This is a genomic window from Ventosimonas gracilis (genome assembly GCF_001580025.1).
GTDB lineage: Bacteria > Pseudomonadota > Gammaproteobacteria > Pseudomonadales > Pseudomonadaceae > Ventosimonas > Ventosimonas gracilis.
This window is the reverse complement of record NZ_LSZO01000184.1, coordinates 1-56,878: the sequence shown is the minus strand read 5'-3', so window position 1 is coordinate 56,878 and position 56,878 is coordinate 1. Positions and strand designations below refer to the sequence as shown.

Sequence of the window (56,878 nt, the reverse complement as noted above, 5' to 3'; positions counted from 1 at the left end):
CACCAATTATTGGATTGGTCGCACCAGCGGCGAGCGATTGTTTCGCAATCCCAACTCGAAAGTCTTCCGCCGTGATTATTTGGAGCGCACCCAAGCCTTTTATCAGCGCCACGGCGGCAAAACCATTACCTTGGCGCGTTTTTTGCCGATAGTGCGCACCTTTGCGCCCTTTGTCGCCGGAATCAGCCATATGGCCTACGGACGTTTTGTGCTGTTTAGTGTGCTCGGCAGCTTCGCTTGGGTCGGCTCGTTGGTGCCTTTGGGCTATTTCTTTGGCAACGTGCCTTTTATCAAAGACCATCTGTCGTTTTTGGTGCTCGGCATTGTGCTGTTTTCTTTTTTACCGATGATAATTGGTGCACTGCATCACCGCTTAAAACCCAACAAAGCATGAATACTTCTCCCAAACAAGCGGCCGCACAGGCCGCGCTTGAACTTATCCTGCCGCAACTTAAGCGTGAAATGGTGCTGGGCATTGGTACGGGTTCGACGGCTAATTGCTTTATCGACCTGCTTGCTGCGCACAAACAGGCTTTTGCTGGAGCAGTCGCAAGTTCCGAGCAAAGCGCCGCGCGTTTGGCCGCACAGGGCATTGCGCTGTACGACTTAAACGATTTAGCGCAACTGGATTTTTATATCGACGGTGCGGACGAGGCTGACCCTAACCTTTGTCTGATTAAAGGTGGCGGCGGCGCATTAACGCGCGAAAAAATCGTCGCCGCGACCGCCAAAACCTTTGTCTGCATTGCCGAAGCACACAAGCGCGTGGAGGTTTTAGGAGCCTTCCCTCTGCCGGTCGAGGTTATCCCGATGGCCTGTGCTTATGTGATGCGCGAATTAACCCAACTGGGCGCAAAGCCGCTTAAGCGTGCTGATGTAGTCACCGATAACGGCAACTGGATTATCGATGCCGCAGGTCTTGCCATTACCCAACCACTGGCGCTGGAAGCACAAGTCAACGCCATTACCGGTGTGGTCGAAAGCGGCCTGTTCGCCTCGCGTAGGGCGGATATTTTGCTGCTGGCGAGCCACACAGGCGTCGTGCACTTGGAATGCCCGTCTAAGGGCTAAGCGCTTTCAAGCCAATTGCGCCCACTGTACTAACAAGCTTTCCAATAACAGGGTGCGGTTAAGTGGCGATTGGGCGAGAACGGCGCGGCGTTTGTCCAGCAGCCAGTCATAAAAAGCGAGCAGTTTTTCTGGCTTGGCGCGGCTTGCCAGCCAAATCAGTACGGGCTGCATATCGGCAGTGGTGCAGCTGTCGTCGCCAAGCTGCTGTCGCAAGGTTTGCTGCGCCCATTCGCAGAACCAATCCAGCAGTAACAGCAGCGGTATGGCGTTCCAGCTTTCGGCCAATGAGCCTGCGGATTGTTCGCGTTTAAACAGTTGTTTGCAGCCTGTGACCACTTTTTGCCGCTGCGCGCGGACGTCTTGTTCATGCAAGCGGCGGGCGGCGAGCGGGGAACCGGCGGCGAGTTGCAAGAGTTCGCGGCAATCGGTTTGCGTCAGTTGCGGCAGGCTTTGCATCAGCCAGGTCAAGGCGCTTTGCGCGTTTGGCTGTGGGCAGGGTAGCTGTACGCAGCGGCTTTTCAAGGTGGGCAGTAATTGGCTGGGTTGATGGCTAATCAGCAGCAAAATCGTGCCTTCGGAAGGTTCTTCCAGCGTTTTTAGCAGGGCATTGGCGGCGCTTGGGTTCATCGCTTCCGCCGGTTCCAGCAGGATCAGCTTACGCGCGCCCATTTGCGCGGTATGCCCGGCAAAGGCGACCAGTTCGCGTACTTGGTCGATTTTGATGGCTTTGCCGCTTTCCTCAGGCTCCAGTACAAACACATCGGGATGAGTGCCTGCGGCCAGCAGGTTTTTGGATTTTTGCACGGCGCTTGCCGCTTGTCCCTGCGTCAACCAATGGGCAAGCAGTGCATCGGCCAGCGCCCGTTTGCCGATACCCGCTGCACCGTGCAGTAAAAAGGCGTGAGCCAGTTGCTGGCGGCGGGTCAGTTGCTGCCAGAGTGATTGCTGCCAAGGGTAGATTTCAGTCATTCCCTCTCCCCCGCAAGCGGGCAGAGGAGCGGTTGTGATAGAGCTGCAGCAGGGAGGGCAGCAGCTCTGCCAGTTGCTGCTGCACTTGATCGAGTGGCTGCGCGGCGTTAATCAGACGGTAGCGTGCGGGCTGCAAGCGGGCGCGGTTTAGGTAAGTTTGCCGGACGGCTTCAAAAAAGGCTGCGCCTTCGCGTTCAAAACGGTCGGTGCTACCACGCAGCAAGGCGCGGTCGCGGCCGACGGCAACCGGCAGGTCGAAAACAAGGCACAAGTCTGGGCGCAAATGGCCTTGCACCTGTTGCTCCAAGGCGGCAATGGATGTGATCGGCAGGCCGCGTCCGCCGCCTTGGTAGGCGTAGGTCGCATCGGTAAAGCGGTCGCACAAAACCAGCGCACCGCGTGCCAGCGCCGGACGGATGACTTCGGCCAGATGCTGCGCCCGTGCGGCAAATATCAGCAGCAGTTCGGCCTGTGCGGTTAGCGCGGGTGCGCCTGGTTCAAGCAGCAGGGCGCGGATACGCTCGCCCAACCGGGTGCCGCCCGGCTCGCGGGTTTGCACCAGGTCTACGTCCATTTCGCGCAGGCGCGCCGCCAGCCAGTCGCTGTTGGTGCTTTTGCCCGCGCCTTCCGATCCTTCAAGGGTGATAAACAAGCCGCTGGTGGGAGAGGCGCTGGGAGGGGGCGAGGGCATCATGGTGTTTGCTGCTTTGGGGCAGGCGTGGAACGGTAATCGGCGCGGCGGCTGAGTTGGAACTCGCGTACTGCGCGGTTGTGTGCGTCCAGCGTGTCGGAAAACCTATGGCTGCCGTCACCCTTGGCGACAAAAAACAGGCTGTTGCCCTCTTTGGGGTGCAGCGCGGCGTGGATGGCCGCGCGGCTTGCCAGTGCAATGGGGGTGGGCGGCAGGCCATCGATTTGGTAGGTGTTGTAGGGCGTTGGCTCGCGCAGATGGGCGCGGGTTAGTTTGCCGTTGTAGCGTTCGCCCATGCCGTAGATCACCGTGGGGTCGGTTTGCAGGCGCATGCCGCGGGCAAGGCGGCGGACGAATACCCCGGATATTTCTTCGCGCTCGTGGGCAACGCCGGTTTCCTTCTCAATCAGGGAGGCCATAATCAGCGCCTGATAAGGCTCGCTATAGGGCAGGTTGTCCGCGCGTTTTGCCCATTCTTCGGCCAGTACGTTATCGAGCTGCTTGGCGGCGCGTTTGAGTAGCTCGGCATCGCTGGTGCCGCGCGGGTAGCGGTAGGTGTCGGGGAAAAAGCGCCCTTCGGGATGTCCGGAAGGCAAGCCAAGATGCTGCATCAGTTGGCTGTCTGGTACATCGGCGAGGGTTTGCTGTAAGGCGGGTGCTCCCGCGAGTGCGGCGCGTAGCTGGCGGATGTTCCAGCCTTCAATCAGCGTGAAGGCGTATTGGAAGATCTTGCCGCGCTGCCATAAATCCAGCACTTCGGACAGCTTGATAGCGGCCGTCAGTTGATATTCGCCGCTCTGTAAGGACCGCCCCGAGTAGTTAAGCCGCCAAGCGACACGAGCCCAGAAGGCACTTTTGATCAAGCCGTTTTGCTCAAGTTGGCGCAGCATACTGTCTGGACTGGTGCCGCGCGGCACTTCCATCAGCAGCGGTTTGGCCAGTTTTAGCGGTTGTTGCAAGGCTAAATGTTGTTGCTGCCAGATAAAGGCGAGCAACGCGCCCACCAGCAGCAGGATCAATAAAGCAAACAGGGTCAATTTGCGCAGCACGGCTTTTAGCCTTCCGTGGAATTAAGCAGGTCTTGTAGTGTACGAGTGACAGCGCCAATCGGCCAGCTTTTTGCCCTGAGCGCGATCACCGGCCAGATGCCGTACAGCGAGTTGCAAATAAAGACTTCATCGGCGGCGAGCAGTTCGCGGTAGCTAATATCACGGATGCCAAGGGGGATATTGGCGTTGCCTGCCAGTTCCAGCAGTAACGCGCGCATAACCCCGGCGACGCCGCAGCGCGATAAATCGGCGGTCAATAAATGGCCGTCTTTAACCACAAAAAGATTGCTAAAGACCCCTTCAATCACCCGTCCGCTGTAATCACAGAGCAGCCCTTCGGCGTATTCAGTGCTTTGCCATTCGCCTCGCGCCAGCACTTGTTCGAGGCGATTGAGATGTTTTAGCCCGGCCAGCAACGGCTGGCAGGCCAGGCGTGTTTGGCAGGGAAACAGGCGAACGCCCGCTTGTGCATTTTGCGGCGGGTAAGCGGGCATCGCGCTACCCATCAGGATACGGCGGGCGGGCGTGGCGTTGGATGGCGCATAGCCGCGCTGCCCGTCACCACGGGTGATGATCAGTTTGGCAACGCCGTCACCCAAGTTCTCGCAAAAGCCTGCCAGCTCTTGGCGTAGCAGGGCGATATTTAAGTTGAGGGAAAGCCGCTTGCAGCCTTCTTGCAATCGCGCCAGATGACGGGCTAGCAGGCTCGGCTTGCCGTTTTTGACCTTGATCGTTTCAAACAGGCCATCGCCGTAAGCAAGGCCACGGTTGGCAAGCGGTACAGTGGACGCGGGCAGCCCATCGAGCCAGGCATCAGCCACTGAACCTGCCAAAAATCAGCGAGGCATTGGTGCCGCCAAAGCCAAAGGAGTTGGACAGTACTCGCTCAATTTTGCAGTCACGCGCGGTATGCGGAACAAAGTCCAAATCGCAGCCTTCATCCGGCTCATCGAGATTGATGGTCGGTGGGGCGATTTGGTCACGCAGTGCGAGGATGCTGAAAATCGCTTCTATCGCACCGGCAGCACCGAGTAGATGGCCGGTCATCGATTTGGTGGAACTCACCAAAAGCCGCCCGGCATGTGCGCCAAAGACGCGCTTGATGGCGCTGGCTTCGGCGAGGTCTCCGGCGAGAGTGGAAGTACCGTGCGCGTTGATATAGTCGATGTCTTCGGGATTTAAACCGGCATCACGCAGCGCCAAGTGCATGCAGCGCGCCGCGCCTTCACCTGCTGGCGGCGGCGAGGTCATATGAAAAGCATCGCTGCCCATGCCAAAGCCCAAAAGTTCGGCGTAAATGGTCGCGCCGCGTGCTTTGGCTTGTTCCAACTCTTCGAGCACCAGTGCGCCTGCGCCGTCGGACAGCACAAAGCCGTCGCGGTTTTTGTCCCAAGGGCGGCTGGCGCCGATTGGGTCGTCATTGCGCGTGGACAGCGCCCGCGCGGCGGAAAATCCGCCCACGCCCAAGGCGCAAATTGCCTGTTCCGCGCCGCCTGCCAGCATGATGTCGGCGTCGCCATAACGGATGGCGCGAGCCGCCATGCCGATGCTGTGGGTGGCCGATGAGCAGGCGGTGGTAATGGCGTAGTTTGGCCCTTCAATGCCCAGTTGGATGGACACAAAGCCAGAAATCATATTGATAATGGAACCGGGCACAAAAAACGGGGAAATCCGTCTTGGCCCTTTGTTAAACAGCGTGTGGCAGGTTGCCTCGATATTGCTTAAGCCGCCAATACCAGAGCCCATTACCACGCCGAAGCGTTCGCGGTTTTCGTCCGTGACTTGCAAAGCGCTATCAGCAATGGCCTGCATGCTGGCAGCAAAACCGTATTGGATAAACGGGTCGAGCTTACGCGCCTCTTTGGCTTCGGGCAGGTAAGTCTCAATGGGGAAATCCTTGACCTGACCGCCAAAGCGGGTGCTGTGCGTTGCAAGGTCAAGCCCTTCAATCGGCGCAATACCGCTTTTGCCTGCGGTAATGCCTTGCCAACTACCTGCCACATCGGCGGAAAGCGGCGAAACCATGCCAAGGCCAGTGACTGCCACTCGTCTCACAGTATTCCCCCTTATCCGTCAACTGCCGCACTTCTTGGCAGGCATGTGCTTGAACCACCTTCAATGAAAAACCGCACGCCAAATGACAGGCCATGCGGTTTGGCTTGTTCGCCTTAACACAGGGGTGCAGCTAGCAGAAAGTAACCACAACCACTGCAAAAGGTTTACAGATGGGCATTGATATAATCAATGGCTTGCTGCACGGTGGTGATTTTTTCGGCTTGTTCGTCGGGAATTTCCGTCTCGAACTCTTCTTCCAGAGCCATAACCAGCTCAACGGTGTCAAGCGAGTCAGCGCCCAAGTCCTGGATAAAGGAAGCACCGTTGGTGACCTCCGACTCTTTTACGCCAAGCTGCTGCGCGACGATTTTCTTGACACGCTCTTCGATGCTCATACCTTGTTTTCACTCCTGATGGATGGTGCAAACCGGTGGGTTTAAACCGGTTCGCCAGTTTATAGAAGGACGCTTTAGCTTTTCAAGCCAATTCACATATATAACCCACCGTTGACCGGCAGGGTTGCGCCGCTGATATAGGCGGCATCTTCTGAGGCGAGGAAGGCCACCGCTTTGGCGATTTCTTCCGGTTGCCCCAAACGAGCCAACGGGATTTGTGCGGTCAGTGCCTCGCGCTGCGCCTCTGGCAATTCGCGCGTCATGTCGGTATCGATAAAACCGGGGGCGACGGTGTTGACGGTAATCGCTCGCGAGCCAACCTCCCTTGCCAGCGCACGCGAGAAGCCTTCAAGACCGGCTTTGGCGGCGGCGTAGTTGGTTTGTCCGCCATTGCCCATTTGCCCGACCACTGAGCCGATATTGATAATGCGGCCAAAACGCGCTTTGGTCATGCCGCGCAGCACGGCTTTGGACAGGCGATAAAGGCCGTTTAGATTGGTATTGATCACCTCAAACCATTCATCGTCCTTCATACGCATCAGTAGGTTGTCGCGGGTGATGCCGGCGTTGTTGACCAAAATCAATGGCGCGGCGAAGGTTTTTTGCACGGCTTCCAATGCGCTGGCAACGGATTCGTCATTGCCGACATCAAGCGCCAAGCCTTTGCCGTTAATGCCGTTTTCTTTAAAAAAAGCATCAATCTTGGCCGCGCCACTTTCAGTGGTCGCCGTGCCAATCACGATATAGCCACGACGACCCAACTCCAGCGCAATGGCCTGACCAATGCCGCGGCTCGCACCGGTGACCAGGGCGACTTTATCTTGCAAACTCATGTTGGATTCCTCAAATAGGCTTAAGCCAATGCGCTTAGGGCACTGGCGAAGGCTTCTGGCGTATCGGTAGAAAAAATCTGTGCTTCTTTAATGCAGCGCTTGCCAAGGCCGCTGAGCACTTTGCCAGGGCCGCATTCGACAAGCGTACTGATGCCGTTTTCGGCGAGATAGTGCATGGATGCCGTCCAGCGTACCGGGCTGTAAAGCTGCGCCAGCAGATCTTGCTTCAAACTGTCCAAATCAGCGGCAAGCCTGGCGCTGACATTTTGCACCAAGGGGATTTGCGGCGTTTGCCAGTCAATGGCGGCAACGGCCTCGGCAAAGCGCTGCGCGGCCGGGCGCATTAACGCACAGTGCGAAGGCACGCTAACCGGCAAGGGCAGGGCGCGTTTGGCACCACGCGCTTTGCAGCTTTCCTGCGCACGAGTGACCGCGCTTGCGGCTCCGGCAATCACCACTTGGCCGGGCGCGTTAAAGTTGACCGCACTGATCACCTCGCCTTGCGCGGCTTCCTCACAGGCGGCAATCACGGCATCGTCATCAAGGCCGATAATGGCCGCCATTGCGCCAGTGCCGACGGGCACGGCTTGCTGCATCAATTGCCCTCGCGTTTCGACCAGCTTGACCGCTTCTTTTAAAGAAAGGCTGCCAGAGGCGACCAACGCCGAATATTCGCCCAAGCTGTGACCGGCGACAAAAGCCGGTTTCACGCCACCTTCTGCCAGCCACAAGCGCCACAGGGCGATGGAGGCGGTGAGGATGGCCGGTTGCGTTTTATCGGTTTCATCGAGCTGTTCGGCTGGACCCTTTTGGCACAGCGCCCACAGGTCGTAACCGAGCGCTTCGCTCGCCTCGGCAAAAGTCTGCAAAACTTGCGGCCGCGCCGCGCCGTGCTCTTTGAGCATGCCGAGTGACTGCGAGCCTTGGCCGGGAAATACAAAGGCAAAAATCTGTGACATGGGGTTATTCCTTAAATGGGACGGTCTGGATACAGACGCGCAAGGCGGCTTTGCAGGTGCTGCACCAGGTTGCAGGCAAGTTCCTGCTGTGCGTGCAATATGGCGTTTTTAAAGCCTTCAGTATCCGCGCCGCCGTGGCTTTTTACCACAACTTGGCGTAGCCCCAAGAAACTTGCGCCATTGTGCTGCGCGGGATTAAGTTCTTTTTTCAGCCGCCTGAGTAGCGGTAGCGCCAAAGCACCAATAAGGCGGCTAAACCCTGTGCGGGCAAATTCGCGGCGCAGGCGAAGGTTAAGCATTTGCGCCAAGCCCTCGCTGGATTTAAGCAAGAGATTGCCGACAAAACCGTCGCAGACCGCAACATCCGCCTTTCCGGCAAACAGGTCGTGCCCTTCGATATAGCCGATATAGTGGAGCTTTCCTTGTTTTTTGGCCTCGCGCAGTAAGGCATCGGCCTGCTTGACCTGCTGATTGCCCTTAATCGCCTCGCTGCCGACATTAAGCAGCGCGACTTTTGGCTGCACCGCACCACGCGCTTCGGCGGCCAGTGCGCCGAGCAGGGCAAATTGGCAGAGTTGCGCAGCAGGGCAATCGAGGTTCGCCCCCAAATCCAGCAGCAAGCATGCGCCTTGGGCAGTGGGAATGGCTCTAACCATCGGCGGACGTGCAATGCCCGGTAAGGTTTTCAGCAGATGACGTGATAATGCCAGCAGTGCGCCACTGTTGCCCGCGCTGACACAGGCGTGAGCGTTGCCATCACGCACGCACTGCAAAGCGCGGCGCATGGAGGAATCCGGCTTGCCGCGCAGCGCCGCAGCGGGCGCTTCATCCATGCTGATCACTTCGTTTGCGGGTATCACCTGCAAACGATTGCGACGCGCTTTATCCAGATTGGACGGCAAGCAGGCTTCAATGGAAGGCGCTTGGCCGACTAATAAAAGCTCAAGGGCAGGATGTTCATCCAACGCGAGCAAGCTGGCGGGAACGGTGCAAGAAGGGCCAAAATCGCCCCCCATTGCATCAATAGCAACGACCAGTGCGGTCAAGGTTACTCGTCGGTATCGTTATTGCCGGTGATTTTGCGACCGCGCCAAATGCCTTCCGGCGTGACGTGGTGACGCAAATGCACTTCACCGGTGGTTTTTTCTACCGATAAAGTCGGTGCCGACAAGGCATCGTGCGAGCGGCGCATATCCCGCGCCGAGCGGGATTTTTTGTTCTGCTGAACAGCCATTTGGGTAAACTCCTTTGAAGTGTTTGCGTCAATTAGTAATGTCAGTTTCGGCGGAATTGTCCTGCCGCAACTGCGCCAATACGGAAAATGGATTGGGCTTGCTTTCTCTTGCCGCCTCTTGACTGTTCCACGCCGGTATCTGGCAGTGGTGGGTCTTGTGCGCAGGGACTAACGGCAGTGCCAGCAGCAGCTCATCCTCAATCAGTTCAGCCAACGCCAGCGACTCGCCAAGCTCCAGCAATTCATGCTGCGCGGATACGCCCGAACGGTCGGCCCCTGCTGGCAACAGCGCATAACTGCACTGGCTTTGCAGGTCGAGTGTGACCGGCTCCAAACAGCGCTGGCAGCGCAGTACCGCTTGCGTGCTGAGCAGGCTGCGCAAAATCAGAGTTTTGCCTTCATCACGCGCAAACGACAATTGCATCCGCACCCTGCCTTCTTGTTCAAGCAGCGCAGAAGCAAAACGCGGTAAGTCGGCAAACGCTACGCAGTAATCCAGCACAGCTTGACGCTCGGCCAGTTTGCGCGGGTCAACCTGAGGAGGAAGCGGCCCATTCAACATAGGCGCGGCATTCTAGGGAGAGTGTCTGCGGCTGTCAAAGAAAATCGCCAGGGTCTGTTCCTGCTTCAAACGCGAGCCGCACGATATGCCAAACGCCATCCGCCAGTGGCAGGCAGCAAGCGGGCGGCAGGTGGATTTTTTAACGGGACTTGCGTTGTTGATGCGCAAGCCGTGCCGAATATGCAAAGATGTGAGATCAAATCATGAAAAAACTTCAATAAGGATACAACGTGTCTATCTCGCCCATCTCGTTTTTGAGTCTGGTATTGCTGCTGGCCGGTGGCATCATCCTGTACAGAACCGTGCGCATGGTTCCGCAAGGCTATGAATGGACGGTGGAACGCTTCGGCAAATACACCCACAGCATGTCGCCCGGCCTGCACTTCCTGATACCGGTCATTTACCACGTGAGCCGCAAGGTCAATATGATGGAACAGGTGCTCGATGTACCGAGCCAAGATGTCATCACCAAGGACAACGCGGTAGTGCGCGTGGACGGGGTGGTGTTTTTCCAGGTGCTCGACGCTGCCAAGGCGACCTATGAAGTCTCCAACCTCGAAATTGCCATGACCGCGTTGGTGCAGACCAACATCCGTACCGTAATCGGTTCGATGGACCTTGACGAATCACTCAGCCAGCGCGAGACCATCAATGCGCAACTGCTCAACGTCGTCGATATCGCGACCAATCCCTGGGGCATCAAGGTCACCCGGATTGAAATCCGCGACATTTCACCGCCGCAGGATCTGGTCAATGCAATGGCGCGGCAGATGAAGGCCGAGCGCGAAAAGCGCGCGCAGATTCTGGAAGCCGAAGGCTCGCGCGAATCGGAAATCCTCCGCGCCCAGGGCGAAAAACAGGCCGCCGTGCTGGAAGCCGAAGGCCGCAAGGAGGCCGCCTTCCGCGACGCCGAAGCGCGCGAGCGGCTGGCTCAGGCCGAGGCCAACGCCACGCAGATGGTGTCCGAAGCCATCTCCCAGGGCAACGTGCAGGCGATCAATTACTTTATCGCGCAGAAATACGTCGAAGCGTTCAGTGATCTGGCCAAGGCACCGAATCAAAAATTCGTGCTGATGCCGATGGAAAGCAGCGGCCTCATCGGTTCCATCGCCGGGATCGGGGAGCTGGCCAAAACCGCGCTGTCCGGCAAACCGTCATAACGCCGCCGAGGGAGTTGCTTAATGCTCTTCGAGACCGATTCACTGCGCATGGACGTCACCATCTGGGCCGCCGCCGCGCTGTTGTTGATGGCGGCTGAGACCATCATCCCGGGTGCCTTCCTGTTGTGGATGGGGATTGCGGCGGGCGTGGTGTTCGTCATCGTGCTGCTGATACCGGGGATCCCGGTGCTGGCTCAGGTCGCCGCGTTTGTGGTGCTCTCGTTTATCACCATCCTGCTCTACCGCAAGTTCATCCGTGGCCGCGAGCGCAAGAGCGATCATCCGACCCTCAACCGCCGTGCGGCGCAACATGTGGGCAAGATCGTAGCGTTGGAGCAAGCCATCATCGGCGGGCGCGGGCGGGTGAAAATCGGCGATGCGTTCTGGGTAGTGCAAGGCCCCGACCTCGCCCTGGGCTCACGGGTGCGCATCACCGGCAGCGATGGCGTCAACCTGAGCGTCGAGGCGGACACACCCTCGGCATAAATCCATGCCACAGACCCCATGCGGGTTTGACGGCTGTCTGTCCTAGACGCAGGCGCAGGGCGAGGCCGACTGGAGCGCGCGCAACCCTTTGATTGTGTGGGCGGTTTTAAATCAGAAGGATTGGGCATCAGATGGTTTCGCAAAACTTGCGGCGAGGCTGCCAGTAGCCTGATGGGTCTACCGCTGATTAGGCTGGTCGATAGGCTGCTGGAAGAAGGCGTGCAACTCCCATAGCTTTTTTACCCCGCGCCCGTATGATGGCGCATTTTTACTGCCCATTCGGGGATACGCCATGCGCTTTCGCAAATCCAGCAAACTTGCCCATGTTTGTTACGACATCCGCGGCCCGGTCTTGGACGAAGCGCGGCGTATGGAAGAAGACGGCCAGCACATTTTAAAGCTGCACATCGGCAATCCCGCGCCCTTTGGTTTCGACGCGCCAGCGGAAATCCTTCACGATGTCATCCACAACCTGCCCAGCGCACAAGGCTACAGCGACTCCAAGGGATTGTTCAGTGCGCGCAAGGCGGTGATGCAGTATTACCAGCAGCGGCAAATCAGCGGCATTGAGCTGGACGACATCTACCTTGGCAACGGCGTGTCTGAACTGATAGTGATGGCGATGCAGGCACTGCTCGACAGTGGCGATGAAGTGCTGATTCCCGCGCCCGACTACCCACTGTGGACGGCCTCAGTCGCGCTCGCGGGCGGCACGCCAGTGCATTACCTTTGTGACGAACAGGCGCTATGGTTTCCCGATTTAGCCGATATTCGCCGCAAAATCACCCCCAATACTCGCGCCTTGGTGCTGATTAACCCCAATAACCCGACCGGTGCGGTCTATTCGCGCGAGCTTTTATTGGACCTGGTACAAATCGCCCGCGAACACGGTTTGATGATTTTGGCCGATGAAATCTACGACCAAATCCTTTACGACGATGCCACGCATATCAGCGTTGCCACTCTCGCAGACGATGTGCTGTTTTTAACCCTGTGTGGACTGTCCAAATCCTGGCGAGTGGCGGGATTTCGCAGCGGCTGGCTGCTGGTGTCCGGTGCCAAGCAACAAGCCAAAAGCTATATCGAGGGCCTTGATATGCTCGCCAATATGCGCCTGTGCCCGAATGTGCCGAGCCAATATGCTATTCAAACCGCGCTCGGTGGTCATCAGAGCATTAAAGAGTTAATACTGCCGCAAGGCCGCTTAGGGTTACAGCGTAATCGCGCTTATGAATTGCTATCGGCCACCCCCGGCATTAGCTGCGTTAAACCGATGGGCGCTTTATACGCCTTCCCGAAAATCGACCCCAAACATGGCTCGATTGTTAATGATGAACAATTCGTACTGGATTTATTGCGCAGTGAAAAACTGCTTGTGGTACAAGGCAGCGCCTTTAATTGGCCGGAGCCAGACCATTTTAGACTGGTCACATTGCCGCATATTGATGACCTGGAACAGGCAATAGAACGCATGGGGCGTTTTATTCAAAGTTATCGCCAATAACCCTGCGCTTGCGAAAGAGGGCAGGGAACGGGTAATAATGATTAAGTCAATGGATAGAGGTTGATATGAGTATTAAAGCCGATAGCTGGATTTGCCGCATGGCAAAAGAGCAAGGCATGATTGAACCCTTTGCAGCACAGCAAGTGCGCAGCAATAATGGGCAAAGACTGATTTCTTACGGCGTATCCAGTTACGGTTACGACGTGCGCTGCGCGAATGAGTTTAAAGTTTTTACCAATATTTATTCGGCCATTGTTGACCCCAAAAACTTTGACGAAAAAAGTTTTGTCGATATTAAAAGCGAGGTTTGCATTATTCCGCCCAATTCCTTTGCGCTGGCAAGAACGGTGGAGTATTTTCGCATTCCTCGTGATGTATTAACCATTTGCTTGGGTAAAAGCACCTATGCCCGCTGCGGCATTATCGTCAATGTCACGCCGCTGGAACCGGAGTGGGAAGGTCATGTAACCTTGGAGTTTTCCAATACGACTAATCTGCCCGCCAAAATTTATGCCGGAGAAGGCGTGGCGCAAATGTTGTTTTTACAATCCGATACGCCCTGCGCCGTATCCTACAAAGACCGCGCCGGTAAATACCAAGGACAAACCGGCGTGACTTTGCCCAAGGCTTAAGATCAGACATTGATCTTATAGAAACAGACATTGCCCTTATATTTAATAAAAGACCATGCGTCTAGTCTATAAATGCCAAAACAACGCTACGAGGAATTGATAATGAGCCAACTCACCGTTATCCGCAGTGCAGCCACTGCGATTATGGATAAAGCCGAACCGGTAAAAAATCCATTGGGTGAAACCATAGCGTTAAGCGCACTTGGACAGTTTCAAACGGTAGACAATATCAACGCGCAAATCGGCATTTGGCAGTGCGAACCCGGCAAATTGCGCCGCCAGCCACAACCGCATCGGGAATTTATTCATATCCTAAGCGGCTGGTGCATCTTTACCCCAGAAGGTGAAGAACCGGTAGAACTGCACGCTGGGGATTGCGCGACTTTCCCCGCCAATTGCCAAGGCGTGTGGGAAATTAAAGAAACGCTGCGCAAAGTATTTTGCTTGTTTTGAATCAGCCATTAAGTCGCTCTACCGCATGACGGCGTTTGCGGTAGGCGGCGGGCGTTTCACCGTATTGTTTGCGAAACCAGGCAATAAAGTGCGAGGCATCGGCAAAGCCGCATTCCAGTGCAATGCTGGTGACATGGGCGCTACTGTCGGCCAGTTTTTTGCGTGCCTGTTCCAGCCGTAATTTGCGCCAATAATGCGCAGGTGGCAGATGGGTATTGCTTAAAAAAGCACGGTGCAATTGGCGTGTGCTGGTGCCTGCATACTCGGCAACGGCGGTTAAAGAAGTGGCTGCGCTTAAGTTGTCGCGCATAAAGGCAATGGCTTTACTGACGATTTGATTTTGATAAACATGCGGCGGCGTTTGTGGCGCATGCAAGGGTGGTTTTTCCAATACAGCGCCTTCGAGCAGGTATTTAAGTGCTTTTTGTGCGCGAATTTCCCCGCAGTGTTTGCGGATAATATGGGTTGCCAAATCAATGGCAAGCCCACCCGGACAAGTAATAATCCCGTCATCATCCACAAAGCTGTCTTCGGCAATCGCCGTTACCTTTGGAAAACGCTGCATAAACTCATCACGGATGGTGAAATGAATGGCGGCTTTGCGTCCATCCAATAAACCGGCTTTCGCCAATACAAAAGAAGCTGAACACAGACTGATGATCGGCCTGTTTTGTCCGCGTAACTCTTGTAATAGTTGTAATAAGGCATCCGGCGGATGGCGCGTTTCTTCCAACATACCGCCGGCCAGTGCAATGTAATCGTAAGAAAGCAGATTATTCAGTGCACAGGTCGGCGAGACCGGCAGGCCGCAACTGGCCGCAACCGGCAGATTATCCCAGGTCATAAAATCCCACTGGCAGTAAATTTGCTGGCTGCGAAACGATATATCGGCGGCAAAACGCAGCGACTCCACCAAGCCAGAAACCGGAATCAGGGTAAATTGGTTAAGTAAAATAAAGCCAACCCGCAAATCCGGCTTGCCTGCTGCCGTAGCCTTATCGGGGGTGCCATCGTTGTTGTTCACTGTTTTCAATCTGCCTGAAAAATCAGTCAATTTAAGGATGCTAAAGCATGGCTGTTATGTGCAGCATAAAGCCAAGGTCAAATAATGGTATAAAAATGACAAAAATCCATGCTAGCGACTGGGCTGCTTTTAAAGCGGCCTTCCATAAAACGTCCTGCGTCTTATAGTCTGCTTAATCGGGCTCTACAGACAATAAAGACTGTAAAAAGACCGTAAAAATTAAAAGATGAAAATCCAAGGAGGCAACTATGTACCGTGGTTTCTGGTATGCGCAGGCGCTGGAACGCGACGGCGCATTGGCAGCGCCGTTGCAGGGCCATACCCAGGCGGACATCTGCATTATCGGTGGTGGCTATTTAGGCTTATGGTCGGCCATTCGGCTAAAACAAGCCGATAGCTCGCTTAATATTGCGCTGATAGAAAAAGACCGCTGCGGCAGCGGTGCCAGCGGGCGTAATGGGGGACTTGCGAATAACTGGTGGGCAAAATATCTATCCTTAATGAGTTTATGCGGTGCGGATGAAGCGCGGCGTATTTGTCTGGCGGCTGAATCGGCGGTTGATGAAATCGGCGATTTTTGCCGCAGATATAATATTGATGCCGAATATCGCAAAGACGGCTGGTTATGGATGGCGAGCAATGCCAAGCAAGATAAATCCTGGCAGGTATTAACCGAACAGCTTGATCAATTAAATGCCAATCCCTTTAAGCCGGTATCACCTGAATGGGTGCGCGAAAAATCCGGCAGCAAGCGCGCATTATCCGGCATATTTGATGCCAACGCGGCCACGATACAACCGGCTTTATTAGCGCGAGGTTTGCGCCGTGTGGCTTTAGAGTTGGGTATTACTATTTATGAGAAAACGCCATTAACCCATTTGCAGCGCAGCGCCGAACCCGTTGTACATACGCCAAATGGGCAAATTAAAGCGAAAAAAGTGGTTATTGCGATGAATGCTTGGGGAGCGCAGTTTGCTGAACTTAAGCGCATGATTGTGGTGATGTCCAGTGATATGGTGGCCACCGCTCCAGCCAAACAACGCCTTGATGAGTGCGGATTTAAAGACGGCGTTTGTGTGACCGACTCACGCACGGTACTTAATTATTGGCGCAATACTCCGGATGGGCGGATTGTATTTGGTAAACCTTTGGGGCAATTTGCCTTTGCCTCAAAAATCGGCAATTTATATGAAAAACCCTGCCCGGCCGCTGCTGCTGTAACAAAAGAAATGCGCGGCTTTTACCCACAACTTGCCGATGTGCCCATTATCAGCAGTTGGACCGGTCCGCTCGACCGCGCGATGAAAGGCCTGCCCAATTTTGGCTACTTGGGTGGGCATCAGAATATTGTTTATGGCATTGGCTTTTCCGGTAATGGCGTAGCCACTACGGTATTTGCCAGTCGCATTATTAAGTCCCTAGTCATGCAAAGTAACGATGAGTGGAGTCGTTGCGGCCTGGTTAATCAGAAAATGAAATTACTGCCGCCAGAACCCTTTAGATTTATCGGCGCACGCATGGTGCGTAATGCTTTGCTGCGCAAAGAATCGCTGGAAGATGACAATAAAAATGCCGGTGTATTGACTAATTTTTTAGCGTCATTGGCGCCCGCCGGATATGTACCGAAAAAGGTGGTTAAATGAGCACGCCGCATATTGTTTTATTGGATGCTGAAGGTATTGCGCCTTCGGTTAAACTCAAAAAACTGCCCTTTGCGCATACTTGGCAAAGTTATTCCTTTACTGAGCCGCATCAATTAGTCGAGCGGTTGCAACAGGCTCATGCGGTGATGTCATGCAGCGTGGCATTGCGTGCTGAGCATCTTGAGCAATTGCCGAAACTTAAACTGATTTCACTGGCGCTAACCGGCACCGATATTGTGGATTTAGACTATTGCCGCGAGCACGGCATTATTGTGACCAATGTGCCTGGTTATGCGGCCAATACCGTTACTGAACATGTGCTTGCGGTGATGTTTGAACTGCTGCGCAAACCGATGGCTTATCATCGCTTGATGCAAAAACTGCATCGCGGCGAAATTGCACCTAAAGGTATTTGGCTGGATTACCCGGTGCGCGATGTGGCCGCTAAAACATTGGGAATTATCGGCTACGGGGTTATCGCTCAGTATTTGGCACAGCGCGCGCGTGCCTTAGGGATGCGCGTGGTTTTTTATAATCGGCAAGGACGTTATACGGGCGAGGATTTTATCCCGATGCCGCAGTTATTGACAGAAGCCGATGTGTTATCCATCCATGTACCATTAACCGAACAAACGCGTGGCATGATTGGCGCTGCGGAACTTGCGCAAATGAAAACCGATGCTGTGATTATCAATACCGCCCGTGGTGGCATTGTCGATGAACAGGCTTTAATTAACGCGCTTAGCAATAATCAAATCGGCGGCGCGGCCATTGATGTGTTGGTGGATGAACCGGTACAGGCCGATAACCCGCTATTTAAATTGATTGACCATGATGATTTTATTCTTACCCCGCATGTCGCCTGGAGCAGTGAAGATGCCATGCAAGGACTAATGGACAGTGCGGTGGATAATATCGCGCGTTTTATTGAAAGTAGCGGTTAATTATCACCACTATGGACTGCTTGCATTTTATGCAATGCCCGCGCCAGTTTGTCTGCCGCCTGCTTGCTTGCAGTTTGCGCATAGCCGTTAAGCCAATCGGCTTGGTGTTGTTGCAGTAGCCAGTTCGCATCATCCGCGTAACGCAGCATATGTTTTAGGTTGCGCTGGCGTTTGCCGTCCGTCAGGGCGCGAGCGCTGATAAACATATCGGATAAATCAATCAGGCCAAAGCCATCATCGGGCAGACGCAATACATTGCCCAGATGCAGCGAGCGAAAGTACAGGCCTTTTTCGTGTAAAAGTCCTAAAAAAGCGCCGAATTGCTCGACTTGTTCGGCGCGTTGTATGGCGTTAAGTGCCGCCCAGTGCGCCCGCAGGGTTTGTCCGGGTAGAGGTTGGTAGCGCACTGCGCTTTGCCTTTGCGGGAGCTGCAACAGTTCGGTGACCTTTGGGGCGCCAATGCCAAGGGCGAGCAGGTTTCGCGCGTTGTCTGCAAAGCGCCTTGCAGGCGGTGCCCAGAGCGCGGTGGAAAGCCAGCGCCTGCGGCGAAACAGCTTGAGAAAGTCCCCGCCCTCAAGCTGTGCGACTTTAAGCCCGCTGCCATCGGCCTCAATGGTTTTTGCGCCTTGCAACAGGGTGGCAAGTTCTTGATTGTTTAGGGATTTGATAATCATTTAAGAAGATTGGGTCAGGCCATCGTGCTTTAGTTTTTTACCCTCTCCGCAGACGGGAGAGGGGAGGGAAAGTAGGGGGCGCGATAATAGCCTGTGCTAGACTTTTGCGCCTTTAAATTTGTATTGCTCCCCATGTCATCCGACGCTAATTCCAAGCGGCCTGAGCCTTCCAGCCTTGCCATTTATTTTCGCCTGCTTAGCTGGATTCGTCCGTATATCTTGCTGTTTTTACTGAGCTTGCTGGGCTATGTGATTTTTGCCTCGACGCAGCCGATGCTGGCCGGGATGCTTAAATATTTTGTCGATGGGCTGACTCATCCGGAGGCTGCGCTGTTTCCCAATTGGCCGCTGCTCGCCGATTGGCCGATATTGCAGGCTGTTCCTGCGCTGATTGTGTTGATTGCCGCTTGGCAGGGCTTGGGGTCGTTTCTGGGCAATTATTTTCTCGCCAAAGTCTCGCTCGGGCTGGTACATGATTTGCGCGTTGCGCTGCTGCAAAGCCTGCTGCGTCTGCCCAATGGTTATTTCGATGTGCACAATTCAGGGCATTTGATTTCGCGCATTACCTTTAATGTGACGATGGTCACGGGGGCGGCGACCGATGCGGTGAAAGTGGTTATCCGCGAAGGTTTAACGGTGGTTTTTCTGTTCGCCTACCTCTTGTGGATGAACTGGAAGTTGACCTTGGTGATGCTCGCCATCTTGCCGCTGATTGCGTTGATGGTCAGCCGCGCGAGCAAAAAGTTTCGCAAACAGAGCAAAAAAATTCAGGTGGCGATGGGCGATGTGACCCATGTCGCCTCAGAGACCATCCAAGGCTTTCGCGTGGTGCGCAGTTTTGGCGGTGAGGCTTACGAAGCGGCGCGTTTTATCGACGCGAGTGTCGATAACACCCATAAACAACTGCGCATGATTCGTACCACGGCGATTTACACGCCGCTGTTGCAATTGGTGATTTACAGCGCTATGGCGGTGCTGATGTTTTTGGTGCTGTATTTGCGCGGTGATGCCAGCGCGGGCGATTTGGTCGCCTATATCACGGCCGCCGGACTTTTACCCAAGCCCATTCGCCAGCTTTCTGAGGTCAGCTCGACCATTCAAAAAGGCGTGGCGGGCGCCCAAAGTATCTTTGAGCAGCTCGATACGCCGGCGGAGCGCGACCGCGGCACGGTCGAGCGCGAGGCGGTGAGCGGCGCTTTGCAGGTGAAAGGACTTTCCTTTACTTACCCGGGCGCGGCGCAGCCGGTTTTGCAGGATGTCTCCTTTAGCGCACAGCCCGGGCAAGTGGTCGCGCTGGTCGGGCGCTCGGGCAGCGGCAAGTCCACGCTCGCCAGCCTGATACCGCGCTTTTACCATCATGAACAGGGGCAAATTCTGCTCGATGGCGTGGAAATCGAAGATTTTAAGCTGGTCAATCTACGCCGCCATATCGCGCTGGTGACACAACAGGTCACGCTGTTTAACGACAGCGTGCTGCGCAATATCGCCTACGGGGATTTGGCCGATGCTTCACTGGATGAGGTAAAAAGCGCAGCTGACGCCGCTTATGCCGCGGAATTTATCGAGCGATTGCCACAGGGCTATCAAACGATGGTCGGTGAAAACGGCGTGCTGCTGTCCGGCGGGCAGCGCCAGCGTCTAGCCATTGCCCGCGCCTTGCTAAAAAACGCGCCGCTACTCATTTTGGATGAAGCCACTTCCGCACTCGATACCGAATCCGAACGCCATATCCAGGCCGCGCTGGAACGGCTGATGCACGGGCGCACCACCTTGGTGATTGCGCACCGCTTATCCACCATCGAAAAAGCCGATTTGATTTTGGTGATGGAGCAAGGCCGCATCGTCGAGCAGGGCAGGCATGCCGAGCTGTTGGCACAAGGCGGCCTGTACGCCAGCCTGCACGCACGGCAGTTTGCCGATGATGAACCCGCCGCATGCTGAATTTTTTCCGCCGTTTTAGGGAGCGCGGCTGGCAGCCGATGACGGCCTACGATTACGCCAAGCTCTGGCATGCGTTCGGCGGCAGTGTGATCACCCATCCCGATGTGGTGGCAAGGCTGAGCGAGCTTGCGCAAATGCCGGTGCGTTATCTGGGCTTTGCGCAACAGGGCGAGTGGGTTTGCGCTCTACCGACTTGGGGGCGGCATTTGGCGCTCTCCAAGGCGCCACTTAAGCGGGCGGGCAAGCGCGATTTATTCGATCTTGGCAATGCGGAAGTGATTGTGCCGCTGGCACCTGATGCTGCTGTGCCGATGCGACATAAGCTCGATTTTATTTCTGAGCTTAATCAATCGGGACTTAACGGATTGAAAGTGCAAAAAGACGGCCTGATGCTGGCGCGCGAACCCGAGCAATACAGCAAAAAATTTCGCTACAACCAGCGCCGTGAACTGCGTCTGTTTGAAGAAGCAGGCGGCACGCTGCGCCCTGTTAAGGCGCACAGTGCGCAAGCACTTGCCGCCATTTATGCCGATTTATTTTTCCGCCGCTTTGGCTTTGCGCCCAAAGGTGCCGCGCATTTGCCGCAAGTCTTTGGGATGCTTCACGAATTTATGGTCGGGGAAGTGCTTTATTTGCATGAAAAGCCGATCGCCATACAGATTTTGTACCGCGTAGAAGCGCCGAACTGGATTAGCCTGGAATATATCAACGGCGGCGTGGATCCTGCGCAGCAGGCGCTAAGCCCGGGCAGCGTGCTCTGTTTTGTTAATACGCAAAAAGCTTGGGAGGAAGCACGCAAGCTAAACAAGCCGCTGCGCTATTCCTTTGGTCGCGCGGATAAAGACTACAAAAACCGTTGGTGCGAGCGCCACACGGTCTATCGGAGTTAGCCCGTGGATAAACAAGCACTGCTAAAACGCCATCGCAAACGCAATCGATACAAATTGCTGGTGCTGTTGTTGGTGCTATTGGTCGCCAGCCTTTTGGACTGGCGTTGGTTTTTTCCCCTGGCGCTGATGATATGGCTCGCGCAAGAGGCGTGGTTTTCTGACCATCAGTTTTATTCGGCCAAAGTCGATTACCGCTACCGTTTCCCCGAAGACGCACGCTGTCTGCCGCTACCACTTAAAGGCAGCCGCCTGCATCTGCCAGAGGCGGATTTGCACGGCAGTGACACGCTGATAGTGCAGGTCAAGCTAAAAGCCAGTTTATTGGGTCGATTATTTGACCCCGGTCTTATCGCTGGGGACAACCGCCAGGATTTTGAGCGCGGCGCGTGCGGCATTCGCTACTTCAATCTAAGCGGGCAGGAGCAGGCGCTGATGGGCGCAGGTTTACCGCTCAATGCCCGATTTTGCCGGATTATCGGCGAGCCGCGCCTGTACGCATTCAACCATCCCGACTACACGCAAAAACGTCTGCTGATCTTGGCTCCTCACGCCGATGATGCCGAGCTTGCCGCCTTTGGCCTGTACAGCCGCGCCCAAGAGGTTGCCATCGTCACCCTGACCCAAGGCGAAATCGAGGCGTCGCACTACCGTCGCTTTAATCTGGACAAAGCCTGCGCGGCGCAGCTTAAAGGCAGGCTGCGCACTTGGGACAGTCTGGCGATACCGCTGTGGGGCGGTGTGCCACAAAGCCGCTGCGTGCAACTGGGCTACTTTTGTATGCAACTGCCCGCCATGTTGGCCGCACCCGAACAGCGCTTTGCCTCGCGCGAAAGCCTTGAGACGGATATTCGTGCGGCGCGGGCGCACAACCCCTTGCGCTTGCCCGCCGATCATGACGGTCTGCCCACGGGACACAACCTGCTGGCCGACCTGGCGGCGCTGCTCGAACACTTCCGTCCCGAAGTCGTGGTCACGCCGCATCCACAGATCGACGCGCACGCCGACCATATCGCCACCACCGCGGCCTTAAAACAGGCGCTTAGACAAAGCCAGTGGCAGCCACACAGCCTGCTGCTCTACGCCAACCATCTGCACGACAACGACCGCTGGCCAATGGGCCGCGCAAGCGACGGCGTAGCACTGCCGCCGCACTTTGACGACCAAGGCGAGCCGCTACGCCCGTGGAGCCTTTCGCTCAATGCCGCGCAGCAGCTCGATAAAGCCCAGTCGCTCGCCATGCAACACGACTTGCAAACCCCGCTGCCGATGAAAAAACGCCTGCGCCGCCGCATTCAATCGCTACTGGCCGCAAGACGCTGGCCGAATAGCGGCGAGGACGAGTTCTTTCGCAAAGCCGTGCGTCGGCATGAGCTGTTTTTTATGGAAGACTCTTTCCCATCAATGAGCGAGGGGGAATAGACGGGCTTCCCCTCCCGTTTACGGGAGAGATAAAAATGCTAAGGTACGCAGCCAATAAGATGAAATGGATATAAAAAATGGCCGTTTCCTACACCTTGCGCCAACTTAAATACTTTGTCACCACGGTGGAATCCGGCAGCGTGGCCGAGGCTTCGCGTAAGCTGTATATCGCACAGCCGTCGATTTCCAGTGCGATCAAGGCGCTCGAAGAGCATTTTGAATTGCAACTGCTTATCCGTCATCACGCCCAAGGAATCTCATTGACCCCGGCCGGGCAGCGTTTTTATCAACGCGCCTGTGACCTGCTGCGCTATGCGCGTGGTTTTGAACAGGAGGTATTGGCCGATAACGACAGCATCAGAGGGCAGATTGATATCGGCTGCTTTGAAACCGTCGCACCTTTGTATTTGCCACCGTTGCTGGCCGCTTTCCGCCAGCAGCATCCGCAGTTGCAAGTTCATCTACGCGACGGCGAGCAGCAGGAACTGTTGCACGGCCTTGCCAACGGGCGCTTTGATTTGGTGATTTTCTACGCCCACGAACTCGATAACAGTATTGAATGCGAACCCTTGATGCCGCCGCAGCAACCCTATGTGCTGCTGCCGATGGAACATCCGTTCGCCATGCAGCAGCGGGTTTCGCTGCACGAGCTTGCCAAGCAGCCGATGATTTTGCTCGATGTGCCGCCTTCCAGCCGCTACTTTGTCAGTCTGTTTGAACAGGCAGGACTTACGCCCAATATCGTCTTTGCTTCGCCTTCGATTGAAATGGTGCGCGGCATGGTCGGCCAAGGTTTTGGTTTTTCCCTGTTGGTCACACATCCCAAATCCAATATCACTTACGACGGTAAAACCTTGGCTTGTCTGCCACTTGCCGAACCGGTCGAAGGCTCAGGCCTTGTCGCCGCCTGGCTTAAAAGCAATCCACCGAGCAAGCCGGTGCGCTTGTTTGTCGAATACTGCAAAGCGCACCTTGCCCGCGAACATGGTGAGGGCGGGTAAAAATCCTGCAAGCGCCCGATAAATTGGAGCCTCTGCCGCTTGTCGGATAATTAAACAGCTTCGGGGTATTTGGCTTGCTTTTACAGAACAAAGATGTAGTTTTTGTTCCCTAGCACTTTCTAGCGCGCCTAGCGCTAGCGCTAGCGCTAGAGGTAGTAAGTGTTAGATGAGAAGGAAGCTCAGCACCTCTATAGCCCCGCCTCATTTAACCCAGTTGTTTTCCATGCTGTTTACGGAAATTGGGTCTCACATGAAAAGTCCTCAAAAAAAGCAACGTGGTGCAACCTTGTTGGTTGCGTTGGTTCTATTACTGCTGCTCACGGTACTTGCGCTTACCTCTGCGCGCACGGCAACCCTACAACAACGCATGAGCAGTAATCTGCAACAACAAAACCAAGCCTTTCAAGCGGCTGAAAACGGCATTACCGCCGCCGTTTTGCGCTTAAACAAAAATGCGGGGGACGGCCCTTTAAAAGTTGGTGATAAAAAGCAGCTCTGTGCACGAGCGGGCAGCTTTGCCGCTTGGAGCAATACTTGCACATTAACCGATGAGTATGGTTATGAAGTGACCGTTGAGCGGGTGCAGTGCGGTAATGAGCGATCGGATATTTGTTTCGCTATTACCAGTAAGGGTATTCATTTAAACCATGTTGCTACCCATCAACAGGGTTATCTTTTGTCGGTGCAATGCGTCTTGACAGAAGAGCGAGATTGCTAGCGTTGCAAGTTCTCTCGTGTTCTTGCGAGTAATAAAGGGTGTTTACATTCGCTTTAAAGGGAAGAAGTTATGCTGAATAAAACATTACCGCGCACAATAAAGGCTCTGCTCGGGGCAGGGTTATTGCTGCAAGGCAGTTTAAGTTATGCGGACGATACGGATATTTTCTTTGGCGCTCCAGCCAGTGATGTAAAGCCCAATATCTTTTTTGTGCTGGATGATTCGGGGTCGATGGATGGTTGTATGCTAAACGATCAACGTCCGGCTGATTATAGGTGTCCAGGGACGGATAGAAGACAGCGTATCCAGGTGCTGAAAGCCACCATGAATACATTGCTGGATAGTTTTGAAAATAACAGCGTTAATATCGGTCTAATGTCTTTGCGCAATAATACTCAGCATATAGGGTGGGAGTGTACAAATGAGTATTCTATATATGGGCGTGATGTTAGGAATTATGCTTATGGCCGTCTTTGTCCGCCAGGTACATATGCTCATCCTACTTGGAATAATGCTCCTCCAAGAGTATCCATGCCAGTTCAAGCAATGAGCCCTAGTGTTCGCAACGTTGCAAAAATGAGAGTCAATCAATTAACACCTAGCAACAACACTCCGGCCACCATGAGCCTTTACGATGCGGCGCGTTATTTAACCAATGCGCCAAACAAACACGATGCATGGGCCATTAAGCCCAACAGTAGCCCAAGCCCTATTACACAGGAATGCCAGCCCACTCATCTGGTGATGTTGACCGACGGCCAAGCCAATATGAAGGTGGATGTTTCTGCCATAGAGAACTTGATTGGCAAAAGCTGTGATGATCGTACCAATGCTAGCGAACGTTGTGCGCCAGATATTGCCCGTTGGATGAAAACCACCGACCAGTCGCCACTACCGGGCAACCAATTTATTACAACCCATACTATTGGTTTTGCTTTAAATGCATTGGGCGGTGCGGCAGGTCAACAGGTTAGGAAGTACCTGCAAGATATTGCTACCGCTGGCGGGGGCTTGCACCGCACCGCGGATCAAGCCAATGACTTGCTAAGCGCCTTTCAAGAAATTATCAGCAGCACGCTGCAAGCGCAAAATGCCACCATGGTCAATAGTAGCGTGCCGCAAAATATCTATAGCGCCAGTTCAAGGCGCGAGCATAAGCCGGAAGAATACTACCCGCTATTTAAACCCGCAGGTTCCGCCTACTGGGAAGGGAATTTTAAAAAGTACGGATTGGATAACAGCATCCCGCCCGTGACTATCGATGCAAAGGGTAATCCCGCCCATGATGCCAGCGGTGCATTTAAAAGCGATGCGCGCAGTTTCTGGAGCATCGCTGACGACGGCGGCGAGGTTGACAAAGGCGGTGCGGTATCGATATTGCCCGACAATGCCAACGCGCGCAGGTTATTTGTGCATAAAGGCGCTTTGCCGCCCTCTAGTTCGCCTAATGGGGTTGCTTTAGACACAGGACACTATGATTTAAGGTTGGGTAATCACTATATCACCAATAAAGATATTGGTATTGGTGTAAACGATTCAGCCGAACGCAAAGCATTATTTGACTGGATACGCAGTAAAAAAATGGGCGACCCGCTGCATTCCTCGCCGACCTTATTTAGCTATGGTTGCAATGGTTCGATAACGGGCGGTCAATGTAATGGCACCGACAGACAAATGGCGCTTATCGGTACCAATGAAGGCTTTGTACATCTATTTGATACCCATAACGGTGAAGAACAATTTGCCTTTATGCCAGGCGAGCTATTGGGAAATATTAAAACGCTCAAAGAGAATGCAAATATTACCGCAAGCAACGAACATCCCTATGGTATGGACAATACCGTCACTGTTTGGGCGAATGATATTAATGGCAATGGCAATATTGACGCGAGCCAAGGCGAGCATGTGTATGCTTACGCGACCATGCGCCGTGGTGGACGCGGCCTGTATGCGCTGGATATTACCCGACCCAAACAGCCCAAACTGCTGTGGAAAATTATGGGCGGAGAAACAACGGGTTTTGAAAAGCTGGGCTACACTTGGTCGCAACCGCAAAAAAGCAAGATTGTAGATAAAGGACAAGAGATAGACGTACTGATTTTTGCAGGTGGCTACCATACTAATGATGATATACCGAGCAATTATAGGAACACCGTGCCTTATGGTAACGATATTTATATTATCAATGCCAAAACCGGTCAGTTAATTTGGTCCGCCCAAAATGATCTGTCTTTGTCCAAGATGAAGCACAGTATCCCGGGTAAGGTCTACGTGCTGCACAGCTCCATGAGCAACATGGCGACTATTGAGAAAAAAGAATACGCTCAAAGCTTGATATTTGCCGATACCGGCGGACAGATCTGGCGACTGTTTTTAAAGAATGGCGAAGTGGGTAATCTGGCTTCGGATTTTTTAGTCTCTGCTGACGATGGCGGTCCCGGTAAAGAGGGCGTGATTGCCGAGACCAGCAATGGACGACGTTTTTACCATACCCCGAGTGTGGTTGTGCTGCGAGGATCTCAACCTAAGTTAGCCATCAATATCGGCAGCGGTTATCACGCTCGCCCGCTGAATACGAACGTAGAGGATCGTTTTTACTCCATCAGGGTACCCATCTCTCCGTTTTCCACGACGAACCTGGATGACGATAATATACTTCTTGATGTTACCAACAAGTTGACAAAAGCTGAGGGTGAACAGACTGCACAAGCGATAAGCAATAATCAGGCAGCCGGCTGGTATATTAAATTGACCGGTAACGGCGAAAAAGTTATGTCCAGCGCTACCACGCAATTGGGCTCAGTGTTTTTTAATACTTATGTGCCGGGCGTTAAAAGCAATCCCTGCCAGCCTGCTAGCGGTACTAATTATCTTTACGTGGCTAATCTGCTCAGTGGTCGAGCCGTGGAGGAGATAGGTTTTACCGAAAGAAAAATGGCAATGACGGGCTTAACGGGGCTTCCGGGTGCGCCTTATTTCGTTGCGTTGGGAGGCAAATACTACGTGAAAGTAAAACCGGGCCTGGATGGATTTATTGAGATTAAAGGCTCTTTCGATGAACAGGGCAAAAAAACCTACTGGATTGATTTGCAAGACGAATAGTGTGATGTGATCCAAGGACTTGCCGGGTGGACTAAAAGCCATCCAGCAAGTCCTTTTTTTTAACAATCAGAACAAATCAATATTTTAATAATCATACAGGGATTAACCGTTTATCTTGAGCCTTGTGGAAAAAGCTCGTTAACCAGCTCGCGGATTTTATCTTCGGCATTAATAAACTTAGCCAGAGAAAGCACCGGCTTGCGGCTCAGTAAGAATGGGGGTATTACCCAGCGAAAATAACGCCGGTACCGCCCTCGCCAGAGACCTTTACCGCCGCGCTTTGCGCCATTTGCCGGATTTTGAGGCCGCCGATATTAGGCGCGCCCAAAAAGGCATTGCACGCTGCGATAAAAACGCGCGGGGTTGGAATAATTCATAAGCCTTACTGCCATCAGCGCCCAGAGGCAAGACGCGCACTCATTTGCGTTAGACGCTGCGGCAGTTGACCTGATTGTTCGGCAATACTGAAGTTACGCCAGCCGAAAATATGCTGTACCCAAGCATCCGCCTTGCCATCCACCGCAAGGCAAGTCAAGCGCACATCCATTAACCTCGCCTGTTGTACGGCTTGGCGGGCATCTTCAATCAAGTAGCGACTGTCGTGTACGTCAATGTCCGACGGCGCACCATCGGTAATCAGCAGCAAGGTGCGCTGGCCTTCGGGTTCGCTTTGCAGTAGGCGGCTGGCATGGCGCAAGGCGGCTCCCATGCGCGTTGAGTAGCGGCCGGGCAGGGCGTGCAGCATGGCGGCGGCGACGGGGTTCCAGCGCTGGCCGAAATCCAGCAGGCGGTAATAGTTAACCTCGGCACGGGTATTGGATGAGAACGCATGGATGGCGAGCCGGTCTACGCCCTGTACACGCGATTCGACGAGCAGCAGGGCGGCCTGTTTTTCCATGTCCAGCAGGCGGCTGCCATCAGCAGCAGGGTCGTTCACCGATTCGGAAACATCCAGCAAAATCAACAGGCTGGCGGGCTTTGGTCCCTTACCCGGGCGCATAAACAGGCGTGGGTCGGGGCGCAAACCAAGCCTGCGGTCAACCAGTACTTCGACGGCGGCGTTTAAATCCAGATCGTCGCCTTCCCATTGACGGCGCAGGCGGTTGCGACGGTCGAGCTGGCGTACCTGCGGCAGGCGCAGCAAGGTCAAGCGCTGGCGAGGCGACGGTTTGTTGGCAGGTGCTTCGGTCATCACGCCCTGCCAGGCAGGCAGGCGGTCAATCAAGGTGCACCAGTCGGCTTTGAGGCGCTGCGAATGGCGATCCCACTCGGGATAGTGATAGCGGGCGAGTTCCATATCCGGCTGCGGTTCGATATTGGGCTGCTTTTCGCTGGCGGGCGGCGGTGGGGCGGTGCTGTTTTCTGGCAGTACCAAGGATTCTTCTGTTGTTTCCGACTCGGGGTGCTGCCAGAGATAACTGTTATCGTCGCGGTACGGGCTGGGTACGGCGTAATGCTGCGGATCCATACGCACGCGCATTTGTCCCAAGTCATTAGCGAGTAAGGAGGCGAGCGCACGGAATGCGTCGTAGTCCTCCAAGCCGTGTTCTTGTGCGGCATGCTCAAACAGTTCGCGGGCTTTATTGACCCAGTGGTTGCCGTCCTGGCTGTTTGGCAGCAGCAGAATGCGGTCAAGACGTGCCATAAATGCACTGAAGGTTAAATCCAAATCATCCGGCCTGGCGGCTAAGGCGGAGTGCAGCCAAGGCTGCACTCCGGGATGGTCGCGGCAAATCAGGAGGTCTACCCGGGCATCTTCAATGGCTGAAACGATGGCAAGCCCCATTGGTTTTAGTCGCGTGCTGTCCTGTGCGGCGGGCGAATGGCGCAGATGCGCCGCTGCGTGCACCAGCATGGCGCGTTGCAGCGCGAATGACTGCGTATCACTGGTTGTTGCGGGCAGTAGCAGACGGCGGGCGGGCAGGGCGTTGTGTTTTGATGGATTGGGCAAGGCTGCCAGCACGGCGCGGGTAGCCGGTGCTCGTGCGATGAGCGGTGAAGCCGTACTGGTTGCCCGTTGCAGTGGCAGCATTTCCAGTGTTCGACGTGCCAGCGCGGTAGCGAGCAGAGAAAGACGCTGCCAATGACGGCTGTCTTCATCCAGCAGTGGTATGACCTGCTGTTTCATGATGAGTCCTCTGCGGTTTTTAGGTAAATTGTGCTTGCACCAGTTGGTGTAGCGCTTCGGCTGTGTCCGGGTCGTCCGTCAGCGCACGGGTGATGCACATCTCGCAACTGTCCAAAGGCGATACGCCTTCGCGCATCAATAAACCGGCATAAATCAGCATGCGTGTGGAAGCGCCTTCGTCAAGACCACGATTCTTCAACGCCCGTGTGCCGTGCGCCAGACTGACCAAGCGCCGCGCGAGTTCATCGGTTACGCCGGATTCATGCACCACAATGGCGGCTTCGATTTCGGCGTTCGGAAAGTCAAACTCCAACGCGCCGAAGCGCTGGCGCGTGGAGGGCTTCATATCCTTGGCGCTGCTCTGATAGCCGGGGTTATAGGAGACGACCAGTTGAAAGTCCGGATGCGCCTGTACCTGTTCGCCTTTTTTGTCCAGCGGCAATACGCGGCGAGCATCGGTCAATGGGTGGATGACGACCGTGGTGTCTTGGCGCGTTTCGACCACCTCATCCAGATAGCAGATGCCGCCGTAGCGTACGGCGAGTGTCAACGGGCCGTCGTGCCAAGCGGTGCCGTCTACATCCAGCAAGTAACGCCCAACCAAGTCTGAAGCGGTCATGTCCTCATTGCAGGCTAGTGTTACCAGCGGTCGCTTGAGATTCCACGCCATGTATTCGACAAAACGTGTCTTGCCGCAGCCGGTAGGGCCTTTAAGAATCAATGGCATACGGTGCTGGTAAGCCTTGTGGTATAGCTCAATTTCGTTACCGCTTGGTTGGTAAAAAGGTTTTTCGTGAATGCGATAAGCGGCCAGAAAATCCGTCTTTGCGGTTTGTTCAGTGAAAGCTGTTGCTCCATCCATTACCATCTCCCCATCATCATGAGTAAACCCGGCAGCCAGCAAGTCACAATGCCGATGACTGCCGTATAGATGCCCAAAAACGGCAGTTTTTTGCCCAGTCCCAGCGCGAGATAAAAGAAAAACCACAGGCTCGCCCAGAGTAGCCACATGCCGATAACCCGAATATCTGCAGAAGACGCGGCAAAAGCCAGCGCACTGATGGCGACAAACAGGCAGTACCAGCCAAGCCCTACACCTTTAAGGCCGCACCATTGCACGGCGGCGAGGTAAAGGTAGGTAAAGGCAAACAAAAGCCCGCCGCCTACGGCAAAGTAGTCCATTGCACCACTGGCGCGATACAAACCCAGCAGGTTGATGGCAAGGGAGAGCAGCCCGACCAGCAAGTTAAACGGCGCAGAGTCTTTGGCATCAATTCGACCGGTTAGACCGACACCATTGACTATCAGAACTGCGCCAATAAAAAATAACGCAAGACCCAACATGGTAAACCTCCAAGCAAAAAAGCGGCGCAAAGAACCTTTTTTGCGAGAGACTCTGTGCGCTCGTCATCTGCGCGGCTTTGGCTTTGGCATTGGCTTAGGTACAGCTATCTGCCCGATGAATGACAACACATCATCAACCGCGCTTGCGTTGACGCCATGCAACTACTCCTGCCCGCAAAGACAAGGCTTTGCGGGGTTCAGGTTAAAGTTGATGTGCTTGACTGGCCTAGCGGTGTGTGGGCGCTTCGTTCGGCAATCCTTCCATCGGGCATTCGGGTGCGCCCACCGTGGTTCGGGTAAAGGATTCCACCATTTCCCGCGCTCCTTCCGGGTCTTGCACCCATTGGCTGTAGAAGCTGTAGGGGCAGGCCGCTAATCCGCGTTGTTCGGCTTCGCCCGAGTTGATCAGGCCGGTATAGCCGCGGTGCACCAGTTTGAACAGATGATTTTGCGACTGCCCATTACGCCTGGCATCGCGTATCAGATGCTTGGATAGCTCTCCGTATTGGTAGCTGTTTTCTTCCTCACCGGTTTCACCCAAAGTACGCCCGTCAAAGCCAATAATGGCCGAATGGCCGAAGTAGGAATACACGCCGTCAAAACCGGAAGCATTGGCGACGGCGACGTAGCAGTTGTTCATAAAGGCCATCGCTTTGGCGACCAATACTTGCTGGTCTTTCGCCGGATACATGTAGCCTTGGCAGCGGATAATCAGTTCTGCTCCGCGCATGGCGCAGTCGCGCCAGATTTCCGGGTAGTTGCCGTCATCACAGATAATCAGGCTGATTTTTAAGCCCTTAGGGCCTTCGCTGACGTAGGTGCAGTCGCCTGGATACCAGCCTTCAATGGGTACCCAAGGCATGATTTTGCGGTACTTCTGCACAATATCGCCATGATTGTTCATTAAAATCAAGGTGTTGTAAGGCGCTTTGTTGGGGTGCTCTTCATGGCGTTCGCCGGTTAAGGAAAACACGCCCCAGACATTGGCTTTACTGCAGGCGGCTGCAAAAATGTCAGTCTCCTCACCCGGAATGGCCGATGCGGTGTCGTACATTTCCTTGGAGTCATACATGATGCCGTGGGTGGAATACTCCGGGAAAATACACAAATCCATACCCGGCAAGCCGCGCTTCATACCCACCATCATGTCGGCAATCTTACGTGTGTTTTCAATAACTTCAGCTCTTGTATGCAGGCGTGGCATTTTATAATTGACTACTGCTACACCGACGCAATCATCACTGCTGGAAATATCACCGTGTCTCATTGGGTTAATCCTCTATTGTGTTTGTGATTTTAATGACCAGAAGTTCTATATGATTAAAATCCAGCCTTTCGCAACGATAGACGTAATTTATAAATACGATAATTTTAAAAATTTCTATATAATGGTTGTTTTGTTTTGCTTGAGTTATAAAGCAACGGCCTTGAATCAATGGATTTAATGAGGGTTATTAAGGTAAAGGGCGGTATTGATAAGCCGCCCTTATTAAGGAATATTAAAAGCCTATTGAGTTGTTTTTGGGGTTTGTGGAAAAAGCTCGTTGACCATCTCGCGGATTTTATCTTCGGCATTAATATACTTATCCAACCCCGCTATGCGGGCATCGTACAGTGCTTTTCCTATCATGCGGCCATCCTCATATACCTTGATTTCGACATAAGACATATAAATGGTTAAATTCCATTTCCACTGGGCAATGTATTGAGTCGATAAATGACAATCCGAAGGATTGCTGGCGGGAGGGAGTTGTTTTACGGTAAATCCTTTTTCTTGTAGAGCTGCACGATAAGTATCGGTAAATCCTTGCCTGACCTTCTTCGTTGCATTTTCAATCATGCAAATTTCTGGAGGCGATGTTGGGTTTATTTTTACCGGGTCAATGGTTTGTGAAACACAGCCGCTTAGTGCAAAAAAACCGGCAATCATTGCCGTAAGCCGTAAGCCGTAAGCCGTAAGCCGTCATAATGTTTCCTTATTTGGATTGGATGGTATGGGTCATGTTGCAGTCGCCTGTCCGAGGCGGTGCTGATTTTATCATTTTTTATCAATAGTCGTGTTTTGCAAATGGGCTGGAAATTAGAGCAAGTCGCTAACAGGGTAAAGCGTATCGGCGCAATAGGTATAAATGGAATAGATAGACTGTAAATCTGTTGCTTTCTGTTGTTAGAATGCGCGCCCGATTAGCCGATAGAACGCGATTATTTTGCTGGATTTTTCCATTACGCACTGGCAAGCCAGAGCCGCGAGTATGCAATCTGCGTCCAGTTGGCAAGATTGGGCCAGGCAGCCATTTTGCCCGGCAGGGGATAAGCCTTTTGCAGGTTGTGCGGATTTTTTGCCCGCCATGCAGCGCCGTCGTTTGAGTGATTTGGCGCGTGCAGTGCTGGATTGCGTTTGGCCGTTAATGGAAAAGAGCGATAACCACCGCCCGCTGCCGCTGGTTTTTGTCTCGCGGCATGGGGAGACCTCGCGCAGTTTTGAGTTGCTGGGTACCTTGGCGGCGAACGAGCCGTTATCGCCCACCGCTTTTTGTCTGTCGGTGCATAACGCCATTGCCGGGCAGTGGTCGATGCTCTGTGGCGAAAAGGCCGAAGCCGTGGCGCTGGCAGCGGAAGATGACGGTCTTGAACAGGGCTTTATGGAAGCGGCGCTGCTGCTTGCAAGCGGGCATTCGCAGGTGTTGCTGGTGGTGGCGGAAGAAGCCCCGCCACTCGCTTATCAGCCTTGGATAGACGACGTGCCGTTTGCCTATGTGGCGGTGTTTTTGCTGAAAACCGGCTCGGATCTGCGTTTATCGCTACAAGAGCGCAGTGACCATAGTAACCATATGGCGCCGCAGCAATGGCCTAATCCACTTAGTTTCTTGCGCCACTTTCTGCTAGGTACGCCAAGCTGGCAACAGAGCGGCGCAAATGGTGCCAGGTGCTGGCAGTGGGCACGTACGCTATGAATGAAACTGCCATTCGCCGCGAGAATAACGCGCCTAGACAAGATTTTTGGCTATGGCGACTGCTGGCGACAGCGATGTCTTTTGCTTTGTTTGGTTTGGGTGGTTTATTGCTTTGGGCGCTGGTTTTTCCACTGCAACGGCTATTAGGCGGCGATGCACAAACCCGCCAGCGCCGCGCCCGTTTGACGGTGCATCACAGTTTCAGGCTGTTTATCCTCTTTATGCGCAAAACCGGCGTATTGACCCTGGATTTTCAGGGTGCGCAGCAGCTGGGCAAGCACGGGCAGATGATTATCGCCAACCACCCGTCCTTGCTGGATGTGGTACTGCTGATTGGCTATGTCAAGGATGCCAATTGCATCGTTCGGCATGGACTTTCGCAAAATATCTTTACGCGCGGGCCGATTGCTGCCTGCGGCTATATCACCAACGATGAAAGCGCCGATATGTTGGAAAAAGCCGCCGCCGTGCTGCGCCAGGGGCAAACTCTGATTGTCTTTCCGGAAGGCACGCGCACGCCAAAAGATACTAATCCGTGTTTTCACCGCGGCGCTTGCGCCATTGCGCTGCGCGGGGCGCAGTGCATTACCCCGGTGCTTATCCATATGCAGCCGCGCAGTCTTGCCAAGGGCGAGCCTTGGTATAGCGTGCCGCCGCGCCGCATGCACTATCGGTTGACTGCTCTGCAAACGATTACCTTGGACGACTGGCGGCAAAAACATCCCTTGCCGATAGCGAGCCGCAAACTGAATGCACATCTTGAAGCCAGCTTCGTCGATGCGCTGTACTGCCCTTATCTGGAGACCAATAATGACGCTGGAAGATGAACTAAAAACCCTATTGATTGACGCGTTGGGTCTTGAAGATATGACCCCCGCCGATATTGATAATCAAGCGGGACTGTTTGGCGACGGGCTGGGGCTGGATTCGGTCGATGCGTTAGAGCTTGGGCTGGCGCTGCAAAAGCGCTATCAAATCACCATCGACCCACAAACCCATAATATGCGTGAGCATTTTGCCAATATCGCCAATCTGGCCGCTTTTGTGCGCAGCCAACAAAATTAACGGGAACCCTCTGCAATGCACAGCCACGATGAGATTTTCAGCACACTGCGTGATGCGTTGGTGGAGCTGTTTGAACTGGAACCTTCGCGCATCCAGGCCAAAGCCAATTTGTATGAGGATTTGGAAATTGACAGCATCGATGCCATCGACCTGATTGACCACGTCCGCCGTAAAACCGGCTACAAGCTCGAAGCCGAAGACTTTCGCAACGTGCGCACGGTAGAAGACGTCGTCAAAGCGCTGCTGCACAAGCAAAGTAGCCAAGCGAGTAGTCAAGCGGCATGAAACGCGCCTTGGGCGGATTGCTCTGGCTTGCGGGATTGGCTTACCCGTTTGTGGTGTATTTCAGTCTGGGCAAAGTTGCTGTGGCTTGGCTGCTATTGCCGCTTGCCCTGTTATGGCTGCTGCGCTCGTTGCTGGATCAATCCGCAACGGGCTTGCTGGCGCGTGCCTTGCCGTTTGGCATGGCGGCTTTTTGCTTGAGTGTGGCCATTTGGGATGCGCTTGCCTTTGATGCAACCTTTGCACTGCGCGCTTATCCGGTGCTGGTCAATGCCATGCTGCTTGGCGTATTTGCGCACAGCTTAACCAGCGGCATGCCGGTGATTGAGCGCTTGGCGCGTTTGCGCCATGCCGATTTGCCTGCTGAGGGCGTGCGCTATACGCGCCAACTGACCAAACTGTGGTGCGCGTTTTTTGCGGCTAACGGCAGTATTGCCGCCCTGCTTGCTGTTTTCGGCAGCCTGGAAAGTTGGACTTTATATAACGGCCTGATCAGCTACCTGTTGATAGGCGCTTTATGCTTGGGCGAATGGTGTTTTCGCCCAGCCCAAGGCAAACGGGTCTAAGCCGTGTTTGTACCGCTTAACCAGTTGTTGCTGTCGGCAGGTGCCGAGCGGCGGATTGCCGATAATCCGCCGTTAAATCAACAGCAATTTGCCGAACAGTCGCTGCAATTGGCTGGCGCCTTGCAAACACAAAACATCCGCTGCGTGGCGCTTTGGTTTGAAGATGCGGTCTGTTTGGCAACGGCACTGTTTGCCTGCTGGCGGGCGGGTATCCGCGCGATATTGGCCGCCGATATTAAAGCGCACGGCTGCGCCCTGCTTGAGCCAGAGGTGCAACTTTGGTTAAGCGACGTACCGCTTTTGCAGGTGGCCGAACATCGGCAGTGGCGGATTACGCCGGATTGGCACGGCGCGGGCATTGCGGCATTGCCTGCGGCTGTGCTGGATGAGCAAGGCGAGATCATCATCTGCACCTCCGGCTCCAGCGGCACGCCTAAACAAGTCCGTAAAAGCTGGCGGCAATTGCAGCTTGAGGTTAACGCCTTGCAACAACAGTGGCCGCTTTCAAAAGAGACGGTGGACTGTGTGCTGGGCAGTGTTTCCGCCGTGCATATGTACGGCTTGGCGTTTCGCGTGCTTTGGCCGCTGGCGGCAGGCGTGCCGTTTGACCGCCCGCAACGCCCCTATCCAGAAGCCTTACAGCATGCGAGTTTGGATTATTCGCGTTGTATCTGGATTGCAAGCCCGGCGCTGCTTTCGCGCTTGGGTCAGCGGCTGGATTGGCACGCACTGCGCGGGCGTTTATTGGGGCTTTATTCCGCAGGCGGTGCCCTTTCCCTTAGCGTTTCTGATGAGTTTAAGGCGCAGCTCAAGCTGCGCCCGATAGAGATTTACGGCAGTTCAGAAACCGGCGTGATTGCCTTTCGCCAAGGCGCGGACCACTGGCAGCCATTTGCGGGCGTGGAGCTTGGCTTAAACGAACAGGGCGCACTGCACGTTTGCTCGCCTTGGGTTAAAGAAGGCGAAGGGCAAACCGCCGATGCCGTGCGTTTAACCGCAGAGGGTTTTGAACTGCAAGGACGGCTCGACCGCATTGTCAAAATCGAAGGCAAGCGCATTGCCCTGCCGATGCTCGAACAAGCGCTGGCAGGGCATCAATGGGTGACACAGGCGCATGTTGGGCTGGTTCCGCGTGACAACGGCAGCCAGCGCCTCGCCGCGCTGCTGGCGCTCTCGGCAGAGGGCATCGGTGTATTGCGCAGACAGGGGCGGATGGCGTTGAGCGAAGCTTTGCGCCAGTTTCTCGCGGCGCAATTTGAGCCGCTGGCGGTGCCGCGTATTTGGCGTTTTTTTGAGCAATTGCCGCTCAATAGCCAAGGCAAATTAACGAAAGCGCGGTTCTTGGAGGCCGTGCAGCAACGCCCGCGTCTGCCAGAGGTGGAAATACAGGAAAGCACCGGCTACGAGCGGCTCTACCGCTTAAAAATCCCCTGTGACCTGATTTATTTCAGCGGTCATTTCCCGACTGCGCCGGTCGTACCCGGGGTCGTGCAAATCGGCTGGGCTATGGATTTGGCCACTCGCGATTTACTGCCCAAGGTTTGCCCGAACTTTCGTTTTGGCGGGATGGAAGTGCTTAAATTCCAGCAGCTTATCCATCCGGCCGATGAGCTATTGCTGCGCCTTTACTTTGACCGCGAGAAAAATAAACTGCACTTTTCATTCACGCGAGACGACAAACCTTGTTCGTCCGCACGGATTTTGCCCGCATGAGCGATTACCGCCCGATTGCGCTAATACCGGTCTACAACCACGGACAGACGCTACCCGCCGTGCTCGGAGCAGTACGCCGCTTGGGGCTGGACTGCCTGCTGGTCGATGACGGCTCAAGCTTGCCCACGGCTTGGCTGATTGAGCAGCTATCGCGGCAACCGGGCGTATCGCGTTTGCGCCTTTCGCGTAATCGCGGTAAAGGCGCGGCGGTGCGTTTGGGGTTGCTTAGCGCTTTTGCCAAAGGCTACAGCCACGCGCTGCAAATCGATGCCGACGGGCAGCATGATTTGTCGGTTATCCCCAAATTTTTGGCCGCTTCAAAAGAGCAGCCAGCCGCCTTGATTGGCGGTCTGCCGGTTTATGGGCAGGACGCACCGAAAAGCCGTCTGTACGGGCGCTGGATCATGCGCCTTTGGGTGTGGATTAACAGCCTGTCGCTGCAAATCCCCGATGCCATGTGCGGTTTTCGCGTTTATCCGCTGGCAAGCAGCAAAGCGGTGCTTGAGCAAGCCTCTTTAAGCGAGCGCATGGCGTTTGACCCGGAAATACTCATTCGCCTGTCTTGGCGTGGCGTGCCGATGCGCTGGCTGAAGGTCAAGGTGAATTATCCGCAAGACGGCGTTTCACATTTTCGCCTGTGGCGCGACAACGCCCTGATCAGCCTGATGCACACGCGGCTGTTCTTCGGCATGTTGGTGCGCGCCCCACGCCTGCTCCGAAAGCGTTGGAACAACGCATGAGCCGCCATTGGGCACGGCAATCCGAACGCGGCAGCCTGCTGCTGATGCGCCTTGGCTTTGCTGCCGTAAACCTGTTGGGGCGGCCGCTGATGGTTCCAGTGGTTTGGCTGGTGGTCGGCTATTTTTACTTATCCCGCCGCCGCGCCCGTTTGGCGATTGCAAGCTATCAACAAAAACTGCTCGCCTTTAGCCAAGGCAAGGTGAAGCTGCCGCGCTTTGCTGCGGTCTATCGGCAGTATTTGGCGTTTACCGATTCGTTGCTGGATAAGCTCGATGTTTGGCGTGGCAAAATCAGCCGTGCCGATTTAACCCTGATCGACCCGCACGGCGTGCATCCACAGCTAGGGCAGGGGCGCGGGCAGATTTTCGTCACCGCGCATCTGGGCAATGCAGAAATTACCAGGGCATTGGTCGGCCAAATTCCGAATGTGCAAATCAACATCCTGATGCATAGCAAAGGCGCGCAGCGCTTTAACCAAGTGCTGGCCGCCGCCGGCGCGCGCGCCCATCTGATCGAAGTCAGCGAACTTAATGCCGCACTGATGCTCGATTTGGCGCAGCGCCTGGAGCGCGGGCAGTGGCTGGCGATTGCCGGAGATCGCATCCCCATTCATGGCGAACGCACGACCACGGTACAGTTTTTGGGCAGCGAAGCGCTGCTTCCGCAAGGGCCTTGGCTGCTCGCGGCTTTGCTGCGCTGCCCGCTCAACCTGCTGCTGTGCCTGCCCAATGCGGACAAGGGTTTTTCGGTGATTTTGGAGCGCTTGGCAGACGGCCAAGCCGTCCCACGCGGTGAGCGGGCGCGGCAGATAGCCGCACAGGCGCAGCATTATGCCGACCGGCTGGCTTATTACTGCCAGCAAAGCCCGTTGCAATGGTTTAACTTTTACCCATTTTGGCTGGATAAGAACGAGGACAATAACGGTGCGTCAACGCGGAAAAATCAGCGCTGAAATCGATATTCTGGTGCCGTTTTATGATGTCGATTCCATACAGGTGGTGTGGCACGGCAACTACGTTAAATACTTGGAACAAGCCCGCTGTGAACTGCTTAACCAGTTGGGTTACAACTACGATGCCATGCGCGATTCCGGTTATGTCTGGCCGGTTACGGACGTGCGCTTGCGCTACGCGGCTCCGGCGCGTTTCGGCCAGGCCATTTGCGTTCGCGCTGAACTGGTCGAATGGCAAAACCGCTTGAAAATCAATTACCTGATTATGGATAAAGCCAGCGGTGCACGGTTAACCCGCGCCAGCACCGAACAACTCGCCGTTTGCCTGAGCAGCGGCGAAATGCAATGGCAATCCCCGCCCGCTTTATTGGAGGCAGTGCAACGTAAATTACAGGCACTGGAGGCCAGTCAATGATTTTATCGTTTACGAAAAGCCCTGAGGGCTTTGGCAGAGGGCTGGTTTTGCTCTGCTTGCTGCTAGTGTCTAGCTGGCCTGCGCTAGCCTTTGATTTATCGGATTTACAACAAAAACTGCAACAAACGCCGGTAGTACGCGGCGACTTTTCGCAGGAAAAATACATCGCCGGTCTGCCGATACCACTGGTGGGGCTGGGGCAATTTTGCTTCTCGAATAAGCACGGCATATTGTGGGATTTAACCGTGCCGATCAAGCAGCGCCTTCGTATCACGAAGGACGGCTTGGCGCTTGAAACCCAAGACGGAAAGTGGCAATTGCAGGCCGGGCAAGACAGTCGGCAAACCCGCTTATTTTTGGATGTGCTGCAAGGCGATACGGATGAACTGCACAAACAGTTTCAGCTGGCTTTAAACGGTAACAGTGAGGATTGGCAATTGACGCTCACGCCAAAAACGGCCCTGCTCAAGCAGATTTTTACCCGTATCCAAATCAACGGTGGGGCGCTGTTATCCAAGGTTGAACTGTTTGAAACCAGCGGCGAGCGCACCGTCATCAGACTGCAAAATAGCAAAGCCGATACCCGTCTAACCGCTGAAGAAGCGAGGCTTTTTGAATAAGCGGCCGTATTTGTTCCCGCTCGCACTGGTTTTATTGCTGGCACTGGGTGCGTGGCAATGTCGAGATGGCTTGCCTATTTCGTTCGACTTGATGGCGCTGCTGCCGCAGCAGCAGGATGCGCCGCTGCGAAAGCTTGCGCAGCAGCGCACGCAGCAACCGTTAGCGCGGCAGATGTTGGCGCTGATTGAAGCCGATAGCACACAAGCACTAGCGACGGCGCAGTTACTGGCGCAGCGCTGGCGCGCCAGCGGGCTGTTTAGTCAGGTCGAACTGGAGCTTGCTATTGACCTTGCGAGTTTGCGCGAGCAGTTGCGAAGTCAACGCTTAAGTCTATTGCCGCAGGCCATCTTCGAGCAGTTGCAGCGTCAGCCTGAAAGCTATCTTAAGCAGCGCGCCGCCGAACTGGCAGCTCCGTTTTCCTTAAGCGCTCTGGTGCCCATCTCGCAAGATTGGTTAGGGCTTTCACGGCATGCGCAAAGTACGCTGCAAACGCCGCCCGGCAGTGCATTAAGTTACGATCCGGCCAGCGGTACGTTACAAATTGAGCAAGCGGGAAAAACCGCCATCTTGCTGCGCGCGCAAACGCAAAGCGATGCCTTTGCCGTTAGCCCTTCATCGCAGAGCCTGGTCGAGCAAATCCAGCAAGACCGCGCCGTTTTGGCGCAGCTGGGCGCACAACTTTCAGTCGCCGGCGGACCTTTATACGCCGAGGCGGGCAAAGAGCAAGCCATAGCGGAAATCAGCCTGATTGGCAGTCTTTCCATGGCCGGGATTGTGCTGCTGTTGCTGCGCGCCTTGCGCCGCCTGCGCGCCTTGCTGGCACTGCTGCCGGTGCTGGTCGGCTTGGTTTGCGGCTTTGTACTGTGCGTGGCGGTATTTGGCTCCATTCATATCCTCACCTTGGTGATTGGTACGAGTTTGATAGGCGTTGCGGTGGATTTTCCGCTGCACTGGCTGAGTAAAAGCTATGCCGGTTCTTGGCAGGCGAGGCCTGCGCTGCGCCTGGTATTGCCTGCACTGACCATGAGCCTGATGGCCAGCCTGATAGGGTATCTGGCGCTACTGTTTACCCCGTTTATTGCGCTGTCACAGACGGCGGTTTTTGCGGCGGGCGGCCTTTTCGGCGCGTTTGCCTGTACGGCGCTGCAACTGCCCGCTTGGTTTGAGCGCTTTGCGCCGCGTCCGTGGCCGCCTTTGCTGCATCTGGCGCAAACGCTTCTCAAGCTGCGGCAGATTAAACCTCGCGTATTACTGATGCTGGCGCTACCCTTGCTGTTGGGTACGCTGGGCGGATTACAGCGCCTGTCGCTGCACGATGATTTACGCCAGTGGCTTACGCTGCCTAAGGATTTATTACAACAGGCACAAATTATCGGCGAGCAAACCGGTCTGATGCCCACCAGCCAATTTTTTTTAGTGCAAGCGCCGGATGAGGACAGCTTGCTGCAACGACAGGCGCAGCTTGCCGGCGAGTTGGATCAATTGGTGCAGCGCGGCGAATTGGGCGCGTACAACGCACTGAGTCAACTGCTCGCGCCCGTTGCTTTGCAGCGCTCGCTGCAAAATGAACTGGCGGGTTGGGCAGAAAATCCGCAGCTTTTGCAGCCGTTACTGGATCTGGGTATCCCGCTTGCAGCCTTACAGGCAGAGCTTGCCTCGGTGCAGCAATTGCCACCGGTCTCCATCGACAGCGCCTTACAGGGCACCGCTTCCGAACGCTGGCGCAGCCTGTGGCTGGGGCAATACCAAGGGCAAAGTGCGGCGCTGGTTACACTGTTTAATCTGTCTGATGTTGCCGCATTAAACGCCGTTGCTGAAGCTATCCCAGGCGTTAGCCTGATTGACCAAAGCGGCGAGCTTAATCAACTCTTTAGCGCAACAAGGGTTAAAGCCGGGGAGTTAAAACTGCTCTCTTATCTGGCCGCCGCCTTGCTGCTCTGGTGGGGCTTAGGGCGCGCCGCAGTCTGGCGCATTCTCGCCGTGCCGCTGCTCGGCGCCGTGCTTAGCCTTGCCGTGCTGGGTTGGTTGGGACAACCTTTAACCTTGTTTTCCCTGTTTGGCCTGCTGCTGGTTTCCGCACTTGGCGTAGACTACGCCATTTTTATGTACCAAGGCGCAGGTGGCGCGGCGGTTAGTTTTGTCTCGGTATTATTAAGCGCAGCAACGACTCTTTTATCCTTTGGTTTGCTTAGCCTTTCACAAACACCGGTTTTAGCCGGTTTTGGTTTGACGGTTGCCTTGGGGGTAGGGTTTTCGTTGTTATTGTCGCTTTGGGTTTGCCATAAAGGAAATTTAAAATATGCAAGATAAAGAAGTTGTCATTATTGGGGCAGGCCCGTCCGGCGCGGTCGCCGCTGCATTATTGGTCGCTAAAGGCCATGACGTTTTGATATTGGAACGCCAGCAGTTCCCGCGTTTTTCCATCGGTGAAAGTCTGCTCGCGCATTGTTTGGAGTTTATCGAAGAAGCGGGCATGTTGGAGGCGGTAAAAGCCGCCGGTTTCCAAATTAAAAACGGCGCGGCTTTTGGTTGCGGTGAACGTTATGGCTGGTTTGATTTTAGGGATAAATTCAGTCCAGGTCCTGGAACGACTTTTCAAGTACAACGGGCGCACTTCGATAAAGTCTTGGCCGATGAAGCCGAGCGCCAGGGCGCACAAATCCGCTACCGCCAAGAAGTCACCGCTGCCGACTTTTCAACCGATAGGCCGCTATTAACCGTGCGTAACCTGGACGATAACAGCAGTTATCAAGTGCGCAGTCGTTTTGTGCTCGATGCCAGTGGTTATGGCCGCGTCTTGGCACGTTTACTGGATTTGGAACGCCCGTCGAACTTACCACCGCGCAAAGCTATTTTTACTCATATTGAAGACCGTATTGACGACGCGCAGTTTGACCGTGAAAAAATCTTGATTAGCGTCCATCCCGAAAAACACGCCATTTGGTATTGGACCATTCCATTTTCCAATGGCCGTTGTTCGGTCGGCGTCGTTGGTGAACCGAAATTATTCGATGAGGACGGCGAAACAAAGATACAAACATTACAAAGACTGATCAGCGAAGCGCCCAATTTAAAACGTATCTTAAAAAACGCCGTTTGGGATACGCCGGTCAATAGCATGGGCGGTTATTCGGCCAATGTCACCAGCCTGCACGGTAACGGTTATGCACTGCTCGGTAATGCGGCGGAATTTTTGGATCCGGTATTTTCCTCCGGCGTAACCATTGCGCTACGTTCGTCCAAACTCGCAGCCGATGCATTGCACCGGCAATTAAAGGGTGAAACAGTGGATTGGCAAAAAGACTTTGCCGAGCCTTTGCAACTGGGTATAGATACATTTCGTGCTTATGTTGAAGGTTGGTACAGCGGCGAGTTTCAACAGGTTGTGTTTTATGACAGGGCCAAGGCTAATCCACAAATTCGCAGCATGGTATGTTCCATTCTGGCAGGGTACGCTTGGGATACCAATAATCCTTTTGTGGCTGAACCCAAAAGGCGACTGCGCATGCTCTCTGAACTGTGCCGTGCGGGTTAGTCAATCAATGATGCTGTATTTAAGAAGCAGCGTTTATGCTGTATTACTGCTCGCCCTGGCAGGCTGTGCATCGCATTCGCCGCCAGTGCCGAAAGAGGTGTTTATTTGGCAAGCACCGAGGCAAGTCTTGGTAACGGAAATCAATCCAAAAACCATAGAGCCTGTGGTATGGCAAGTGGTTGTGCAACAACAAGCGGGTAGTTTACGCTGGTTGCGTTTTAATCTATTAGGCGCTCCCGATGCCAGGCAAATTCTTGCAAATGGAAAGTGGCGTAATGATGGCTTTATGCCACCCAATCAAAAGGTGCGTGAATTATTTGCGGCACTATTATTTGCCTGGACGCATCCGCGCGATTTAATCTTGGCTTATCCTTCTCCGCAGTATGATGTGAATGTTTTTATGGATAAATGGGTGCTCAAAGAAAATTCGCGTTTGCGCTGGACGGTTATTTGGCAAAACGGGTTAAGTCAGCCCAATTTATTTTCTATTAAAGACCACAAAAGTGGAATTATTTGGCAAGTGCGCCCGCTCACAAATCCAGATATTAAGTAGCATGCGTTATATCAGGCAGTCAGCCTAAAGGCAGGCAGGAGGTTATTATTCATACTTGGTTAAGCTGTCCCGCTATCGTTTGCGCTTTGGGTGAAGGTTTACCGCAAGTCGCCGCGCGTGCTTTTGCCGGTGATAGCAGCGGCATGCGTTTGCAAAGCGGCTGGTTGTCTGACCGCTGTTTAACCTTGGGCCGCTTTAACGGCGAATTGCCGCTTATTAGCGAACATCTGCCCGCTTATTATCACAGTCGCAATAATCAGTTGCTGCTGGCCGCTTTTTTGCAGATAGAAAGCCAGGTCACGCAAGTCATTAACCGCTATGGCGCAAGCCGCGTGGCTATCGTTTTAGGTACCAGCACTTCGGCGGTTAATGACAATCTGCCTGCTTTTAAGACCTTGGCGCAGCAGGGCGCCTTTCCTGCCGATTACGATTATCGCAGGCAAGAACTGTCCGCTCCGGCTGCGTTTTTAAGCCGCTATCTGGGTACGCAAAACGCCGCCTATACGCTGTCCACCGCCTGCACCTCCAGCGCTCGTGCGTTGCTGTCTGCACAGCGATTACTAAAGCTTGATCTTTGCGATGCGGTGCTCTGTGGCGGCGCGGATAATCTGTGCCGCTTAACCATCAATGGCTTTACTGCGCTGGAAGCCGTCGATGAGGCGCTGTGCCGCCCGTTTTCGAAAAATCGCAGTGGAATCAATATCGGCGAAGCGGCGGTATTGTTTGTGATGACGCGTGAGCGGCCCGCCTTGCCTGCCGTGGCTTTTTTAGGTGGCGCGGGCAGTTCGGACGCTTACCATATGTCCACCCCTGAACCGAACGGTGCGGGCGCACAAGCGGCCATGCGAGCAGCGTTGGGCAGTGCACAAATCAGCGCCGAAGAAGTGGGTTGGGTCAATCTGCACGGCACCGGCACGCGGCATAATGATGCGATGGAAAGCCGCGCCATGCAGGCGATTTTCCCGCAAGGGGTGGCTTGCACATCGACCAAAGCGCTCACCGGCCACTGCTTAGGTACAGCCGCTGCGCTGGAAGTGGCTTTGCTTTGGGCGACGTTGTCGGCGGAAGTTAATCGAGAAGGGCGTTTAATACCGCATGTTTGGGACGGGCAAGCCGACCCAAGCCTGCCCGCTTTGCATTTGACCGATGGCGAGAGTCGCTTCAAAGCAGGCAAAGCGCGTATCGCCATGAGTAATTCCTTTGCCTTTGGCGGCAATAATGTCAGCCTGATTTTTGCAGGTAGCGCTTAGATGATTGAAGATTGGCCACTGGCTAGCCTGCTGCCGCATGCGGGCGCGATGATTTTGCTGGATCAGGTCTGCCACTTTAATGAAGACCAGTTAATCGCAAGCGTCAGAGTAAAACTTGGGCCCTATTCCTTGGATGACGGCGCATGGCCCGCTTGGCTGGGACTGGAGCTGATGGCACAAGCCGTTGGCGCTTGGGCAGGATGCCGGGCAAAACGGGCAGGAAAGCCGGTAGACTTAGGCTTTTTGCTGGGTACGCGCCGTTATCATTGCCATACCGATCATCTGCCGCTAGATGCGCAATTAACGGTGAGTGCGAGACGCAGTTTGATTGATAACAGCGGTATGGCGGTTTTTGAATGTACTTTGGCAATAGATGGCCGCCTTTTAGCCGAGGCGCGGCTTAATATCTATCAGCCACCGAATGCGCAGGCCTTTATTCAGGAGCGTTTATCTTGAGCAGTACGGTTTTAGTGACCGGTTCCAGTCGTGGCATTGGTCGCGCCATTGCGCTTACCCTCGCGCAGCGTGGATACGATCTGGTGCTGCACTGCCGCACACAAATCGAGCAGGCCCTGGCGGTGCAGGAGCAAATCCGCGCCTTGGGGCAAAACGCCCGCATCCTGAAATTTGATGTGGCAGACCGTGCCGAGTGCGCCGCAAGGTTAACGGCCGATATTGAACAACAGGGCGCGTATTACGGCGTGGTGCTCAATGCGGGCATTAGCCGCGACGGCGCTTTCCCCGCCTTGACGGATCACGATTGGGACAGCGTGCTGCGCACCAATCTGGACGGTTTCTACAACCTGCTGCATCCTCTGATCATGCCGATGATTCGCCGCCGGGCCGCCGGGCGCATTGTTTGCTTGTCTTCGGTTTCTGGCCTGATGGGCAATCGTGGGCAGGTGAATTACAGCGCCGCCAAAGCGGGTATTATTGGCGCAGCCAAAGCCTTGGCGGTGGAACTCGCCAAGCGGCAGATTACCGTCAACTGCGTCGCCCCCGGGCTGATTGAAACCGACATGCTGGACGAACAAGTACCGGTTGCCGAAATCCTCAAAGCCATTCCGGCTCAGCGCATGGGGACCGTGCAAGAGGTCGCCGCCACCGTGGCATTTTTATTATCGAAGGAAGCGGCCTATATCACCCGTCAAGTGATAGCCGTCAATGGAGGGCTGTGCTGATGCGAGCAGTAAAGCGCGTAGTGATTACCGGCATGGCGGGCATTAGCGCCTTGGGCGCGGATTGGAACAGCGTGCAAAGCGCCTTTGCAGGCGGCAAAAGCGGCGTGCGCAAAATGCCGCAGTGGGCACGTTTTGCCGATTTAAATACCCGTCTCGCCGCGCCGGTTGTGGATTTTGCCGCGCCAGAACATTGGACGCGCAAACAACTGCGCAGCATGGGGCGCGTTTCGCAAATGGCTGTGCGCACGGCGGAACGGGCGCTGATAGACAGTGATTTGCTGGGCAATCCGCTGATCACCGATGGCCGCATGGGTGTGGCTTGCGGCTCTTCTACCGGTAGCACCAAAGACGTGTGCACCTTTGCCAAAATGCAGTTGCAGGGCGTAGCCGAAGGGTTAAACGCTAACTCCTATGTACGTATGATGCCGCACACCACGGCGGCCAATATCGGCATCTTTTTTGAACTTAAAGGACGCATCATCCCGACCTCCAGCGCCTGCACCTCCGGCAGTCAAGGCATTGGCTACGCCTATGAAGCCATCCGCTACGGTCACCAAGACTTAATGCTGGCGGGCGGTGCGGAAGAACTCTGCGCCAGCGAAGCCATGGTGTTTGATGCGCTGTACGCCACCAGCCTGCGCAACGACACGCCGCATCTTACCCCGCGCCCGTATGACAAAGACCGTGACGGCCTGGTGATCGGCGAAGGTGCTGGCATTTTTGTACTGGAATCCTTAGAGCACGCCAAAGCACGCGGCGCACGCATCCATGCCGAAATCGTAGGCTTTGGCAGTAACTCCGACGGCGCACATATCACCCGCCCGCAACCCGCCACCATGACCCGCGCCATGCAACTCGCATTAGAAGACGCGAAGCTTGCGGCTGAAGACATCGGCTATATCAACGGCCACGGCACCGCGACCGAACAGGGCGATATTGCCGAAACCCAGGCGACACACGCACTGTTTGGCAGCCGTATACCGATTAGCTCGCAAAAAAGCTATCTGGGACATACCTTGGGCGCTTGCGGTGTACTCGAATCCTGGTTCAGTATCGAGATGATGAAGAGCAATTGGTACGCCCCCACGCTGAACTTAAACCAAGTAGACCCGCGCTGTGCCGAGTTAGATTATTTATTTGAGCCAAGATCAATGCAGAACCATTATGTGATGAACAATAACTTTGCTTTTGGCGGTATCAATACCTCACTGATATTTAAACGCTGGGAAGATTAAATATTCCTCTCGCCCGCATGCGGGCGAGGGTAAACCTTACGGCGGTTATTAAACTGCCGTGTTCTTTTATATCCATCAAAGGAAGAGGTTCATGATGAAAGCACTGAAACACGCAATAGGATCAGGACTTATCGCCGCGTTATTGTCTTCACCGGCTTTAGCGGCAGACCGAACCGTTTATTTACCACTGGAAGAAGCCGTTGCTGCGGCTAAAGCCGCCGGTAAAATCGATGGCAGCGTGCGCTTTTATTTGGCCGGCAGCGGGCCGAAAGGGCAAATCTTGCAACGCGATTCCGTCACCAATAAAAAAACCAACGCCTTTGGCAAATCCGATGCCGTAGCCTGCCAATATGTGGCGCAGTCGGCCATTATTGCCCTGCATACAGCCGCCAAAAATGCAGGTGCCAATGCGGTAACCAATATTGTTAGTTTCTATAAAAGAAACGAGTACAAAGATAGCGCCAATTACGAATGCCACGCCGGTAACGTTATCGCCGGCGTGGCGCTTAAAGGCGATTTAAGCAAAGTGAAATAAAACGGGCACTGCGGTTATTCAATAACGGCTTAATCGTTTTAAATCATGCGCAAATGGTTGTCCCATAATCCGGCGGGTAATGGCAGTACCGCGGATTTAACCGGTGCTTGATTAAAGTCGTAATAACGGCAACGGCTTTGCCCGGAGGTGACGACAAAGCCATCCGCGACGGCGGCTACGCCTGCGCAGTCGGCCAAATGGGTATCGAGCAGTAATTCGGCGCTGTCCAAATGCCAGACCAAAAAGCGGTTGCCACGCGGGGCGGTGACGGCCAGCAGGCGTTTTGCGCTGTGTATGGCGACGCTGGCGCAGTATTGGTTAAGCCCCAAACGCTGCGTTTCATCGATAGGAAAGGCGGCCAGCGCCTGCCCTGGGCGTTTGATGGCGATTAAATCGGCAGGTTCAAACGCCTCGCCCATATATTGCTGGACGACGGCAATGCTGTCGTCATCCGCTATGGCGAGATGGCGAATGCTGTTCATCGGCTGCGCCAGGGTTTCCTTGGACAGCAACGAGCCGTTTTTATGCATCAGCACTAAAGACGGCTTCATGGCATCAAGGTTCATCTCGATGCGGCTTTCCGCTTCGGTACGAATGCCGCCGTTGGCAATCACCAGCGTTTGCCCATCGTTTAACCAGCCCAGTTGATGCGGGCCAATGCCGTGGGTAGACAGTTCGCCTTCGCGGATCAGTTGGCTTGCGTTAAAGCGCCAAACGCCCAGCACGCCGCGGCCGGGGTCGGTCGTGTCGTTTTCTGTGCTGTACAGCCACTGCCCGCTGCTGTCAAACAGTGCGTGGCCGTAGAAGTGGCGGTTTTTTGGGGTTTTAATCTGTTGCAGCAAGCGGCCGCTTTGCAGGTCAATCAGATGACTTTCTGTGCCTGGGCGTCTTGCCGTCCACAAAGCAAGCGGCAAAGTGGGATGGCAGGCCATATCGTGCGCGCGCTGGCTGATTGGGGTGACAAACTGCGCCGCGCCGTCTAACTGATAGCCGACGGCGTAATGCTTGCCATTGTGGTCATCACGGGCGGACAGCAGCAGCGGTTGCTTGGTGCCACGGGCGAGCCAAAAGCCGCCCACACTACCGCCCGCCGCCAGCAGCGCGGCGAGGGTTAAAAACGAGCGGCGGCGCATTTAATCGCCGTCGCTTGCGTTAAAGCCAAGCTGGATGCCAAGCGCCGTCACCAATTCCTGCTGGTGCAGGCGGTGCAGGCGGTTAAGGCTGTCGTAGAGCTTATTCAGTTGCGCACGTCCCGCTTCATCTTTTAGCGCATTGCCGAGTCCGCCAGCGCCCAGATCCTGCTTGACATCGGCAAAGGCTGCGTCAATGCGCGGGATAAGCGCTTCATGCTCGCTGCCTTTAAGCAAATCGCGCAGTCCAAGATGCGTGTTGCCTTGCCACAGGGCAAGGCTGGCCGAAAGGGTCGCGCTGATGGAAGCAAGCCCCAAATCGCTGCGCCAAAACTCGGCCTGCATGGGTTGCAGGTTGCCTTTGTTTAAGCGCCCCAAGGGCGTGCCCAGTTTTTTCTTAAGACTGTCGAGCGCAGTCACGTTGACGCGCATCAGCTCGCTGATGGCTTCCATCGGGTCTGCATAGCGTTCATTGGGGAATGCGGCAAAGGCCGTAAGGAGACCGTCTTTGGCATCAAGCTGCGCGAGTACGCTGCCCGCCAAGTTCTGCTGGTTTTGCGCAATGCTTTGCAGCAGCGGGCAGTAGCGCGATTGAGTCGCGCGCTCTGCAAGATCAATGGACGGGTCAAACAAAATATATTCGGCAGCGGAAAGCCCCTGTATCACGACGCTGGATTTTTCCAGTGTGGCGACATCCGGCGCGGGATTTTTTTTCAGCAGTTGCTCAACTTGCCGCCCAACCAGATTTTTTTTATCCGGCCAAAACTGCACGCGCCAAGCCAGGTTATGTTCGGCGAGCGGTCCGATCAGTACCGGCTGCAAAAAGCTCCAGGCATCGGCGGCTTGGCTAAAGCCAAAGCGTGCGTCTTTGAGGGAAGATAAACCCGCGCAAAAGTCTTCAACGCTCTTTGTCATGACCCCGGTTTGCTCCTGCCAGCGCAGGTGCAGGGCGCGTATCACGTCTTGGGCTAAATCACGGGTAACTTGCTCCTGCTGCGCGTCGGATGTGCTGATAACACCTATTTGTTGTGATGCTGGGTCATCACAAGCGCTTAGCAGCAGACTTAACAGGCCGATAGCCAGGGTCTGTTCCCGTTTCAAACGCGAGCCGCGCTGCTGCCCAAAATTTCGCCAGACCAGGCGCAGCATGCAGCCAATGTGTACAACCTTGGCAAATGCTGCAACAACGTATGGCGAAATTTTGAGCGCAGCCCGAAGGGACGGGCCAGATTTTGCGCGCCGCTGTGTTACTCGTCGTTCATTTGCATGAGCAAATTTCTCTTCTCGCGCCTTGCTGCGCGCAAAATCTGGCTCCGCCTTCGCCACGTTTGAAGCGGGAGCAGACCCTAACAATCGGGTAAACATGAAAAAAATCCTCAGAGTGAATTTAAAAAGGCCAGTAAGGCGCTGCGCTGCTCTTCATTAAAATCAAGCACCTGTGCCTTGGCATCTGCGGCCTCGCCAGCGTGCCAGAGGATGGCTTCCAGTAGCGTGCGGGCGCGCGCATCGTGCAGAAACTGCGCCTTGGGATTAACAGTCTGCGTAAGGCCAATGCCCCAGAGCGGCGGGGTGCGCCACTGCCTGCCACTGGCGGCAAATTCGCCGCGGCCATCGGCTAACCCTTCTCCCATATCGTGCAGCAGCAGGTCGCTGTACGGCCAGATAAGCTGGTTAGCCAAAGCGGGGTCTGCGGCATTGGCGGCGGTGCGCCAGCTAGGCCTGTGACACTGCGCGCAACCGGCCTGTTGAAACAGTGCTTTGCCGCGCAGCACTTCTGGGTCGTCAATATTTTGCCGCTTGGGTACGGCGATATGGCGGGTATGGTGCAGTACCAGTCGCAAAATATTGGCGGACACCTCCGGCTCGCCGCCATTAACCGAATGCAGGCAAGCACTTTGGCTTGCCGTGCATGGGTCTTTGGGGAAGAGCGCACTGGTCAGCCCCAAATCATTAACAAAGGCGTTGGCGTTTTGCTGATTGAGATTGGGCTGCCCGGCCTTCCAGCCAAAGCGCCCCAGCACGGTTTTACCTTGGGCAATATCCCAAACCCAATTGGGCGTACCTTTTACGTCGCCAGGACTTTGCTGCTGCGCTTCGGCCGCCGCCAAAATCGCCTGTTCGGGAATGGCTTCAAGCAGGCCAAGGCCAATCATCGGCGGCGCAACGCGCAGGGAAAATTGCGTATCGGGTCGCAGTTCGCCGTAGCCCAAGCGCTCAATGTTCACCACCGGCTTTTGCAGTTCGACGCTAAAACCATCGGCAAATTGCACTTGGTGGGTTTGCCAATCCACCCGGATACGGCCTTCCGGCGTAACCCCGGGGTTTGCCATATCCTGCAATTGCCCGCCGTAGACCGGCTCCGGCACGATGCCGATGGTTTTAAGCAATGCCTGCTGCGCCTCGTTTTGCGGCGGGATGGACAGGCGCAGCAGCATGGAAAAGGCGCTTTTTGTGCTATTGATGGCAGGCGGCTGGCCGCGGCCATTGCGGATATGACAGCCTTGGCAGTTCATGCCATTAAACAGCGGCCCCAAGCCGTCTCGCGCGGTAGTGGTGGTCGGTGCACGCACCCAAGGGCTGCGAAAAAAACTGCGCCCGGCGGCAAAATCCAGCCGTCCTTCCAAGGACAGATTGGCCGACGGCTGTAAAAAGGCGGTGCGGCTTTGTTGGCCGGTGCTGCCCTTGCCAGCGGGCAGCGCTTCATTCGCATAAGCTGTGCTCGCAGCACTTAGCAGCGTTATCAGCAGAAAGAAAAAACGGCGGGGAAACATGGCGGCCAATCAAGGGGGGGTAAACAAAAAAACGGACACGACAAGCGCCGCATCCGTTTTTATCATGCAAGTTCTGTGCGAGCTTTGTATAAAAACTCAGAACTCGTGGTCAGCGGCATCCGGTTCCAAGTCGCTTACGCCGATGGCTGAAGCGGCTTTTTCAATCGCCCGGGTTTGCTCGACCAGTGCGCTGATGGCGTCACGCACTTTTGCCTGTCCGGCTTCGTTTTCGGGCGCAATCAACTGGTCGAAGTGCTCGCCATTGTTCGCACTATCCACCAGCACTTGCAGTTTTTGCTGAGTGGCATCCAGCGCGTCTTTAAGTGCTTTATCGGCGGCTGCATCGGCTTTGCCAACCAAGGAAGACAGGCTCGCACCGCTGATGGTGCGCCCGTCCACACGCTTGTACTCGCCCAGATAGACATTGCGAATGCCAAGGCCGTTGTAGAAGTGCGAATTGTGCGTGTTGTCGCTAAAGCAGTCGTGCTCGTCTTCGGTCGAATGGGCTTCGAGAGACACTTTCATGCGCTCGCCCGCAAGTTCCCCCAAAGACAGGCTGCCCATGCCAAAGAGGATTTTGCGCAGGCCGTCTTCAGCCGGTTCAGCTTCCAGCGTGGCGCGGTAGTTATCGGCGACATCCGTTTGCCATTGGCTGACCATCCACTCCAGGTCTTTAACCAATAAATCGGTCACTTCGCGCAGATAAGTGCGGCGGCGCTCGTTGTGCCCGCCGGTTGCGCCTTCGCCAACCAGGTAATCGGTCCACGGACGCTCACCTGCACCTGCGCCGAACTCGTGTAAATCCTGTCCCCACAGCAAAAACTCAATGGCGTGATAGCCGGTCGCAACGTTGGCTTCGGAACCGGCCAGTTCGTTCAGTTCCGCCAGCGCTTCGCCGGTGATGTCGGTGAGGTCGATTTCATCTTCGCCGACCTGAATTTTCGGATTGGCGATGATATTGGCAAAGCCCGCCGGATTACCCTGCTCAACCGCCGTGCCTTCGGCAACGTAGTCAATCAAGCCTTCGTCCAGCGGCCAAGAATTGACCTGTGCTTCCCAGTCATCGACAAAGGTATTGCCGAAGCGGAACACTTCCGCTTGCATATAGGGCACTCGCGCGGCAATCCAAGCGTCTTTGGCGGCTTGTTGGGTCTCGGCACCGGGGTTTTCGAGGAAAGCGTTAATGGCCGCTTGCAGTTTTTTCGCCGTTTCCAGTGCGTCGCCAAAGGTGGCCAGGGCAATATCGGCGTAGTTGCTGATAACGGCGCGAGCCGCGGCTTCATCGCTTTGCTCGGTTTGCTCCACGGCAGCAGCAACGTTAGTTTCCGGCGCGGCAGGTGCTGACGTTGGCGCTGTCGCAGCGGGCGGCGTGCTTGGGTTGGCCGGAGCGGTTTTGTCGTCGCCACAAGCGGCGAGGGAGATGGCAATAGCCAGCAGGCTGACAGAGGCCAAAGGCATGCGAATCATGGTGTTGTCCTGTAGGGTCAAGCGAAAGGAATCAAGAAACGTACGCGCTATATTAATGCGAAACATTCGCGCTGTATAGAAGGTGGTGCAGCATTCTATGCCTTGGCAGTGCCTATGACTACTCCCCTCACACTTCGATCATTCTACCCGCCTATAATGCCCAGCTTTCCCTTAGATGGATGTTCTGCATGCTGTTGCGCCGTACCAAGATAGTGGCCACCTTAGGGCCTGCCAGTGACCGCCCCGAAGTGCTTGAGGCCTTGATTGCTGCCGGAATGGACGTGGCGCGGCTTAATTTCTCCCACGGCACGAAAGAGCAGCACGCAGAACGCGCCCGCCTGGTGCGAGCGCTTGCTGCCAGGCAAGGTCGTCATGTGGCGCTGCTGGGTGATTTGCAGGGGCCGAAAATCCGTATCGCCCGTTTTATCGAGGGCAAGGTGGAGCTTAACGCGGGCGCTCGTTTTTGCCTGTCCACCCACCATCCCAAAGAGGCGGGTACGGCGCAAATCGTCGGCGTGGACTACGCCGATTTAGTCAAAGACTGCGCGTCAGGCGATGAGCTGTTACTGGATGATGGGCGCTTGGTGCTGCGCGTGCTCGCCGTGCAGGCACAGGCGCTCGATTGTGAAGTGATCACCGGCGGCATCTTAAGCAATAACAAAGGTATCAACCGGCGCGGTGGCGGTTTAAGTGCCCCGGCGCTGACCGATAAAGATAAAGCCGATATTGCACTGGCGGCAGCGTTAAAACTGGATTATCTGGCCGTTTCCTTCCCGCGCGGGGCGGACGATATGCACCAGGCGCGAAGGCTGCGTGACCAGGCGGGCAGTGCTGCGCTGCTGATTGCCAAAATCGAACGCGCCGAAGCCGTCGCCGATGACCAGAGCCTGAATGCACTGATTGACGCCAGCGACGCGGTGATGGTCGCACGCGGTGATTTGGGTGTAGAGATTGGCGATGCCGAACTGGTCGGCATTCAGAAAAAAATCATCCTGCACGCGCGCCGTCACAACAAAGCGGTCATTACCGCCACGCAAATGATGGAATCGATGATTGCCAGCCCTTTGCCAACGCGCGCGGAAGTCTCCGATGTCGCCAATGCCGTGCTCGATTACACCGATGCGGTGATGCTTTCGGCAGAAAGTGCCGCCGGGCAGTATCCGGTAGAAGCCGTGCAAGCGATGGCGCGGATTTGTCTGGGCGCGGAAAAACACCCCACCAGTCAAAATTCTGGCCATCGATTGGGACAAGTATTTTCCCGCTGCGACGAAAGTATTGCACTCGCGGCCATGTATACCGCCAACCATTTTCCCGGCATCAAAGCCATTATCAGCCTGACCGAAAGCGGCTACAGCCCGCAGGTGATGTCGCGCATCCGCTCGGCGGTGCCGATTTTTGCCTTTACCCCACATGCCGAAACACAAACCCGCGTGGCACTGTTTCGCGGCGTGTACTGCATCCCGTTCGACCCCGAAGCGCAGCCAGAAAACCGGCTAAGCCAAGCCGCAGTCGATGAGTTGCTTAAACGCGGTTTGGTCGAAATCGGCGATTGGGTCATCTTGAGCAAAGGCGACAACTACCACAAAACCGGCGGCACCAACACGCTCAAAATATTACGCGTGGGGGATGCGCTGGTTTGAAACATAGGGCTAAAGACGAGCGAATAAGCCTCTTTATCAGGGTTGCGCGCAAGATCTCGCTCTTTAGAGGATGTCGCAAAAGGCTCCGCTACCGGATTTCTGCTACGGATTCGTTTTATTTATATCAATAAAATCATTCGGTTAAAAATTTAAATTCAGAAATAAAATGGATTTCTGTCCCTTTTGCGACACCCTCTTCAGGGCGAGGATGGATAGCGCGGACGGCGTAACCGTCCTTGCTGCGCAGCTCATCAGTGTTGTTTTTCATAGATCGACCTATACTGTCAGGCATGCAACGTCTGCAAGCCTACAAATACGAACTGATACCGGATGGGCAGCAAAAGCGCGATATGAGCCGCTTTGCCGGTTCGTGCCGGTTTGTCTATAACAAAGCGCTGGCGTTGCAAAAGGAGCGCTACGAGACCGATAAGCAAACGCGGTTCAGCTATACGATGCTGGCAAATCTGCTACCTGCGTGGAAGCGCGAGCTTGCTTGGTTGAAGTTCTCGCCTGCGCAGACTTTGCAGCAATCGCTCAAAGACCTGGAACGGGCGTATGCCAATTTCTTTGCCAAACGGGCGGAATTTCCCCGCTTCAAAAGAAAGGGCGTGCGCGACAGCTTCCGCTATCCGCAGCCGCAGCAAATCAAGCTCGATGAAGCGAATAGCCGAATATTTCTACCAAAACTGGGTTGGCTACGGTACCGCAACAGCAGAAATATTCAGGGTCAAGTGCGCAACGCCACGGTATCGCTGCGAGCAGGCAAGTGGTTTGTGTCGATACAGACCGAGCGGGAAGTGGATCAGCCCTTGCCCGAAGCCACAAGTGCTATCGGCATCGACATGGGCGTTGCCCGTTTTGCCACGTTCTCGGATGGCAGTTACCTTGCGCCGCTCAACAGTTTCAATCGGCATGAAACGGCGCTTCGGCGCGCGCAGCAGTCATTGAGCCGAAAGGAGAAATTTAGCAGTAATTGGAGGAAAGCCAAACGCAAAGTTCAGCGCCTGCACGCCCGCATCGGCAACGCCCGCCACGACTACCTGCACAAAGCCACAACCACGATCAGCCAAAACCACGCGATGGTGTGTATTGAGGATTTGCAGGTACGCAATATGTCGAAATCGGCGGCAGGCACAAGCGAAGCGCCGGGGCGCAGGGTCAAAGCCAAATCAGAGCTGAACAAAGCCATACTCGACCAAGGCTGGTTCGAGTTTCGGCGACAGTTGCAATACAAGCTGGATTGGAACGGCGGCATACTGATAACGGTGCCACCGCAAAACACCAGCCGGACGTGTCCTGCATGCGGACATACCTCGAAAGACAACCGCCAGACGCAAGCCGACTTTGCATGCGTTTCATGTGGTTATGAAAACAATGCCGACATGGTCGGC

59 protein-coding genes and 1 pseudogene (1 of these 60 cut by a window edge) are annotated in these 56,878 nt (G+C 54.9%); 37 read left to right on the top strand and 23 right to left on the bottom strand.

The window, feature by feature from the left end; all coding sequences use genetic code 11:
• Positions 1–394, top strand: partial view of a DedA family protein gene (locus AXE65_RS10460; protein ID WP_068391904.1) — the 3' portion only. Its footprint begins 248 nt before the window's first position; the window shows 394 of its 642 coding nt (coding positions 249–642); its start codon lies beyond the left edge, outside the window; the stop codon is at positions 392–394.
• Positions 391–1,071, top strand: a complete 681-nt coding sequence (gene rpiA, locus AXE65_RS10455; protein WP_068391901.1) for a ribose-5-phosphate isomerase RpiA — start codon at positions 391–393, stop codon at positions 1,069–1,071. The genes AXE65_RS10460 and rpiA overlap by 4 nt, the downstream gene beginning before the upstream one ends.
• A gap of 6 nt (positions 1,072–1,077) precedes the next feature.
• Here rpiA and AXE65_RS10450 read toward each other — a convergent pair whose 3' ends face one another.
• The 11 genes from AXE65_RS10450 to AXE65_RS10400 form a co-directional block, all read right to left on the bottom strand.
• Positions 1,078–2,040, bottom strand: coding sequence for a DNA polymerase III subunit delta' (locus AXE65_RS10450; protein WP_068391898.1), 963 nt, complete (start codon positions 2,038–2,040; stop codon positions 1,078–1,080).
• Positions 2,033–2,731, bottom strand: a complete 699-nt coding sequence (gene tmk / locus AXE65_RS10445; RefSeq protein ID WP_068391939.1) for a dTMP kinase — start codon at positions 2,729–2,731, stop codon at positions 2,033–2,035. Before tmk ends, AXE65_RS10450 begins: the two co-directional genes overlap by 8 nt.
• Entirely contained in the window at positions 2,731–3,780 is a 1,050-nt protein-coding gene (gene mltG, locus AXE65_RS10440; RefSeq protein WP_068391895.1) for an endolytic transglycosylase MltG, read from the bottom strand. The genes tmk and mltG overlap by 1 nt, the downstream gene beginning before the upstream one ends.
• Positions 3,781–3,785: 5 nt before the next feature.
• Entirely contained in the window at positions 3,786–4,601 is an 816-nt protein-coding gene (gene pabC / locus AXE65_RS10435; RefSeq protein WP_068391892.1) for an aminodeoxychorismate lyase, read from the bottom strand.
• Positions 4,594–5,835 carry a beta-ketoacyl-ACP synthase II gene (gene fabF, locus AXE65_RS10430; RefSeq protein WP_439144687.1) on the bottom strand — a complete coding sequence of 414 codons (1,242 nt, stop codon included), beginning with the start codon at positions 5,833–5,835 and terminating at the stop codon, positions 4,594–4,596. The genes pabC and fabF overlap by 8 nt, the downstream gene beginning before the upstream one ends.
• A gap of 164 nt (positions 5,836–5,999) precedes the next feature.
• Positions 6,000–6,230, bottom strand: a complete 231-nt coding sequence (gene acpP / locus AXE65_RS10425) for an acyl carrier protein (protein ID WP_068391886.1) — start codon at positions 6,228–6,230, stop codon at positions 6,000–6,002.
• A gap of 92 nt (positions 6,231–6,322) precedes the next feature.
• Complete coding sequence (fabG, locus tag AXE65_RS10420; RefSeq protein ID WP_068391884.1) at positions 6,323–7,063, bottom strand: 3-oxoacyl-ACP reductase FabG; 741 nt, start codon at positions 7,061–7,063, stop codon at positions 6,323–6,325.
• Positions 7,064–7,083: 20 nt separating this feature from the next.
• Complete coding sequence (gene fabD / locus AXE65_RS10415; RefSeq protein ID WP_068391882.1) at positions 7,084–8,022, bottom strand: ACP S-malonyltransferase; 939 nt, start codon at positions 8,020–8,022, stop codon at positions 7,084–7,086.
• Positions 8,023–8,033: 11 nt separating this feature from the next.
• Positions 8,034–9,068 carry a phosphate acyltransferase PlsX gene (plsX, locus tag AXE65_RS10410; RefSeq protein WP_079214137.1) on the bottom strand — a complete coding sequence of 345 codons (1,035 nt, stop codon included), beginning with the start codon at positions 9,066–9,068 and terminating at the stop codon, positions 8,034–8,036.
• A 2-nt stretch (positions 9,069–9,070) separates the two neighbouring features.
• Positions 9,071–9,256: a 50S ribosomal protein L32 gene (gene rpmF / locus AXE65_RS10405; protein WP_068391879.1), complete on the bottom strand. Its 186-nt coding sequence runs from the start codon at positions 9,254–9,256 to the stop codon at positions 9,071–9,073.
• 28 nt (positions 9,257–9,284) lie between these two features.
• A complete protein-coding gene (locus AXE65_RS10400; protein ID WP_068391876.1) occupies positions 9,285–9,818 on the bottom strand; it encodes a YceD family protein in 534 nt (177 codons plus the stop codon).
• Between the two features lie 230 nt (positions 9,819–10,048).
• Between AXE65_RS10400 and AXE65_RS10395 the strand changes: the two genes are divergently transcribed.
• The 6 genes and pseudogenes from AXE65_RS10395 to AXE65_RS10375 all read left to right on the top strand — a co-directional run bounded on the left by AXE65_RS10395 (position 10,049) and on the right by AXE65_RS10375 (position 14,053).
• Positions 10,049–10,978 carry an SPFH domain-containing protein gene (locus AXE65_RS10395; protein WP_239685078.1) on the top strand — a complete coding sequence of 310 codons (930 nt, stop codon included), beginning with the start codon at positions 10,049–10,051 and terminating at the stop codon, positions 10,976–10,978.
• Between the two features lie 21 nt (positions 10,979–10,999).
• Positions 11,000–11,464 (top strand): NfeD family protein, encoded by a 465-nt coding sequence (locus AXE65_RS10390; protein ID WP_204376552.1) that lies wholly within the window; start codon positions 11,000–11,002, stop codon positions 11,462–11,464.
• Positions 11,465–11,533: 69 nt separating this feature from the next.
• Positions 11,534–11,698 (top strand): annotated as a pseudogene (locus AXE65_RS13410) (Maf family protein); the annotation flags it as partial.
• Positions 11,699–11,756: 58 nt separating this feature from the next.
• Positions 11,757–12,968 carry a pyridoxal phosphate-dependent aminotransferase gene (locus AXE65_RS10385; RefSeq protein WP_068391873.1) on the top strand — a complete coding sequence of 404 codons (1,212 nt, stop codon included), beginning with the start codon at positions 11,757–11,759 and terminating at the stop codon, positions 12,966–12,968.
• A 65-nt stretch (positions 12,969–13,033) separates the two neighbouring features.
• Entirely contained in the window at positions 13,034–13,600 is a 567-nt protein-coding gene (dcd, locus tag AXE65_RS10380; RefSeq protein ID WP_068391870.1) for a dCTP deaminase, read from the top strand.
• Positions 13,601–13,702: 102 nt separating this feature from the next.
• The gene (locus AXE65_RS10375; RefSeq protein WP_068391867.1) at positions 13,703–14,053 is read left to right on the top strand and encodes a cupin domain-containing protein; all 351 of its coding nucleotides are present in this window, start codon (positions 13,703–13,705) and stop codon (positions 14,051–14,053) included.
• A gap of 1 nt (position 14,054) precedes the next feature.
• Here the strand turns inward: AXE65_RS10375 and AXE65_RS10370 are convergent, their stop codons facing one another.
• Positions 14,055–15,077: a GlxA family transcriptional regulator gene (locus AXE65_RS10370; protein WP_239685077.1), complete on the bottom strand. Its 1,023-nt coding sequence runs from the start codon at positions 15,075–15,077 to the stop codon at positions 14,055–14,057.
• A gap of 248 nt (positions 15,078–15,325) precedes the next feature.
• On the opposite strand from AXE65_RS10370, the gene AXE65_RS10365 reads away from it, so the two are divergent.
• Together AXE65_RS10365 and AXE65_RS10360 are read left to right on the top strand one after the other, a co-directional pair.
• The gene (locus tag AXE65_RS10365) at positions 15,326–16,720 is read left to right on the top strand and encodes an NAD(P)/FAD-dependent oxidoreductase (RefSeq protein WP_068391862.1); all 1,395 of its coding nucleotides are present in this window, start codon (positions 15,326–15,328) and stop codon (positions 16,718–16,720) included.
• Entirely contained in the window at positions 16,717–17,664 is a 948-nt protein-coding gene (locus tag AXE65_RS10360) for an NAD(P)-dependent oxidoreductase (protein WP_068391859.1), read from the top strand. Before AXE65_RS10365 ends, AXE65_RS10360 begins: the two co-directional genes overlap by 4 nt.
• Here the strand turns inward: AXE65_RS10360 and AXE65_RS10355 are convergent.
• Positions 17,661–18,338, bottom strand: a complete 678-nt coding sequence (locus AXE65_RS10355; protein WP_239685076.1) for a BUD32 family EKC/KEOPS complex subunit — start codon at positions 18,336–18,338, stop codon at positions 17,661–17,663. The genes AXE65_RS10360 and AXE65_RS10355 overlap by 4 nt on opposite strands.
• A gap of 132 nt (positions 18,339–18,470) precedes the next feature.
• On the opposite strand from AXE65_RS10355, the gene msbA reads away from it, so the two are divergent.
• The 7 genes from msbA (at position 18,471) to AXE65_RS13890 (ending at position 27,788) form a co-directional block, all read left to right on the top strand.
• The gene (gene msbA / locus AXE65_RS10350) at positions 18,471–20,279 is read left to right on the top strand and encodes a lipid A export permease/ATP-binding protein MsbA (RefSeq protein ID WP_068391924.1); all 1,809 of its coding nucleotides are present in this window, start codon (positions 18,471–18,473) and stop codon (positions 20,277–20,279) included.
• Positions 20,273–21,169, top strand: a complete 897-nt coding sequence (locus tag AXE65_RS10345; protein ID WP_068391856.1) for a GNAT family N-acetyltransferase — start codon at positions 20,273–20,275, stop codon at positions 21,167–21,169. Before msbA ends, AXE65_RS10345 begins: the two co-directional genes overlap by 7 nt.
• 3 nt (positions 21,170–21,172) lie before the next feature.
• Positions 21,173–22,588, top strand: coding sequence for a PIG-L deacetylase family protein (locus AXE65_RS10340; RefSeq protein ID WP_068391853.1), 1,416 nt, complete (start codon positions 21,173–21,175; stop codon positions 22,586–22,588).
• Positions 22,589–22,665: 77 nt separating this feature from the next.
• Entirely contained in the window at positions 22,666–23,589 is a 924-nt protein-coding gene (locus AXE65_RS10335) for a LysR family transcriptional regulator (RefSeq protein WP_068391850.1), read from the top strand.
• A 250-nt stretch (positions 23,590–23,839) separates the two neighbouring features.
• Positions 23,840–24,307, top strand: coding sequence for a PilX N-terminal domain-containing pilus assembly protein (locus AXE65_RS10330; protein WP_068391847.1), 468 nt, complete (start codon positions 23,840–23,842; stop codon positions 24,305–24,307).
• Positions 24,308–24,376: 69 nt separating this feature from the next.
• Positions 24,377–27,409 carry a pilus assembly protein gene (locus AXE65_RS10325; protein WP_079214135.1) on the top strand — a complete coding sequence of 1,011 codons (3,033 nt, stop codon included), beginning with the start codon at positions 24,377–24,379 and terminating at the stop codon, positions 27,407–27,409.
• 214 nt (positions 27,410–27,623) lie between these two features.
• Complete coding sequence (locus AXE65_RS13890; protein WP_160330610.1) at positions 27,624–27,788, top strand: hypothetical protein; 165 nt, start codon at positions 27,624–27,626, stop codon at positions 27,786–27,788.
• Positions 27,789–27,800: 12 nt separating this feature from the next.
• Here the strand turns inward: AXE65_RS13890 and AXE65_RS10320 are convergent, their stop codons facing one another.
• From AXE65_RS10320 to AXE65_RS10300, 5 genes are all read right to left on the bottom strand, one after another.
• A complete protein-coding gene (locus AXE65_RS10320) occupies positions 27,801–29,537 on the bottom strand; it encodes a nitric oxide reductase activation protein NorD (RefSeq protein ID WP_068391840.1) in 1,737 nt (578 codons plus the stop codon).
• A 19-nt stretch (positions 29,538–29,556) separates the two neighbouring features.
• Complete coding sequence (locus AXE65_RS10315) at positions 29,557–30,399, bottom strand: CbbQ/NirQ/NorQ/GpvN family protein (protein ID WP_068391837.1); 843 nt, start codon at positions 30,397–30,399, stop codon at positions 29,557–29,559.
• On the bottom strand, positions 30,399–30,881 hold the full coding sequence (locus tag AXE65_RS10310) for an AmiS/UreI family transporter (RefSeq protein WP_068391834.1): 483 nt from the start codon (positions 30,879–30,881) through the stop codon (positions 30,399–30,401). The genes AXE65_RS10315 and AXE65_RS10310 overlap by 1 nt, the downstream gene beginning before the upstream one ends.
• A 226-nt stretch (positions 30,882–31,107) precedes the next feature.
• Entirely contained in the window at positions 31,108–32,148 is a 1,041-nt protein-coding gene (locus AXE65_RS10305) for an aliphatic amidase (protein ID WP_068391831.1), read from the bottom strand.
• Between the two features lie 240 nt (positions 32,149–32,388).
• Positions 32,389–32,811, bottom strand: a complete 423-nt coding sequence (locus tag AXE65_RS10300; protein ID WP_068391828.1) for an Sbal_3080 family lipoprotein — start codon at positions 32,809–32,811, stop codon at positions 32,389–32,391.
• 322 nt (positions 32,812–33,133) lie between these two features.
• Between AXE65_RS10300 and AXE65_RS10295 the strand changes: the two genes are divergently transcribed.
• From AXE65_RS10295 to AXE65_RS10210, 18 genes are all read left to right on the top strand, one after another.
• Positions 33,134–33,835 (top strand): beta-ketoacyl synthase chain length factor, encoded by a 702-nt coding sequence (locus AXE65_RS10295; protein WP_239685075.1) that lies wholly within the window; start codon positions 33,134–33,136, stop codon positions 33,833–33,835.
• On the top strand, positions 33,832–34,662 hold the full coding sequence (locus AXE65_RS10290; RefSeq protein ID WP_068391821.1) for a lysophospholipid acyltransferase family protein: 831 nt from the start codon (positions 33,832–33,834) through the stop codon (positions 34,660–34,662). The genes AXE65_RS10295 and AXE65_RS10290 overlap by 4 nt, the downstream gene beginning before the upstream one ends.
• A complete protein-coding gene (locus tag AXE65_RS10285; protein WP_068391922.1) occupies positions 34,643–34,900 on the top strand; it encodes a phosphopantetheine-binding protein in 258 nt (85 codons plus the stop codon). Before AXE65_RS10290 ends, AXE65_RS10285 begins: the two co-directional genes overlap by 20 nt.
• A 15-nt stretch (positions 34,901–34,915) precedes the next feature.
• Positions 34,916–35,185: an acyl carrier protein gene (locus AXE65_RS10280; protein ID WP_068391818.1), complete on the top strand. Its 270-nt coding sequence runs from the start codon at positions 34,916–34,918 to the stop codon at positions 35,183–35,185.
• Positions 35,182–35,748, top strand: coding sequence for a COG4648 family protein (locus tag AXE65_RS10275; RefSeq protein WP_068391815.1), 567 nt, complete (start codon positions 35,182–35,184; stop codon positions 35,746–35,748). The genes AXE65_RS10280 and AXE65_RS10275 overlap by 4 nt, the downstream gene beginning before the upstream one ends.
• Before the next feature lie 3 nt (positions 35,749–35,751).
• Positions 35,752–37,461 carry an ApeI family dehydratase gene (locus tag AXE65_RS10270; protein ID WP_068391813.1) on the top strand — a complete coding sequence of 570 codons (1,710 nt, stop codon included), beginning with the start codon at positions 35,752–35,754 and terminating at the stop codon, positions 37,459–37,461.
• The gene (locus AXE65_RS10265; protein ID WP_068391810.1) at positions 37,458–38,201 is read left to right on the top strand and encodes a glycosyltransferase family 2 protein; all 744 of its coding nucleotides are present in this window, start codon (positions 37,458–37,460) and stop codon (positions 38,199–38,201) included. The genes AXE65_RS10270 and AXE65_RS10265 overlap by 4 nt, the downstream gene beginning before the upstream one ends.
• Positions 38,198–39,154 (top strand): lysophospholipid acyltransferase family protein, encoded by a 957-nt coding sequence (locus tag AXE65_RS10260; protein WP_068391807.1) that lies wholly within the window; start codon positions 38,198–38,200, stop codon positions 39,152–39,154. Before AXE65_RS10265 ends, AXE65_RS10260 begins: the two co-directional genes overlap by 4 nt.
• Positions 39,126–39,569, top strand: a complete 444-nt coding sequence (locus tag AXE65_RS10255) for an acyl-CoA thioesterase (RefSeq protein ID WP_068391804.1) — start codon at positions 39,126–39,128, stop codon at positions 39,567–39,569. The genes AXE65_RS10260 and AXE65_RS10255 overlap by 29 nt, the downstream gene beginning before the upstream one ends.
• Positions 39,566–40,189: an outer membrane lipoprotein carrier protein LolA gene (locus AXE65_RS10250; RefSeq protein ID WP_068391801.1), complete on the top strand. Its 624-nt coding sequence runs from the start codon at positions 39,566–39,568 to the stop codon at positions 40,187–40,189. The genes AXE65_RS10255 and AXE65_RS10250 overlap by 4 nt, the downstream gene beginning before the upstream one ends.
• The gene (locus AXE65_RS10245; RefSeq protein WP_068391798.1) at positions 40,182–42,500 is read left to right on the top strand and encodes an MMPL family transporter; all 2,319 of its coding nucleotides are present in this window, start codon (positions 40,182–40,184) and stop codon (positions 42,498–42,500) included. The genes AXE65_RS10250 and AXE65_RS10245 overlap by 8 nt, the downstream gene beginning before the upstream one ends.
• Complete coding sequence (locus AXE65_RS10240; protein WP_068391796.1) at positions 42,490–43,725, top strand: NAD(P)/FAD-dependent oxidoreductase; 1,236 nt, start codon at positions 42,490–42,492, stop codon at positions 43,723–43,725. The genes AXE65_RS10245 and AXE65_RS10240 overlap by 11 nt, the downstream gene beginning before the upstream one ends.
• Positions 43,726–43,732: 7 nt before the next feature.
• Positions 43,733–44,278 (top strand): hypothetical protein, encoded by a 546-nt coding sequence (locus AXE65_RS10235; protein ID WP_068391788.1) that lies wholly within the window; start codon positions 43,733–43,735, stop codon positions 44,276–44,278.
• Between the two features lie 47 nt (positions 44,279–44,325).
• Entirely contained in the window at positions 44,326–45,528 is a 1,203-nt protein-coding gene (locus tag AXE65_RS10230; RefSeq protein ID WP_068391784.1) for a beta-ketoacyl-ACP synthase, read from the top strand.
• A 3-nt stretch (positions 45,529–45,531) separates the two neighbouring features.
• Positions 45,532–45,984, top strand: coding sequence for a hotdog family protein (locus AXE65_RS10225; protein ID WP_153015451.1), 453 nt, complete (start codon positions 45,532–45,534; stop codon positions 45,982–45,984).
• Positions 45,981–46,709 (top strand): 3-oxoacyl-ACP reductase FabG, encoded by a 729-nt coding sequence (fabG, locus tag AXE65_RS10220; RefSeq protein ID WP_068391778.1) that lies wholly within the window; start codon positions 45,981–45,983, stop codon positions 46,707–46,709. The genes AXE65_RS10225 and fabG (AXE65_RS10220) overlap by 4 nt, the downstream gene beginning before the upstream one ends.
• The gene (locus AXE65_RS10215; RefSeq protein WP_068391774.1) at positions 46,709–47,944 is read left to right on the top strand and encodes a beta-ketoacyl-ACP synthase; all 1,236 of its coding nucleotides are present in this window, start codon (positions 46,709–46,711) and stop codon (positions 47,942–47,944) included. The genes fabG (AXE65_RS10220) and AXE65_RS10215 overlap by 1 nt, the downstream gene beginning before the upstream one ends.
• A 94-nt stretch (positions 47,945–48,038) precedes the next feature.
• The gene (locus AXE65_RS10210; protein ID WP_068391918.1) at positions 48,039–48,479 is read left to right on the top strand and encodes an excinuclease; all 441 of its coding nucleotides are present in this window, start codon (positions 48,039–48,041) and stop codon (positions 48,477–48,479) included.
• Positions 48,480–48,517: 38 nt separating this feature from the next.
• On the opposite strand, the gene AXE65_RS10205 is transcribed toward AXE65_RS10210, so the two are convergent.
• The 4 genes from AXE65_RS10205 to AXE65_RS10190 all read right to left on the bottom strand — a co-directional run bounded on the left by AXE65_RS10205 (position 48,518) and on the right by AXE65_RS10190 (position 53,847).
• Complete coding sequence (locus AXE65_RS10205) at positions 48,518–49,612, bottom strand: DUF1513 domain-containing protein (RefSeq protein WP_068391771.1); 1,095 nt, start codon at positions 49,610–49,612, stop codon at positions 48,518–48,520.
• Positions 49,613–50,710, bottom strand: coding sequence for an imelysin family protein (locus tag AXE65_RS10200; RefSeq protein ID WP_068391915.1), 1,098 nt, complete (start codon positions 50,708–50,710; stop codon positions 49,613–49,615).
• A gap of 275 nt (positions 50,711–50,985) precedes the next feature.
• Complete coding sequence (locus AXE65_RS10195; protein WP_068391768.1) at positions 50,986–52,380, bottom strand: di-heme oxidoreductase family protein; 1,395 nt, start codon at positions 52,378–52,380, stop codon at positions 50,986–50,988.
• 96 nt (positions 52,381–52,476) lie between these two features.
• Entirely contained in the window at positions 52,477–53,847 is a 1,371-nt protein-coding gene (locus AXE65_RS10190; protein WP_068391912.1) for an imelysin family protein, read from the bottom strand.
• Between the two features lie 188 nt (positions 53,848–54,035).
• On the opposite strand from AXE65_RS10190, the gene pyk reads away from it, so the two are divergent.
• Entirely contained in the window at positions 54,036–55,487 is a 1,452-nt protein-coding gene (gene pyk / locus AXE65_RS10185; RefSeq protein WP_068391766.1) for a pyruvate kinase, read from the top strand.
• 133 nt (positions 55,488–55,620) lie between these two features.
• Here pyk and AXE65_RS14325 read toward each other — a convergent pair whose 3' ends face one another.
• Positions 55,621–55,755 carry a hypothetical protein gene (locus tag AXE65_RS14325; RefSeq protein WP_275574871.1) on the bottom strand — a complete coding sequence of 45 codons (135 nt, stop codon included), beginning with the start codon at positions 55,753–55,755 and terminating at the stop codon, positions 55,621–55,623.
• Positions 55,756–55,777: 22 nt separating this feature from the next.
• On the opposite strand from AXE65_RS14325, the gene AXE65_RS10180 reads away from it, so the two are divergent.
• Positions 55,778–56,878: RNA-guided endonuclease InsQ/TnpB family protein (locus AXE65_RS10180; RefSeq protein ID WP_068391763.1), on the top strand; the 1,101-nt coding region annotated here is incomplete at its 3' end.

Bases quoted from the DNA above. Each gene is read 5' to 3' on its own strand.
- rpiA (WP_068391901.1), top strand. From the start codon at position 391: ATGAATACTTCTCCCAAACAAGCGGCCGCACAGGCCGCGCTTGAACTT.
- AXE65_RS10450 (WP_068391898.1), bottom strand. From the start codon at position 2,040: ATGACTGAAATCTACCCTTGGCAGCAATCACTCTGGCAGCAACTGACC.
- tmk (WP_068391939.1), bottom strand. From the start codon at position 2,731: ATGCCCTCGCCCCCTCCCAGCGCCTCTCCCACCAGCGGCTTGTTTATC.
- acpP (WP_068391886.1), bottom strand. From the start codon at position 6,230: ATGAGCATCGAAGAGCGTGTCAAGAAAATCGTCGCGCAGCAGCTTGGC.
- fabG (WP_068391884.1), bottom strand. From the start codon at position 7,063: ATGAGTTTGCAAGATAAAGTCGCCCTGGTCACCGGTGCGAGCCGCGGC.
- fabD (WP_068391882.1), bottom strand. From the start codon at position 8,022: ATGTCACAGATTTTTGCCTTTGTATTTCCCGGCCAAGGCTCGCAGTCA.
- rpmF (WP_068391879.1), bottom strand. From the start codon at position 9,256: ATGGCTGTTCAGCAGAACAAAAAATCCCGCTCGGCGCGGGATATGCGC.
- AXE65_RS10400 (WP_068391876.1), bottom strand. From the start codon at position 9,818: ATGTTGAATGGGCCGCTTCCTCCTCAGGTTGACCCGCGCAAACTGGCC.
- AXE65_RS10390 (WP_204376552.1), top strand. From the start codon at position 11,000: ATGCTCTTCGAGACCGATTCACTGCGCATGGACGTCACCATCTGGGCC.
- AXE65_RS10385 (WP_068391873.1), top strand. From the start codon at position 11,757: ATGCGCTTTCGCAAATCCAGCAAACTTGCCCATGTTTGTTACGACATC.
- dcd (WP_068391870.1), top strand. From the start codon at position 13,034: ATGAGTATTAAAGCCGATAGCTGGATTTGCCGCATGGCAAAAGAGCAA.
- AXE65_RS10375 (WP_068391867.1), top strand. From the start codon at position 13,703: ATGAGCCAACTCACCGTTATCCGCAGTGCAGCCACTGCGATTATGGAT.
- AXE65_RS10365 (WP_068391862.1), top strand. From the start codon at position 15,326: ATGTACCGTGGTTTCTGGTATGCGCAGGCGCTGGAACGCGACGGCGCA.
- AXE65_RS10360 (WP_068391859.1), top strand. From the start codon at position 16,717: ATGAGCACGCCGCATATTGTTTTATTGGATGCTGAAGGTATTGCGCCT.
- AXE65_RS10355 (WP_239685076.1), bottom strand. From the start codon at position 18,338: ATGATTATCAAATCCCTAAACAATCAAGAACTTGCCACCCTGTTGCAA.
- msbA (WP_068391924.1), top strand. From the start codon at position 18,471: ATGTCATCCGACGCTAATTCCAAGCGGCCTGAGCCTTCCAGCCTTGCC.
- AXE65_RS10345 (WP_068391856.1), top strand. From the start codon at position 20,273: ATGCTGAATTTTTTCCGCCGTTTTAGGGAGCGCGGCTGGCAGCCGATG.
- AXE65_RS10335 (WP_068391850.1), top strand. From the start codon at position 22,666: ATGGCCGTTTCCTACACCTTGCGCCAACTTAAATACTTTGTCACCACG.
- AXE65_RS10330 (WP_068391847.1), top strand. From the start codon at position 23,840: ATGAAAAGTCCTCAAAAAAAGCAACGTGGTGCAACCTTGTTGGTTGCG.
- AXE65_RS10325 (WP_079214135.1), top strand. From the start codon at position 24,377: ATGCTGAATAAAACATTACCGCGCACAATAAAGGCTCTGCTCGGGGCA.
- AXE65_RS13890 (WP_160330610.1), top strand. From the start codon at position 27,624: ATGGGGGTATTACCCAGCGAAAATAACGCCGGTACCGCCCTCGCCAGA.
- AXE65_RS10320 (WP_068391840.1), bottom strand. From the start codon at position 29,537: ATGAAACAGCAGGTCATACCACTGCTGGATGAAGACAGCCGTCATTGG.
- AXE65_RS10315 (WP_068391837.1), bottom strand. From the start codon at position 30,399: ATGGATGGAGCAACAGCTTTCACTGAACAAACCGCAAAGACGGATTTT.
- AXE65_RS10310 (WP_068391834.1), bottom strand. From the start codon at position 30,881: ATGTTGGGTCTTGCGTTATTTTTTATTGGCGCAGTTCTGATAGTCAAT.
- AXE65_RS10305 (WP_068391831.1), bottom strand. From the start codon at position 32,148: ATGAGACACGGTGATATTTCCAGCAGTGATGATTGCGTCGGTGTAGCA.
- AXE65_RS10300 (WP_068391828.1), bottom strand. From the start codon at position 32,811: ATGATTGCCGGTTTTTTTGCACTAAGCGGCTGTGTTTCACAAACCATT.
- AXE65_RS10295 (WP_239685075.1), top strand. From the start codon at position 33,134: ATGCAATCTGCGTCCAGTTGGCAAGATTGGGCCAGGCAGCCATTTTGC.
- AXE65_RS10290 (WP_068391821.1), top strand. From the start codon at position 33,832: ATGAATGAAACTGCCATTCGCCGCGAGAATAACGCGCCTAGACAAGAT.
- AXE65_RS10280 (WP_068391818.1), top strand. From the start codon at position 34,916: ATGCACAGCCACGATGAGATTTTCAGCACACTGCGTGATGCGTTGGTG.
- AXE65_RS10275 (WP_068391815.1), top strand. From the start codon at position 35,182: ATGAAACGCGCCTTGGGCGGATTGCTCTGGCTTGCGGGATTGGCTTAC.
- AXE65_RS10265 (WP_068391810.1), top strand. From the start codon at position 37,458: ATGAGCGATTACCGCCCGATTGCGCTAATACCGGTCTACAACCACGGA.
- AXE65_RS10260 (WP_068391807.1), top strand. From the start codon at position 38,198: ATGAGCCGCCATTGGGCACGGCAATCCGAACGCGGCAGCCTGCTGCTG.
- AXE65_RS10250 (WP_068391801.1), top strand. From the start codon at position 39,566: ATGATTTTATCGTTTACGAAAAGCCCTGAGGGCTTTGGCAGAGGGCTG.
- AXE65_RS10240 (WP_068391796.1), top strand. From the start codon at position 42,490: ATGCAAGATAAAGAAGTTGTCATTATTGGGGCAGGCCCGTCCGGCGCG.
- AXE65_RS10235 (WP_068391788.1), top strand. From the start codon at position 43,733: ATGATGCTGTATTTAAGAAGCAGCGTTTATGCTGTATTACTGCTCGCC.
- AXE65_RS10215 (WP_068391774.1), top strand. From the start codon at position 46,709: ATGCGAGCAGTAAAGCGCGTAGTGATTACCGGCATGGCGGGCATTAGC.
- AXE65_RS10210 (WP_068391918.1), top strand. From the start codon at position 48,039: ATGAAAGCACTGAAACACGCAATAGGATCAGGACTTATCGCCGCGTTA.
- AXE65_RS10205 (WP_068391771.1), bottom strand. From the start codon at position 49,612: ATGCGCCGCCGCTCGTTTTTAACCCTCGCCGCGCTGCTGGCGGCGGGC.
- AXE65_RS10195 (WP_068391768.1), bottom strand. From the start codon at position 52,380: ATGTTTCCCCGCCGTTTTTTCTTTCTGCTGATAACGCTGCTAAGTGCT.
- AXE65_RS10190 (WP_068391912.1), bottom strand. From the start codon at position 53,847: ATGATTCGCATGCCTTTGGCCTCTGTCAGCCTGCTGGCTATTGCCATC.
- pyk (WP_068391766.1), top strand. From the start codon at position 54,036: ATGCTGTTGCGCCGTACCAAGATAGTGGCCACCTTAGGGCCTGCCAGT.
- AXE65_RS14325 (WP_275574871.1), bottom strand. From the start codon at position 55,755: ATGAAAAACAACACTGATGAGCTGCGCAGCAAGGACGGTTACGCCGTC.